Consider the following 57,671-nt stretch of genomic DNA (forward strand, 5'->3'; position numbering starts at 1 on the left):
TGAGCTTTAAAATCAGGATGATTTTAATAAGGACAGTGGACGCTCAGGATGAGCTTTAAAATCAGGATGATTTTAATAAGGACAGTGGACGCTCAGGATGAGCTGAGGTAATACGCTGCGATGGCAGTGTTTTACGTAGCATGGATGTTAAAACCTTCACAGCGCGTTTGAACTCCGCAAGGAGTCAGGGATGAAAAAGCCCGAGAGGGCTGCAATACGGATATTGAAAAAAGTCTTATGGTGGCCGCACTTTATAGTGCGGCCTTCCTTTTTACGCCTCTTTATTTCTCACTCTGATGATGCTTTTTACTGTGCTGTTACTGCAGAAATTTAGTTGGCAAACCACTCAGCAAACTTTGTCGTGCTTCATCTGGCAGATAGATGATGGCCGATGCATGAAATATTTTCAGCTGTTGTTTTTCGGCTATTCGACTAAGAAATGAACTGCTACATTAACTCAGCACACAAAAATCAGGCGAAAAACAGCCAGTGCATGAAAAAACCCCGTAAGTAAAAAAACCTACGGGGTTGTCTGATAAAGACAAAGGACAAGGATAGACGACTTAGTGGGTCGGGTTCGTTTGCGAAGTGTGCTGCAATATCAGGCTACACACTTTGCAAACCGCTTCCGGCAGGCCCCCACCGAACCTGCCAGACTGCTTACTTGGATGATGAAACAAATTCAGGATAAGCTTCAATGCCACACTCTGAACGGTCGACACCATCATATTCTTCTTGCTCACTGACACGGATCCCCATGGTCAGCTTCAGTACATACCAAACCACCAGACTGGTGACAAAAACCCAGACAAAGATGGTGGCGGCACCCAGCAACTGGCCACTGAAAGAAGCTGAATCTTTGGTCAGAGGCACAATCAACAAACCAAATAGACCGACAACACCATGCACAGAAATAGCACCTACAGGGTCGTCAATTTTCAGTTTATCCAGCGCAACAATAGCTGCCACGACAATTACCCCAGCCACAGCACCAAAAATGGTGGCCTGTAGTGGTGTTGGTGTTGAAGGTTCTGCTGTAATCGCCACCAGACCAGCCAAAGCACCGTTCAGCACCATGGTTAAATCTGCTTTACGGAACAACAACATCGCAACAACTAAAGATGCCAGCGCACCACCAACGGCGGCAGCGTTGGTGTTTACAAACACCATAGCAACGCCATGCGCATTGCCAATATCTGCCAGCTTTAACATAGAGCCGCCATTAAAACCGAACCAGCCCATCCACAGAATTAAGGTACCTAAAGTAGCCATTGGCATATTACATCCGGGGAATGCGTGCGCTTTGCCGTCTTTGCCGTATTTGCCTTTACGAGCGCCAAGCAGTAACACCCCGGCGAGCGCAGCTGCGGCACCGGCTAAATGCACAATACCTGAGCCAGCAAAATCGGAAAAACCATGGTCAGCAAGAGTGTACAAACCAAATACCGACTGACCGCCCCAGGTCCAGGAGCCTTCTATTGGGTAGATAAAACCACACATCACCACTGCAAAAGCAAAAAATGCCCAGAGTTTCATCCGTTCGGCCACAGCGCCAGACACAATAGACATGGCTGTTGCGACAAAGACCACCTGAAAGAAAAAGTCGGATGCTTTGGAGTAAATAGCTTTACCGGTAAAGCCATTTTCACGTTCGGCAAAACCTGCCAGAGTCGCATCGACATCCATAGCTTCAATGCCGGTTAAGAAAAAACCACCGCCGTACATAAACTGATAACCACATACCAGATACATCAGGCAGGCAATGGCATAAAGTGCAAAATTTTTGGTCAGAATTTCAGTGGTGTTCTTCGCCCGCACCAAACCGGATTCCAGCATGGCAAAACCAGCCGCCATCCACATCACCAAAGCGCCACAAACTAAAAAGTAAAAAGTGTCGATCGCAAACTGTAAATGATAAATTTGTTCTTGCATGAGCTACTCCTAGATGGCTTCTGAGTCCATTTCACCAGTGCGGATCCGGATCACCTGCTCCAGATCGTAAACAAAAATTTTGCCGTCGCCGATGCGGCCAGTGTGTGCCGCGGTTTGAATGGCTTGTAATAAGCGGTCAACATTCTCATCCAGGGTGGCAATTTCGAGCTTCACTTTAGGCAGGAAATCCACCTGATATTCAGCTCCACGATATAATTCGGTGTGGCCTTTTTGCCGGCCAAAGCCTTTGACTTCAGTGACCGTCAGACCTTCAATTCCAATGTCCGCGATGGCTTCACGGACATCGTCAAGCTTAAATGGCTTGATAATGGCACATACCAGTTTCATAACAGTTATCCTTGTTGGTTGGGCCGGGCGCAAACCAGACCAGCTCTTGTTGCAGTTGCAATAAGGATAAGAAAACCTTGTGCCATGTTTTTTATTTGTTTTAATTCATATAGTTAAACTAAATAGCAAATGCATGCACAAAAAAACGCACCAAGTCGGTGCGTCATTTCCCTGCCAAAGTGCAGTCGATAAAATGGTTGGCGTTTATTTTTTGGGTAAAAACTTTTGCCATTCACTGAGTAAATGAATGAAATCTTCCAGGCCACATTCAGCCATTAAGCTGGCATCGTCTGTGGTGAGCTCGGCTTCCAGTTCAGCATCAGGCTCGTCAAACTGCCCCACACTATGGTGATACACCAACACTTCCTGCCGCTCTATTCTTAAAATGTATTCGCGCCCTTCAAACTGATATTCAGTGTAGGGACCAACGTTTTTTAATTGTTCCAACAATGGCTGATAAGCCTGCGCAGTCCGCTCAAATTCATCCAGCAAAAACCGCTGCAGCGCATGCTGCTCCATCGGCAGCTTCAGCAAATAACGCCTGCTGTCGGGCAGATAAATAAAGTCAAATTCCACAGTTACACCTCTGTTTTGAGCACGACCGCCAACGCCAAAAACAAAGAGGCCCGCAAAGCGGGCCTCTGTTGTACAACTCAACCGCTGTTATACAGCTTGCTGCACAATCACATTTGAAGCCACTTTGGTATATTGTGGCATCTGATGGAAGTTCAGATAACGGTATGTGTCAGCCGCAGTGGTTTCAATCTGTTTTGCATATTCCAGATATTCAGGCACTGTTGGCAGACGGCCAATAATAGACGCAACAGCAGCTAATTCAGCAGACGCCAGATACACGTTCGCGCCCTGACCTAAACGGTTCGGGAAGTTACGGGTAGAGGTAGAAACCACTGTGGTGTTGTCGCCTACACGAGCCTGGTTACCCATACAGAGTGAACAACCCGGGATCTCAATACGGGCGCCCACACGACCATAAATACCGTAATAACCTTCTTCGGTCAGCTGATCTTTATCCATCTTGGTCGGTGGTGCAATCCACAGACGGGTTGGGATCTGGCCTTTGAACTTGTCGAGCAGCTTACCGGCAGCGCGGAAGTGGCCGATGTTGGTCATACAGGAGCCGATAAAGACTTCGTCGATCTTGTCGCCTGCAACTTGTGATAATAAACGTGCGTCGTCCGGATCATTTGGCGCACACAGAATTGGCTCTTTAATATCGGCCAGATCAATTTCAATCACAGCTGCATATTCAGCATCGGCATCAGCACGTTCCAGTTTTGGATTGGCAAGCCAGGCTTCCATGGCATTGATACGGCGCTCGATGGTGCGTACATCACCGTAACCTTCAGCGATCATCCACTTGAGCATCACAATGTTCGACTCCAGGTACTCGCGCACTGAAGCTTCAGATAAAGTGATGGTACAACCTGCTGCTGAACGCTCAGCAGAAGCATCTGACAATTCAAAGGCTTGCTCAGCAGTTAACTGCTCCAGACCTTCGATTTCCAGCACGCGGCCAGAGAAGATATTAACCTTGCCTTTTTTCTCCACCGTCAGCAAACCTTGCTTGATGGCGTAATAAGGAATGGCATGCACTAAGTCACGCAGTGTGATACCAGGCTGCATTTCACCTTTAAAACGCACCAGCACGGACTCTGGCATATCCAGTGGCATTACACCTGTTGCGGCAGCAAAAGCCACTAAACCAGAACCTGCCGGGAAAGAAATACCCAGTGGGAAACGCGTATGTGAGTCACCACCAGTGCCTACAGTGTCTGGTAACAACATACGGTTTAACCAGCTGTGGATTACACCATCACCCGGACGCAGCGAAATACCACCGCGGTTCATAATAAAGTCTGGCAGTGTGTGGTGGGTGTTTACGTCAACCGGTTTTGGATAAGCGGCTGTGTGACAGAAAGACTGCATCACTAAATCCGCAGAAAAACCTAAACAAGCCAGGTCTTTTAATTCATCACGGGTCATAGGACCTGTGGTGTCTTGTGAGCCTACTGTGGTCATTTTTGGTTCACAGTATTGGCCTGGACGAATACCTTTCACGCCACAAGCTTTACCCACCAACTTCTGAGCTAAAGTGAAGCCTTTGTTGCTGACTTCAGTCACAGCAGGACGCTGGAATACGGTTGAATGCGAAAGACCCATAGCTTCACGGGCTTTGTCCGTTAAACCACGACCGATGATCAGGGGAATACGACCGCCGGCACGCACTTCATCCAGCAATACGTTAGAGCGCAGTTCAAAAGTAGAAATCACTTCCTCAGTGCCATGGCGTTTTACCACACCCTGATGTGGGAAAATGTCGATCACATCACCCATGTTCATCTTAGACACATCTAATTCGATAGGTAATGAACCTGAGTCTTCCATGGTGTTGAAGAAAATTGGCGCGATTTTGCCACCTAAACAAACACCACCGGTGCGTTTGTTTGGTACAAATGGCATATCTTCACCCATAAACCACAACACTGAGTTGGTGGCAGATTTACGGCTTGAACCAGTACCAACCACATCACCCACATAAGCCAGTGGGAAACCTTTGGCGATCAGCGCTTCAATTTGTTTCACCGGGCCTTTAGAACCAGGAACATCCGGCTCAATACCATCACGCACGTTTTTCAGCATGGCTAAAGCGTGCAGAGGAATATCAGGGCGTGACCATGCATCAGGTGCCGGTGATAAATCGTCAGTGTTGGTTTCGCCTGTAACTTTAAATACAGTCACTGTGATTTTTTCAGGGATAGCAGGCTTGCTGGTGAACCATTCAGCGTCAGCCCAGCTTTGCATTACAGCTTTGGCGTGAGCATTACCAGCGTCGGCTTTTTCTTTGACGTCATGGAAAGAATCAAACATCAACAGCGTGTGAGACAAACCTTTGGCTGCTAATGCGCCTAATTGTGGATTATCCAGCAGGTCAATCATCGGCTGGATGTTGTAACCACCAAACATGGTGCCTAACAGTTCAGTCGCACGCTCAGGCGTCACCAGTGGGCTCACCGCCTCGCCTTTAGCAATGGCAGTTAAAAAGCCTGCTTTCACATAAGCAGCTTCGTCAACCCCTGGTGGGATACGGTTTTCTAACAAATCAACCAGAAAAGCTTCTTCGCCTTTTGGTGGATTTTTTAATAATTCGGTTAATGATGCCACTTGCTCTGCATTTAATGGCAGTGGAGGAATGCCCTGAGCGGCGCGTTCGGCCACATGTTCACGGTATTGTTGAAGCACAGTAATGTCCTCTGGTTGGTCCACTGCAACCTGTATTACAGCGGTTTTCAGTCGAATCTAAACAGGCTGGATTATAAGAAAAAAATGCCTGAATTGACATGCAAGTATAAGCAGCTGGGCTTATAGTGGGTATAAGTCTGGTGAATGATGATAGCGTTTTAAACAGCGCTTGAGAATATAAATTCGTCCGCTGTTTTGCACCAGGAACAAATAGCAAAAAGGCCGCAAAGCGGCCTTTTATCAGATGGTTGCTACTGCAGACCCCTGCAGCAACACCGGATTACCAGATTTTCACGCGTTTTTCCGGTGCAATATACATTTTGTCGCCTTCTTTCACGTCAAAAGCGGTATAAAACTCAGGAATGTTGGACACAATACCAATGACACGGTATTCGCTTGGCGAATGTGGATCGGTCAACAGCATGTTGCGCAGGTATTCTTCCCGGCCTTTACGACGCCATACCTGAGACCAGCTTAAGAAGAAACGTTGTTCGCCGGTAAAACCGTCGATCACAGGCGCTTCTTTGCCTTCCAGCGACAGTTTATAAGCTTTTAACGCGACAGTTAAACCGCCTAAGTCACCAATGTTTTCACCTAAGGTCAGCTCGCCGTTCACGTGCATGCCTTCCAGTGGTGAATATTGGTTGTACTGCTCAACCAACTGTTTGCCGCGTTTTTCAAACTCAGTTTTGTCAGCGTCTGTCCACCAGTTACGCAGGTTACCGTCACCGTCAAACTTCGCACCCTGATCATCAAAACCATGGCCCAATTCGTGACCAATCACAGCACCGATACCACCGTAGTTCACCGCATCGTCGGCTTCCAGATTAAAAAACGGAGGTTGCAAAATAGCTGCAGGGAACACAATTTCATTGTTTACCGGGTTGTAATACGCATTTACCGTTTGTGGTGTCATAAACCATTCTGAACGGTCAATGGGCTTGCCCAGTTTGTTCAGCATTTCCTGATAAGCAAACTGGGCAGCCGCTTTGTAGTTGCCCACCAGATCGTCAGCTTTGATGCTCAGGTTGGAATAGTCTTTCCACTTGTCCGGGTAACCGATTTTTGGTGTAAATTTATTCAGCTTTTCATGCGCCGCTTTTTTCGTTTCCGGCGTCATCCATTCCAGTGTATCAATGCTCTGGTGGTAAGCTTTAATCAGGTTCTGTACCAGCACTTCCATCCGCGCTTTGGCTTCTGGTTTAAAGTGTTCTGCTACATAGAGTTTACCCACTACTTCACCTAATACTTCATCAGAAGCGTTCACGGCTTTTTTCCAGCGAGGTTGTTGTTCTGTGGTGCCAGATAAAGTTTTGCCGTAAAAATCGAACTGACGATCGACAAAGTTTTTGCTTAATTTGCCTGAATATTCAGATACTAAGCGGATAGATAAATAATCTTTCCAACTTTGCAGATCAGTTTCTTTATAAATTTTGCCAAAGGCCTCAAAGTAGCTTGGCTGCGACACAATCAGTTCGCTGGCACCATCCAGTTTCACCGCTTTAGCGTAAGCATCCCATGGGAAATCACCTAAAGTTTTGACTAAATCTGCTTTGGCAAACTTGTTATAAGTTTTGTCAGCATCGCGGTTTTCAACACGGCTCCAGTGTTTTTCCGCAATCTTGGTTTCCAGCGCCATCACGCGTTCAGCTGCTTTTTCTGCATCTGCCACGCCAGCCAGCGTCAGCATATCTTTGATATAGCTCACATAAGCAGCACGAATGGTTTTGAATTTTTCTTCGTCTTTGAAGTAGTAGTCACGATCCGGTAAACCCAGACCTGACTGACCTAAATACACTGCATACTGAGTTGAGTTTTTAGCGTCGTTGTTGACATACCAGCCAAATGGCAACGAAGTACCAATCAACTGCAGCTCACCCATTAAGGTTGCAAGTTCAGTTAAATCTTTTACCGCAGCAATTTTAGCTAAATCGGCTTCAATAGGCTTGGCACCCAGAGCTTCAATGGCAGCTTCGTTCATGTAGCTGTTGTAAAAGTCACCCAGTTTTTGCTCGTCAGAACCGGCTACTTTGTCAGTTTTGGCAGCTGCGGCTTCAATGATAGTGCGCATCGCCAGTTGAGAGTCGTCGTATAACTTGGTGAAAGCACCATAGTTAGACTTATCAGCAGGAATTTCAGTTTTGGCAAGCCAGGTGCCATTCACACTGTAAAAGAAGTTTTCGGTGTGTTTTACGGCTGGGTCGAAGTTTTCAGTTTCAACGCCAGAGACTAGAGTTTTTGCGGGCTCTGCAGCTGTTACTTCTGGTGCGGCAGTTGTGGCCGGTGCTTGTGGGGCTTTGTCACAAGCCACTAAACCAAGTGCCAGCGCTACACTGGCCGCCAGCAGGGTAATTTTTTTCATTGGTGTTTTTCCTGATTGGAGGGACGGGAATACAATCTCGGGAAATATACTAAAGCTTCATTAGCAACTACACAATGAAGTCTTTACACAAGTTGTAACAGAATGCGACAACTTTGCTGCATCTGCTCAAAACGCCAAAATTAGTCCGGCAGCCAAAAACAACAAAGGCCGCAATGCGGCCTTTGTTTTTCCAAGCTAAATCAGAAAATTATTTCTTTTTTGCTTTTGGGTTTGGCAGGTCAGTGATTGAACCTTCGTAAATCTCAGCAGCTAAACCAATAGATTCGTTCAGTGTTGGGTGAGCATGAATAGTCAGCGCGATGTCTTCAGCATCTGCACCCATTTCAACCGCTAAACAAATTTCACCCAGCATTTCACCGGCGTTGATACCCACAATAGCGCCACCCAGAATACGGTGCGTTTCTTTGTCGAAAATTAACTTAGTGAAACCTTCAGTGCGGGCTGAAGCGATGGCACGGCCAGAAGCTGCCCATGGGAAAGTGGCAGTATCAACAGCAATACCTTTTTCTTTGGCTTCTTTTTCAGTGATGCCTACCCAGGCCATTTCTGGATCTGTGTAAGCCACTGAAGGAATGCAACGTGGGTCGAAGAAATGCTTCAGGCCAGAAATCACTTCAGCCGCCACATGGCCTTCGTGGACTGCTTTGTGCGCCAGCATTGGCTGACCAATCACGTCACCGATGGCATAAATGTGGCCAACGTTGGTACGCAGTTGTTTATCAACATTAATAAAACCACGCTCGTCTACGTTGACACCAGCTTTAGCAGCATCTAACAGGGCGCCGTTTGGACGACGACCTACAGCCACTAAAATTTTGTCGTAACGAACCGGAGAAGCCGGTGCGTTTTTGCCTTCAAAAGTCACATATAAACCGTCAGCTTTGGCTTCAACAGCAGTCACTTTGGTTGACAGCATGATGTTGAAGTTGTCTTTGTTGTATTTAGTGTAAACCTTCACTAAATCCGCATCAGCAGCCGGAACCAGCTGATCAGCAAACTCAACCACAGATACTTTTGAGCCCAGCGCACGGTACACAGTACCCATTTCCAGACCGATGATACCACCACCTAATACCAGCATTTCACCAGGAATGTCTTTCAGCTCTAAAGCGCCGGTAGAATCGATGACACGTGGGTCATCTTTTGGAATAAATGGCAGTGCAACCGGCTCAGAACCTGCGGCGATAATAGCGTGTTCAAAAGTGATAGTAGTATCGCCGGCGACCAGGGTATTTGGGCCAGTGAATTTACCGTAACCAGTCACTACTTTGACTTTGCGCATTTTTGACATGCCGGCCAGACCGTTGGTCAGCTGACCAACCACTTTGTCTTTCCAGGCGCGGATTTTGTCTAAATCAATTTGTGGTGCACCAAAAGTGACACCGTGTGAAGCCATTTCACGGGCATCGTCAATGACTTTGGCCACATGTAATAAAGCTTTTGAAGGGATACAACCGACGTTTAAACAAACACCACCAAGTGTGCTGCGTGCTTCAACTAAAGTCACTTCCAGACCTAAGTCAGCGGCGCGGAAGGCTGCAGAATAACCACCAGGGCCAGCGCCCAGTACCACTACTTGTGTTTTGATTTCGTTGCTCATCGTATTACCTTTGATTATCGGGGCGATTTTCCAACAGCCAAATGTAGGGTGCGGCTGTCAGGCGAAAAAAGTGGCGGAATTTTAACATCAGTGCCGCCGCTCTGTAACCAAGATTTGCAGGTTAGCGCCCTTTTATCTGCGCTAACCTGCGTCATTTACATAATGATCTGGCGGATATCGGCCAGATAAGAAGCCAGTGTTGCGGTAAAACGCGCCGCCAGTGCACCGTCAATCACCCGGTGATCGTAAGACACTGACAACGGCACCATCAGCCTTGGTTCAAACTCTTTGCCGTTCCATTTTGGTTTGATGTCAGATTTAGACACGCCCAAAATGGCCACTTCCGGCGCGTTGACGATAGGCGTGAACGCCGTACCGCCAATGCCACCTAAGCTGGAGATGGTAAAACAGCCACCCTGCATATCAGCAGCGGTCAGTTTGCCTTCGCGGGCTTTGGCAGAAATGTCCTGCAATTCACGCGACAGTTCAATAATGCCTTTTTTGTTTACGTCGCGCACAACAGGCACTACTAAGCCGTTTGGTGTGTCGACTGCGATGCCTAAGTGCACGTATTTCTTCAGAATGAGGCTGGCGCCATCTTCAGAAAGTGAGCTGTTAAAGGTTGGGAACTCTTCCAGCGCTTTGGCTGCCGCTTTCATAATAAACACCAGCGGTGTGTATTTGACGCCAAGTTTTTTCTTCTCCGCAAGCGCGTTCTGCTCTTTGCGGAATTCTTCCAAACCTGTGATATCGGCTTCATCAAACTGGGTGACATGCGGAATACGGACCCAGTTACGGTGCAGGTTGCTGCCCGATAACTTCTGAATACGCGACAGTGGTTTTTCTTCCACAGCGCCAAATTTACTGAAATCTACTTTTGGCCATGGGATCAAATCAAAACCAACACTGTTGCCACTGCCGGTCACCTGACCTTTGCCTGAAGTGACCTGCGCAATAATGTTTTTCACATAATTTTGCACGTCTTCACGCTGCACCCGGCCTTTACGCGCCGTGCCAGTCACTTTGGATAAATCAACGCCGAACTCACGCGCTAAGCGGCGTACCACTGGCGATGCGTGGGCATAAGCCTGATTTTCGACAAAACCTGTGCTGGCTGCAGAAGCCAAAGAAGGGGCTGGTGAAACTACAGCTGGTGCCGGAGCAGGCGCTGCGGCGACAGAAGCGGGAGCAGGAGCAGCTTGCGCTGGTGCTGGTGTAGCTACCGGCGCAGCAGCGCCAGTAGAGAACACAAACACTAAAGAGCCAGTGGACACTTTGTCGCCCACTTTGACTTTAATTTCGGCCACAGTACCGGCAAATGGTGCTGGTACCTCCATGGCGGCTTTGTCACCTTCTACGTTGAGCAGTGACTGTTCGGCTTTCACCACATCACCCACTTTCACCATAATTTCAGTAACTTCCACAGCGTCGCCACCGATATCCGGCACTTTCACTTCCTGTAAAGTGGCAGCAGCAGGTGCCGCAGTGGCAACTGGCGCTGCTGGTGCAGCTGCTGCAACCGGCGTTGCTACAGGCGCAGGAGCTGCAGCACCTTCAAATACCATAATCAGCGAACCGGTTTTTACTTTATCTCCGGCTTTGACCCGCACTTCTTTTACCACTCCGGCCTGAGGTGCTGGAACCTCCATCGCCGCTTTGTCGCCTTCAACACTTAATAATGATTGGTCAACAGCCACATTGTCGCCGGCTTTCACCAGCACTTCTGTCACTTCAACTTCATCGGCACCAATATCTGGTACAAAAATTTCAATGCTCATTACAAATCCTCTTAGGCGAACAGTGGGTTCGGCTTGTTGGTGTCGATGCCAAAACGCACTATGGCGTCGCTCACCAGCTGCTTGTCAATTTCACCTTGTTTCGCCAGTTCACGCAGTGATGCCAGAACTATGTAACCGGCATTTACTTCGAAGTGACGACGCAGGTTTTCGCGGCTGTCAGAACGACCAAAACCATCGGTACCCAGCACTTTGTAAGAAACTGCCGGCACAAAAGCGCGCACCTGTTCGGCGTAGTTTTTGATGTAGTCTGTTGCGGCAATCACCGGCGCTTTACCCAGTACCTGCGCAATAAACGGCACTTTTTCTGCTTCATTCGGGTGCAGCATATTGTGACGTTCACAGGTTTGGCCATCACGCGCCAACTCGTTAAAGGAAGTCACAGAGAACACATCAGAAGCAATGCCATATTCTTCACTGAGGATTTCCGCAGCTCGGCGCACTTCATTCAGAATAGTGCCTGAGCCTAACAGCTGTACCTTGGCCTTGTTACCAGACAAGCTTTCCAATTTATAAATACCACGGCGAATGCCTTCTTCCGCCCCCACTGGCATGGCCGGGTGATGGTAGTTTTCGTTCATCACTGTGATGTAGTAGTAGATATTTTCCTGGGCCGGACCATACATACGACGGATACCGTCCTGCATAATCACAGCTAATTCATAGGCATAGGTTGGGTCGTATGAAATACAGTTTGGCACTGTGCCGGCCAGAATATGGCTGTGGCCATCTTCGTGTTGTAAACCTTCGCCGTTTAAGGTGGTACGACCGGCAGTGGCGCCTAACAGGAAACCACGGGCTTGCTGGTCACCCGCCAACCAGGCCATATCACCCACCCGTTGGAAACCAAACATCGAATAATAAATGTAGAACGGGATCATCGGCAGATCGTTGGTGCTGTACGAGGTAGCAGCAGCAACCCAGGACGCCATAGCACCCAGTTCGTTAATACCTTCCTGCAATACCTGACCTGAAGTTTCTTCTTTGTAATAAGAAACAATAGCGCGGTCTTCCGGCGTGTAGGTCTGGCCATGCGGGTTATAAATACCAATCTGACGGAACAAACCTTCCATACCAAAGGTACGGGCTTCGTCGGCAATAATTGGCACAATTTGCTGACCGATATGAGCGTCTTTCAGCAGAATATTTAAGCCACGCACAAAAGCCATAGTGGTAGAAATTTCACGTTTTTGCTCTTCCAGCAAGCCTTCAAAAGCCGGTAACTCTGGTAAGGTCAGTGGCTTGGTGAAGTTTGGTAAACGCACAGGCGTGTAACCGTTTAATGCTGCACGACGGTCATGCAGGTACTTGTGCTCAGGTGAACCTTCCGGCAGCTGGATATAAGGCAGAGACTGCACATCTTCTTCACTGATGTAGTCTTCCAGACTCAGGCGCTTGCGGATTTGCAGCACATGGGTCATGTCCATTTTTTTCACCTGGTGGGCAATGTTCTTGCCTTCAGCGGCTTCACCCATACCATAACCTTTGATGGTTTTGGCCAGGATCACTGTTGGGCGGCCTTTACACTCTTGTGCAGCTTTAAAAGCAGCATAAAGTTTTGAAGGTTCATGGCCACCACGTTTGAGTGCAAAAATTTCTTCGTCGGTCATATCAGCAACCAGTGCTGCGGTTTCCGGGTAACGGCCGAAGAAGTGCTGACGCACATAAGCGCCATCTTTGGCTTTGTACGTCTGGTAGTCACCGTCCACAGTTTCGTTCATCAACTGTAACAGCTTGCCTGTAGTGTCTTTGGCCAGCAGTTTGTCCCAACCACTGCCCCACACCACTTTAATCACGTTCCAGCCGGCACCACGGAACAAACCTTCCAGTTCCTGAATAATTTTGCCGTTCCCCATCACTGGGCCATCAAGACGCTGCAGGTTACAGTTCACCAGGAAACACAGGTTGTCCAGTTTTTCCCGTGCGGCAAACGACAAGGAACCACGGCTTTCCGGCTCGTCCATCTCACCGTCACCTAAAAAGGCATACACCCGTTGTTGCGAAGTGTCTTTTAAGCCACGGCCATTTAAATATTTTAAAAACCGTGCCTGATAAATAGAGGTGATTGGGCCTAACCCCATAGAAACAGTCGGGAACTGCCAGAATTCAGGCATCAGTTTTGGATGCGGGTAAGAGGATAAACCTTCACCACCCACTTCCTGACGGAAGTTGTCCAGCTGATCTGCAGTTAAACGGCCTTCAACAAAAGCACGGGCGTAAATACCAGGGGAAATATGGCCCTGGTAATAGACTAAATCGCCACCGTCTTTTTCATTTGGCGCGCGGAAAAAGTGGTTAAAACAGGTTTCATAAAAAGCAGCAGACGACTGGTAAGACGCCATATGGCCACCCAGCTCCAGCTCTTTTTTCGAGGCGCGCAGCACTATCATAATAGCGTTCCAGCGGATCACTGAGCGGATGCGTTTTTCCAGATTCACATCACCCGGATAAGCCGGTTCCTGCTGCGGCGGAATGGTATTGATATAGTTGGTGGTTATGCCTGTTGGCATGTCCACACCTTCCAGGCGCGCTTGCTCCAGCACCTGTTCTAACAGAAACTGTGCACGCTCCACACCTTCAGTGCGAACGACAGATTCAAGCGCTTCCAGCCATTCCTGGGTTTCCAGCGCGTCGATGTCCACCTTACTGACTTCAGACATATCAATGTTTCCTATATTCCGGAGTTGCCTTGGCCACCCCTGTTTTATTAAAAGTTAAACCGTTGCGTTTTAGTTCGTTTGTGAACGGCGCAACGAGCGTGCAAGGCGTGAGCGTTCCCGGTCGGCTTCCAGCAAAGCCTCTTCAATAAAGGCCAGATGGCTGTTGCTGGCTTGCCGGGCTTGCTCCGGCTCACCATTGATCACCGCTTCCATTAACCGTTGCCGATGTGAATTCAGCTGGCTCACTATGCCGTCTTTTTGCCGCAGAATCTCAAGGTTCAGCTTGATATTCTGCTCCACCAGCGGCGTTAAGCCGCGTACCAGATGCAGCAACACCACATTATGGGATGCTGCTGCGACTGCTAAATACAAACTGCCGACAGCCCTGGCTTCAGCGTCTAAATCCTGCTGTTGCTGCGCGGCACAAATTTCATCATATCTTTGTTTAATTTGGGCAAAATCGGCACTGGTGCCCCGCAATGCGGCGTAATAAGCACAAATACCTTCTAAAGCGTGACGAAATTCCAGTAAATCAAACTGTGACTCTGGATGGCGTCCAATCAGCTCAAATAACGGGTCAGTCAGGCCACCCACCAGATTGTCACAGACATAAGTACCACCACCCTGCTTACGGCTGACCAGACCTTTGGCTTCCATTTTTTGCAAAGCTTCACGCAGACTGGGGCGGGATACATCAAACTGCTCGGCCAGTTCACGCTCAGTGGGTAACTTTTGCCCGGGCGTAAAAGTACCTTCAAGCAGCATATGCTCCAGCTGCTCAACGATCCGATCTGACAATTTGGCCGGTTTGATTTTCAGTGTGTTCATCCATTTCCCTGACAATAAGCGGCTTCACAGCAAAAACGGGCTATCAACAGCGTTTTTTGTGAATTGCCTGTGCTTATCGTGGTCTTTTTTTGTGTTTATTGTAAATTGGTAAGACCAATTTACATATGCAGGCCATAAGGTAACAGAAAGCGTAGTTGAAGTAAATTCAACCTACTAGTTATGCTGGCCTTTGCGGTCAAATAACTAGAGTTGAAACTCTAAAAAAGCCGGGAATTAGCCAGAAAACAGAATTGGTCAGACCATTTCAGAGCGGCGTTAATCGCTGTGTGCAGGCCGCACTGTCGCCAAGTGTGAAGAGATCAGCCTGCAGCAAAGGCTGCAGGCTGATTAAATTAAGACAAGGCACCACTCAGGGTAAGAATGGCCACTAAAGCAAGGAAAAACAAAATATTACGTTTAGCAAGCTGCACTAAGGAGCAACTCTCAGTGCTGCAGTTTATCAGCTCCTCCGGCAAAGGTTCGGCCGCTTTGGCAATATCGGTCAACACTTGCCCTGCCGGGGTGCTGCTGTCACCGAGGTAACTGAGTAATATGGCGGAAGCACGGGAAAAGTGTCCAACCAGCGCAAAACCAAGACCAAACAACCGGGCCGGTAACCAGTCCGCCCAGTGGCTGAGGTCGCTTGCTACTGCAGTTAACCTTTGTTGCAGGGCTATGCTTTGACTGAGCTGCTCAGCACGGTCTTTTAGCTGCTGCAGATCCTGCTGTGCGCCGGTTTGTGCTTCAGCTGCGGTATTGGCTGCTGAATCAACAGCTTCATACTGCTCTACCGCTTTATCTTCAGTGCTGTTGGTATTAGGGGCAAAATCAGCATCGGCAACCTGTTCTGCCGCTTGTTGCTGCGGCTTTGTTATTTCCTCAGCCGTGCTGTTGCTTTCTGCTGCCTTGATATAAGTGGCAGGTTCGCTTAACAAACGCAAAATGGCATAAGTAAGAGCACCAAAAGCCCCAAGAATGGCAAACCAGAACAACACAGCGGCATAATATTTAAAGTTCAGCCACACCAGGCGCTGGCCATAACTCAACTGCAACTGACTGATCCCTGCGTCTGTTTCCAGCTGCTGCATGGTTAAAAAAGCCGCCTGCTGATCGTCTCTTGCCGAAGCATTCAGATATTGTTTGTACAACTGACGGTAATGCCAGCAACCCATACAAAGCAGCAGCACCAGGGTATTGACCAGCAAACTGAATAACCAAAAATCCACCAGTTGCACCAGCAGCGTTACAGCCAGCGCAGGCAACAAACACCAAAGCCATAAACCAATCTGTGGCTGGGTGAAGGCAGAAAAAGGTGTTTTATTGGCATAAGTTAAATAAGGCCGTACATAACTAACCAGTTGCCACTGCGGACTGCGCACGGCCAGGCGCTCCACAATTAAAGCTATTAACATACTAAGCAAAGTCACTTCGGGTTCTCCTTTTTGCAGCTTTGTTGCTGCATCGCATCCAATTTCTGAAAAAAACCTTGCCAGTCAAAGGCCTGGCCTGGATCGGTTTTGCGTCCCGGCGCAATATCGCTGTGACCCACAATACGGGTTGGACGCAGCTTGGGGTATTGTTGTAATAAATACCAGCAAAGTTCGGTCAGCGCCTGATACTGCGCTGCGGTGTAGGCTTCATCGTCACAGCCTTCCAGTTCAATACCAATCGAAAAATCATTACATTTTTCCCGCCCAAGAAACTGACTGACACCGGCATGCCAGGCTCTTTTGGCAAAAGGCACATATTGCCAGATACGCCCATCCCGATAAATGACACAATGCGCTGACACCCGCACACCTTGCAATTGGGCAAAATAAGGATGTGCCGAACAATCCAGCCGGCCACCAAAAAAGTCGTCAATATAAGGGGTATTAAACTGGCGGGGTGGCAGGCTGATATTGTGGATCACCAATAAACTGATGTCATTTTCATCAGGCCTGTCATCAAAATGACTGCAGGGGCGCTGCACCAGCGCTGGCAGTTCAGAGTTTGTTATTGTATGCACCGGCGCGGCGGTATGCGCTGATAAAGGCTTTTGCAATTGTTGATCACGCTGTTTATGCTGTTGAACTATTGTCAGCGCGAAAAGAATACAATGCAAGCATCTGATCCCACAGCCAAACTCGGCAAAGGTTTTGCCCTGATTGCCTGGTTGTTAGTACTGGCCGTCATTTACCTGTTATTTGATGAGGCTATTGCCCACAAGCTAAACCCCAATCAGCAAGTGCAATCTGTGGTCAACGCACAAGGCCAGGCCGAAGTCACTCTGACCCGTAACCAAAGCGGCCATTATGTCGGCACCTTACAGCTCAATGGGGTGGATGTGGTGTTTTTGCTCGACACTGGCGCCACTGTGGTCGCAGTGTCCCCTGAAGTGGCAAAACGCACGGGCATGCCACAGGGCCAGCCTTATCAGGTGAACACAGCCAATGGCGTTACCACCGCTTACCAAAGTCACATCAACAGCCTGAAACTTGGCGATATTCTGCTGCGCGATTTGCCGGCCAGCATAGTGCCTAACCTCACCACCACCCGGGGTGGCACAGAGATTTTGCTAGGAATGAGTGCGTTAAAACATTTAGAATTCGCGCAACAGGCCAATCAACTGCAACTGAAACAAAGAAACTGACTTATGCAATCAACTCAAGCAACAGCAGACATCAGCCATCACGAACGGCTGGTGCAGGAAATTCGCCGTGGTGTCAGTCATGCGCTGGCCGAAGATTTAGGTTATTTACCGCTGGCACAAGGTGATATTACCGCATCGCTGATCCCGACAGAACAACAAGCCACCGCCACTATTATTACCCGCGAAGACTGTGTGATTTGTGGTGTGGACTGGGTAGAAGAAGTATTTCAGCAATTGTCGGACCAAGTGGTGATCCAGTGGTTTGTTAAAGACGGTGACACAGTAGCAGCCAATACGCTGCTTTGTGAAATCAGTGGCCCGGCACGGGTGTTATTAACAGGCGAACGCACTGCACTTAATTTTCTGCAAACCTTAAGCGGCACCGCCACCACCACCGCCAAATATGTGGCTTTATTAGGTAACAGCAAAACCCGGTTACTCGACACCCGTAAAACCCTGCCGGGCCTGCGGCTGGCACAAAAATACGCAGTCACCTGTGGCGGCGGCAAAAACCACCGTATTGGCTTATATGATGCGTTTTTGATTAAAGAAAACCATATCGCTGCCGCAGGCTCTATCGCCAATGCAGTACAAACCGCCAGGCAGAACTTCCCTGGCAAGGCGGTAGAAGTAGAAGTAGAGGATTTAACTGAGCTGGAACAGGCGTTAGCGGCCGGTGCCGACATTATTATGCTCGACAACTTTCATATTGCCGATATTCAGCAAGCCGTGGCCATCAATCAGGGCAAAGCCAAACTGGAAGTCTCCGGCAATATTACCAGCGAAGCCTTAAAAGCACTGGGCGCAACAGGGGTTGATTATATTTCCAGCGGTGCCCTGACCAAAAACGTACAATCTATTGATTTATCAATGAGATTGCGCAGCCTGTAATTGTTACCTCAGATGCCGGCTTCCGTTTGGCCGGCTAGCAGCTTGCACCCGGACACAAATTTTCAGTCCCTCGCCATACAAGGGCTGAAATCAGCGGCCCAAACACAAAAAAGCTGTTTAAATTCAGCATTCAACTCCTGTTAACAACTTATTTGCTTTATTTGTAACCAAATGCAGATGAGGTCTCGCCGTCACACAAAGTAATTAAATTAGGAACACCCCGCAAATGGCATTAGAAAACATAACGTTATCTAACAGAGGCACAAATATTGCTTTATAGGCAAAGATCAAACCAATTTGCTTAGCACCTAGGTGCCCACTCCAAAAAACATTAAAAAATAACTTTATAATTCATTAGGTTGAATGCACAAAAAATAAATATTTACAAATATGCATTTTTTTCTTGCGTAACGCCTAAAAATGTCCAGAATAGAAATCAACCCCCTGGGTTAAATTAATTACTAATGGAGAAGTACTATGAAACGTAACCAAGGTTTTACTTTAATTGAATTAATGATCGTTGTAGCGATCATCGGTATCCTCGCTGCAGTAGCACTGCCTGCTTATTCAACATATCAAGCAAGCTCTAAGGTTGCTGCTGGCCTGTCCGAAATTGCAGCAGGCAAAACTGCATTTGATTTAAAAATGAATAACGGTGAAAACGTTGCCACTGCTGATGTATTCCAAAACGCAACCACTGGCAACTGCACCTTGGCTGCAGCTGGTGTTGGTGCTGACGGTACAGGTACATTAACATGTACAATCCTTAACGCTCCAGCAGCGGTGAATGGTTCTATTATTACATTAACACGTGCCGCTGACGGCGCATGGACTTGTTCTTCAGACATTGCAGATAAACCAAAATACGCTCCAAAAACCTGTCAAGGTTAATAGAACTACGTAAAAAAGGGCCGCAAGGCCCTTTTTTATTGGCGCAAACAGAAGACAAAACTTCTCAAAATTCATTCATTAACGCCCGATAACGCCGCATTTAACAGTTGAATTCCTATTCCCCGCTGTCATAATCAAAATGCTAATTTTCTCATTATTATCTGACAGATGGATGTATTGTCGTTATGGCTTTTAACCTGCAATCAATTCTTCTTCGCCGTTTGGGCCAATCCGGCCTGATTGATGCGGGCCATTGCACCAAGCTTGCTGCCGAAAAAAACCATCAGTATCAAACCGCCGCCGACTTTCTGATTGGTGAAAAACTGATTAGCCCGGCAGCGCTGGCCACAGCAGCCGGTGGTTTTACCATGCACAGTGTGCTGGATTTGGATTATTACGATCTGGACTATGTGCCAGAGCAGGAACGTAATGAAAAACTGATCCGTAAGCACCATGTGCTGCCCATTTTTAAACGGGGCCGCAGTTTATTTTTGGCTGTAGTAGACCCAACCGATATGCAACCGGTAGAGGATTTTGAATTCAGTACCGGCCTTAGGGTTGAAGTGGTGGTGGTTGAGTTTGACAAACTGCACAAACTGATTGACCGGGTATTTGACCAAAAAGCCAGCGACAGTTTTTCCAATACAGATTGGGATTTAAGTGAACTTGGTCTGGCCGATGCGGATGAAGACGACAGCACCAATGAAGCTGAAGACGGTCCCATTATTACCTTTATTAACAAGATGCTGCATGATGCCATTCGAAAAGGGGCGTCAGATTTGCACTTTGAACCTTACGAAAAAAGTTATCGTATCCGTTTTCGCATTGACGGTATTTTGCATGAAGTGGCCTCACCGCCGGTGGCACTGTCCAGCCGTTTATCTGCGCGCTTAAAAGTCATGTCGCGCCTGGATATTGCGGAAAAACGGGTACCGCAGGACGGCCGGATTAAACTGAAACTATCGCAGAAAAAGTCGATCGATTTCCGGGTCAGCAGCCTGCCCACGCTGTGGGGCGAAAAAATCGTAATGCGGATCCTGGATTCGGACAGCGCCATGCTGGGTATTGATATTCTGGGTTACGAAGAAAACCAGAAAAAACTCTATCTGAACGCACTTGAACAACCGCAAGGCATGATTCTGGTGACAGGCCCTACCGGTAGCGGTAAAACGGTATCACTTTATACCGGCCTGAATATTTTAAATACCGAAGAAACCAATATTTCCACTGCGGAAGATCCGGTAGAAATTAACTTACCCGGCATTAATCAGGTGCAGGTAAACCCCAAAGCAGGGTTAACCTTCCCGATGGCGCTGAAATCTTTTTTACGGCAAGACCCTGATGTGATCATGGTGGGTGAAATACGGGATCTGGAAACCGCCGAAATTGCTATTAAAGCGGCCCAAACCGGCCACTTGGTAATGAGTACTTTGCACACCAACTCAGCCCCTGAAACCTTAACCCGTTTATTGAATATGGGTGTTCCGGCTTATAACGTGGCCAGTTCCGTCAGCCTGATTATTGCGCAGCGTCTGGCGCGGCGGTTATGTAGCCACTGTAAAGCCCCGGAAGTCTTGCCAGAAGAAGAGTTATTACGTCAGGGTTTTACCAAAGAGCAATTACCCGGTATTAAATTATGCAAACCTGTCGGCTGTGAATATTGCACCGGCGGTTATAAAGGCCGGGTCGGTATTTATGAAGTGATGCCGATTTCGCCTGCTATTGCTGAAAAAATTATGCACGGTGGTAATTCACTGGAAATTGCCAAACAAGCCCAGCTCGAAGGCATTAATAATTTACGCCAATCCGGTTTACTCAAAGCAGCGGCCGGCTTAACCAGTCTGACCGAAATTAACCGGGTGACAAACGCTTAATACAGGTGCATAAAATGGCACTTCAACAAAGCAGTTAAAGCGCAGACTTGAATTTAATAATGGCCAGCAGGTTATTGCCGGCACAAGGATAAAAAATGGCTCCACAACCAAAAATAAAAGAGCAGGACAACTTTTCCTGGAAAGGGGTAAACCGCCGGGGGAAAAAAGCTGAAGGTGAAATTCGCGCTAACTCTATTAACGAAGCAAAAGCCTTATTGCGCCAACAGGGGGTAACCCCCTCTATTGTTAAGAAAAAAAACAAAAGCTTGTTTGGTGGCGACGCAAAAATCACTCCAGCAGATGTCGCAGTATTAACCCGCCAGATTGCCACTATGCTCACCGCCGGTGTGCCGCTCGTACAATCGATAGACCTGATTAGCAGCGGTGCCGAGAAAAAGTCTTTACGTGATTTAATGCAAAAAATCTCACTAAAAGTACAAAGTGGTATTCCGCTATCTGAAGTACTGCGCGAACATCCTAAGTATTTTGATGCGCTTTATTGCGACTTAGTGAAATCCGGTGAACAGTCCGGTGCTTTAGACCGTATTTTTGATCGGGTTGCCACCTATAAAGAAAAAGCTGAAGCCCTTAAATCCAAAATTAAAAAAGCGATGTTTTATCCTATCGCCGTTGTGGTAGTGGCATTGATTGTAACCTCAATTTTGCTGATTTTTGTGGTGCCGTCCTTTGCCGAAATTTTTGCCGGTTTTGGTGCTGAATTGCCTGGCTTTACCCTTTTTGTAATGGGTATTTCTGAGTGGATGCAAAGTTATTGGTGGGTGGTATTAGCGGCCATTATTATTTCGTTGTTTTTATTTAAGAAGGCGTATCACAATAATCTGCAGTTTAAGACTGCTACTGATGCCATGGCACTGAAATTGCCGGTATTTGGCATGATTATCAACAAAGCCGCTGTGGCCCGTTATGCCCGGACTTTATCCACCACTTTTGCGGCCGGTGTGCCGCTGATTGAAGCGCTGGAATCTGCTGCTGGCGCTGCCGGCAACGAAATTTATAAAAATGCCATTATGGAAGTCAGAGCCGATGTTTCCGCCGGTGGCCAGATGTTCAGCTCAATGAAAACCACCAACAGATTCCCGGAAATGGTGATTCAGATGGTGTCTATTGGTGAAGAATCAGGCTCTTTAGACGATATGCTGGCCCGGGTAGCTAATATTTATGAGCAGGAAGTGGACGACGCGGTAGACGGCCTTACGGCACTGCTGGAGCCAATGATTATGGCGGTACTGGGTGTGATTATCGGTGGTTTGATTGTCGCTATGTATTTACCAATTTTCCAACTGGGTTCGGTGATCAAATGATGTTGTCTGGTGCAGAAGTATTGTTGTATTTGCAGCAGTCGCCTTATGTTTTTACCGCTGTGGTGTTTTTGTTCAGCCTTTGTGTTGGCAGTTTTTTAAATGTGGTGGTCTACCGCTTGCCGCTGATGATGGAACGCAGCTGGCAAGAGGAATACCAGGAGTATTTTTCGCCGGAGCTGTCATCAAACGAATCACAATCGAAAACACCGGTATTTAATCTGGCAGTGCCACGCTCTGCTTGTCCGCATTGTCAGCATCAGCTGTCGGCGCTCGATAATATTCCACTGCTCAGTTATCTGCTGCTCAAAGGCAAATGCCGTTATTGCAGAGCGCCTGTCAGCTTGCGATATCCGCTACTGGAGCTTGGCACTGCGATAGTCTCCGCTGTAGTCGCCTGGCAAATGGGTGCAACCGCCACTGGCCTTTTGTATTTAGGGGTGACCTGGGCGCTGTTGGCACTTACTTTTATTGATATCGATAAAATGTTATTGCCTGATCAAATCACCCTGCCCCTGTTATGGCTGGTGCTAGTAGCCGCAGTGGCAGGCTTTAGTAAAACCGACGCTGCCGGGGCTATCACCGGCGCAGCCTTGGGTTATCTGGCGCTCTGGTCGGTGTATTGGCTGTTTAAATTGCTGACCGGCAAAGAAGGCATGGGTTATGGTGATTTTAAATTGCTGGCCGTATTTGGTGCTTTGCTCGGTTGGCAACAACTGCCACTGATCATCTTGTTGTCATCGCTGGTGGGCGCTGTGGTGGGTTCTGTCTATCTGGCTGTTCAGGGCAAAGATAAAAATAATGCTATTCCATTTGGCCCTTACATAGCTGCCGCCGGTTGGATTGCCATGCTCTGGGGTGAACAAATCACCGAAGCTTATTTGTCGTTGATCCAGCCCTAAAATGCTATGAGCAAATTTATTGTTGGACTCACAGGCGGTATTGGTAGTGGCAAAACCACTGTCGCTAATGAGTTTGCCAAACTCGGCATCCAGTTGGTGGATGCCGATCTAGTCGCCAGAGAAGTGGTTGCATCGGGCAGCCCGGCTTTAACGCAAATAGCCGCCCATTTTGGTGAAGGTATTTTACTCAGTGATGGCAGTCTGAACCGGGCTTTATTGCGGGAGCGTATTTTCAGCAATGAAGCGGAAAAACACTGGTTAAATCAGCTGTTACATCCACTGATCCGGCAGCAGCTTCTGCAACAACTGGCGCAGGCCAGCTCGCTTTATGTCATTCTGGTGGCACCGCTGTTGATTGAAAACAAGCTGCAACCTTTGGTGGACCAGTTGCTGGTGGTGGATCTCAGTGCCGAGCATCAGCTAAGCCGCACTGCAGCGCGGGATCAGGTTGACACAGCTCAGGTGGCAGCCATTATGGCGTCACAATGTACGCGTGAGCAGCGCCTTGCTGCGGCAACTCAGCTGCTGGATAACAACCTGCCACCAGAAACTCTGCCCCAAAGAGTTATGGCACTGCACCAAATATATTCAGCCATGGCAGCAGAAAAACTAGCCAAATCGCGAACTTAAGGTTATGTTAACTGACGGGTGCAACAGCAACCCGCTGGCTTTTTTTGGGGCGCACCTCGGGCATGGCAGAACTTATCTACGAACATCCACTCAACGAAAAAGTCCGAACCTATCTGCGGGTCGAATATTTATTCAGTCAGGTCAATCATCAGCTCGCACTTGCCAACGAATCCCAGCAACTGGGCTTTTTTACCTCGTTGTTTGCGCTGATTGAGGTGCTGGATCGCAACGATATCCGCCCGGATCTAATCAAAGACGTCGAACGTTGTGAAAGTGCGCTGGTGAGCTGGTCGCGTCATCCTTCAGTGTCTGACGACAGCCTCGAGCTGATGTTGCAACAGGCAGTACGGCTGCAAAGTGAGCTGATCCGTGGCGCCAAATTTGCCAATGTACTCAAAGAAGATAAATTTTTAGGTCCGCTACGCCAGCGTTTTTTTATTCCGGGTGGCACCTGTTATTTTGATTTACCTCAACTGCAGTTCTGGTACACCCAGCCACTGGATGTCCGGCAAAAATCGGCACAGGAATGGATAGCACAATTGCAGCTGGTAGAAAGAGCCATCAGCTTTGTACTGACATTTATCCGCGAACGCGGTAAATTTCAGCCTGTGGTGGCGGAAAATGGTTATTACCAGAGCAATACTGAACAATACGAGCTGCTCAGATTAAAATACCCGCTGGAATATTGTTGTTACCCAACCATCAGCGGCAATAAATATCGTTATGCCATTCGTTTTATGCAGCTTTGCGACACTCAGGGCCGCGCCACTTCAGATAAAAATATCCCGTTTGAACTTGCCTGCTGTTAGCGTTGTTTTTGGCGCTCTCCTCAGGCTGCTATTTTCGCTTCATATTCTGGTTGCGTGTATAATGCGGCTTTTGTAAATAGCGCGCAGGAATTGTGATGTCAGAGCTCAAAGTAAAATGCCCAACTTGCCAGACCCAGGTCAGCTGGGGTCCACAATCACCATTCAGACCTTTTTGCAGTGAGCGCTGCCGTTTAAGTGATTTAGGCGAATGGGCCAGCGAAAGCCGTCGTATTGCCGATAAACAGCCGATAGAAGCAGGCATAGGCGATGCTGATCTGATGGCGCTGGAAGATGAGCTGATGCAGCAGGACAATAAGTTTTTTCAATAAACATAAGCCGGCTCTGCTTTAATGCCAGAGCCGGTGTTTGCTTAAGCCCCCTAAGGCTGGAACAGTTGCTGTACCGCTGCCAGAATGGGCTGATTGGCATCAGGGAACTGATAATGACCAAGTTCGAGCTGATGCACCCAGGCCGTTTGCTGGCCTTCCAGCCCTTCGCCTTCACCGCTGAAATCTTCCACCAGCCAGACATCCAGCAACACGGTTTTTTCCGGATAAGCATATTGCAGCTGTAACATGGCACTGGCGTTATGCACTGTCAGGTTTACTTCTTCCAACAGCTCGCGTTGCAGTGCCTGCAACACAGTTTCACCCGCCTCTACTTTGCCACCCGGAAACTCCCAGCGCCCGCCCTGATGCAATTGATCCGGCCTTTTGCTGATAAAAATAAAGTCGCCGCGCTTTATCACGCCAACGGCCACATGCACTACTTTGGTTGTCGACACTTGCCGTCCTCCTTGTTATCCGGTTTGCCTGCCCGAGTTGTTTGCCTGAGCAGCTTTTTCATGCATAAAAAAAGCAGAGCGAGCTCTGCTTTTTTAAGGACTGCGCCGGCTTAGCTTAACTTGCCATGGCACTGTTTATATTTTTTGCCTGAACCACAAGGGCACACATCGTTACGGCCTATTTTTTCACCGTCGCGAAACACAGGAGCGCCCGGATTAGCCGGCACTTCCCCGCCTACATGTTCGGCTTCTTCATGTTCAAACTTCATGGCTACGGCATCGGCTTTACGGCGCTGCTCTTCTACCGCTTCCACATCTTCAGGGGCGCGGATCTGCACACGGCTTAATACACCGACCACATCCAGTTTCAGCTGATCCAGCATGTTGGAGAACAGTTCAAAAGCTTCGCGCTTATATTCCTGTTTTGGGTTCTTCTGCGCATAACCACGCAGGTTAATACCCTGACGCAGGTGGTCCATCGCCGCTAAATGTTCTTTCCAGTGCGTATCCAGACTTTGCAGCATCACGGCTTTTTCAAACTGACGTAACACTGGTGCACCCACCATTTGCTCTTTCAGCTCGTAGGCTTTTTCTACCACGTCGTGGATACGCTCTTTCAGTTTTTCTTCAAACAGTTTGTTGTCTTCGGCCAGCCATTTTGCCACTGGTACATCAATAGCAAAGTCTGAACGTAACCGTGCTTCCAGGCCCGGGATATCCCACATTTCGTCCAGCGATTGTGGCGGAATGTACTGGTCCATCACCGACTGCACGACGTCTGTGCGGATAGCGGCAATAGTTTCAGTAATATCATCTGTGGCCAGCAATTCGTTGCGCTGCTCATAAACCACTTTACGCTGGTCGTTGGCCACGTCGTCAAATTCCAGCAACTGCTTACGGATATCAAAGTTGCGCGCTTCCACTTTACGCTGCGCGTTTTCAATAGCGCGGCTGACCAGCGGGTGTTCAATAGCTTCACCTGCTTCCATTCCCAATTTGCGCATCATACCGGCCATACGGTCTGAGGCAAAAATACGCATTAACGCATCATCCAGTGCCAGATAAAAACGGCTGGAACCGGCATCACCCTGACGACCGGCGCGACCACGCAACTGGTTGTCGATACGGCGTGATTCGTGACGTTCAGTACCAATAATATGTAAACCACCGGCTGCGATCACAGCGTCATGACGCTGTTGCCACTGTGCTTTAATTTCATCAATTTGCGCCTGAGTCGGGTTTTCCAGCTTGGCCACTTCAGAATGCCAGTTACCACCGAGCACAATGTCAGTACCCCGGCCTGCCATGTTAGTGGCAATGGTGACAGTGCCAGGACGACCGGCTTCGGCAATAATCTGCGCTTCATTGGCGTGGAACTTGGCGTTTAACACCTGATGCGGGATTTTTGCTTTGTGTAATAACGACGACAAATATTCTGAGCTTTCAATCGAAGCGGTACCGACCAGCACAGGGCGTTGTGCCTGACGGGTGGCTTCAATATCTTTAATAATGGCCTGATACTTTTCTTCAGCAGTCAGATACACCAGATCCGGCATATCTTTGCGCACCATCGGCTTGTTGGTTGGCACCACGATAGTTTCCAGACCATAAATTTGCTGGAATTCAAAAGCTTCAGTGTCGGCAGTACCTGTCATACCAGCCAGTTTTTCGTACAGACGGAAGTAGTTCTGGAAAGTGATAGATGCCAGCGTCTGGTTTTCGTTCTGAATACGCACACCTTCTTTGGCTTCAATAGCCTGGTGCAAGCCTTCAGACCAGCGACGGCCTTCCATAGTGCGGCCAGTATGTTCATCAACAATCACAATCTGACCGTCTTTAATCACATAATCCACATCCTTTTTAAACAGGTTGTGGGCGCGCAGAGCAGCATACACATGGTGCAACAAAGTGATGTTGCTGGCAGAGAATAAGGACTCACCCTGCTGCATTAACCCCCGATCCAACAGAATTTCTTCCACACGGATCTGGCCACGCTCAGTTAAATAAATCTGTTTGGCTTTTTCATCGATGGTGAAGTGACCATCACCCATCTGACCTTCTTCATCTTCTTTTTCCTGTTTTTCCAGCATTGGAACTACAGTATTGATCTGGCGGTACAGCTCTGAGCTGTCTTCGGCCTGACCAGAGATAATCAGCGGGGTACGGGCTTCATCGATCAAAATCGAGTCCACTTCGTCGATAATGGCGTAAGCTAAATCGCGCTGCACCCGGTCGGCCATGCTAAAGGCCATATTGTCGCGCAGATAATCAAAACCAAATTCGTTGTTAGTACCGTAAGTAATGTTTGCCGCATAAGCCTGCTGTTTTTCCGCATGTTGCATGCCAGGCACGTTGACACCCACAGTCAAGCCTAAAAAGCGGAACAGCGGCTCGTTGGTCGCGGCGTCACGTTTGGCCAGGTAGTCGTTGACGGTAATGACATGCACAGCACCGCCGCTTAAGGCGTTCAGGTAAGCCGGCAAAGTTGCGGTCAGGGTTTTACCTTCACCTGTGCGCATTTCAGAAATTTTGCCCTGATGCAGCACCATACCGCCAATCAGCTGCACGTCAAAATGACGCATGCCAAATACCCTTTTACTGGCTTCACGCACAGTGGCAAAGGCTTCAGGCAACAAATCGTCCAGGCTGGCACCATCAGCATAACGTTGTTTAAATTCTGCAGTTTTTGCCTGCAACTGCTCATCAGACAAGGCTGCAAACTGGCTTTCCATGCCGTTGATTTCGTCGACCGTTTTAGCGAGTTTTTTCAGGTAACGATCGTTGCGACTACCAAATAATCTGGTAAAGAGTTTTCCAAACATTGTCCAAATACCACTTTTATTGTTGAGACTGGTGTGCAGTCCTGGCAGAGCCATTGAAAATTTTTGTCCGACGGTTCACAAACAACATCGGGTCTATTTGCTGACCATCTTTTAATATTTCGTAATGTACGTGCGGGCCTGTTGAACGGCCTGTGTTGCCGATAGTGGCAATTTGCTGACCTTTACTGACCAGCTGGCCAATCTCGGCCTGAATTGCTTTGGCATGACCATACCTGCTGCGATAACCATCGGCATGTTCGATTTCCACCATCAGCCCATAACCAAAACGTTCGCCGGCCCAGGTGACAATACCCCCTGCGGTAGCCACCACCGGATCACCTTCGGTGCCGGCAAAATCAACGCCACGGTGCAGAGCGGGCTCACCACTAAAAGGGTCACTGCGCACGCCATAAGCGGAAGAGAGATAACCTTTTTGTACCGGCCGGCCAGATAACTGACTGTTCATACCGATATTGTGATTCAGATCCAGAGATTCAAGTAAGGCAAAACGGGTTCGTTCAGTTTGCAGATTTTGCTCAAGTGAGGTCAGCTGCAACAGCACCTGATTTAAGTCATCCAGACTCAGCTGAACACCGGCCTGTGAAGGTCCGCCCATAGGCGGTGCCTGATGCAGGTTAAATTCATCCATCGACAGATTGGCAGCATCAATTAAACGCTCACCCACCATATTCAGCCGGTTCACCTGTGCCTGCAATGACGCTACTTTTGCGGTGAGAGCCGCAATTTGATGTTCAGCTCGCTGACGGATCTGCGCAACTTCAGCGGCATCTACCTTAGGTTCAGCGTCAGCAACCGGCAGCTGTGCAGCGGCATCCGCCCATAAGCGGCCTGCCGCAGCGCCTACACCTGCGGCAATAAAAAACAATAATACCGCGGTCACGGCCCACTGCTTTGGTGTGGCACCAAAGTTTAGGGCGCGATACTGCTCGCGGTAAAAAACTGGTAGACTCATGGGACCTCAGTTTCTGGTTCTTGTTTGTTATGGCCCGCTATTCACGCAAACCTGTCGACGTCGCGACGCTGCTGCAACAGAACAGGCTGCTGCAAACGTCTTCGCAGACGGAATTAGTGCGTCAACTTAATACCGAATTAATCCAAATCCTGCAACTGGAAAAACCGTTTTTCTGCAAGGTTAGCCGCATTGAGCAAGGCAGAGTGCAGATTTTGTGCACATCAGCGGCCTGGGCAACGCGGATCAAGATGCAAAGAGGCGCTATTCTAGACAATTTCAGGCAAAAAATCTTGCCTGATTTAGCAGGTCTGGATATCGAAATCAGCCCAAACAGCGATATTCGTTATCAAACAGGCCAAAACAACACAGAAGCCCCGGCCAACCGGCAAATCTCAGAACAAGCCGGTGCTTATTTGTTGGCCGCTGCAGAAAATGCCGACCCTGAACTGGCCAAAAGATTACGCCGCCTGGCAGAACTTGCTGGCAAAAAATAAGCCTTGCGTTTTTCCGGTGCAGTAAATCACAAGCAAAAAAAACCTCACAGGGCAACCCGTGAGGTTTTTTTTGAGCCAGCAGCGGCTTAAGCCAGCTGCGGCGCCAGATAAGAAATAGGCAACTGTGCCGGTTTGTCGAAGGTGACAAATTCCCAGTTTTCCTGGTCGGCCAGTACGGCACAAAGCAGCTGGTTATTCAGCGCATGGCCGGTTTTATAAGATTTAAACTCACCCAGAATGCTGTAACCGGCCATATATAAATCGCCGATGGCGTCCAGGATTTTGTGTTTAATAAATTCGTCGTCATAACGCAGACCATCCTGGTTTAACACCCGGAATTCGTCCAGCACGACGGCGTTGTCAAAACTGCCGCCTAACGCCAGGTTATTGGCGCGCAGATATTCAATATCCTGCAGGAAACCAAAGGTACGGGCGCGGCTGATATCTTTAATAAAACCAGCAGCAGAGAAATCCAGTTTCATCCGTTGTTTGGTTTCAGAAATCACCGGGTGATCAAAGTCGATGGCAAAATCAATACGGAAACCATGGTGTGGCTTAAACTCAGCCCATTTATCACCATCTTCCACCCGCACTGCTTTTTTAATGCGGATAAATTTTTTCGCCAGTTTTTGCTCGGCAACACCTGCTTCTAACAGCAGATACACAAAAGGATTGGCACTGCCGTCCATAATTGGAATTTCGGCAGCATCCACTTCAACGATCAGGTTATCAATGCCTAAACCGGCAATGGCAGCCATTAAATGTTCAGTGGTGGATAACCGCACACCGTTTGGGTTAATCAAGCAGGTACACATCACAGTATCACCAACCAGTTCAGGTGCTACTTTGAAGTCAACTATAGGGTCGAGGTCGACACGACGAAACACAATACCTGTGTTGTCAGGCGCAGGCCGGAGAGTAAGCGTAACCTTCTCGCCCTTGTGCAGACCAACTCCGATAGAGCTGACAGTTTTATTGATAGTACGTTGTTTAATCATCACTTTTCGTCCTGTTCAAAATTTGAACAAACCCAAACGGCGGCGAAGCATAGCATATGTTAACAACATTGCCAATGCTGTGCGTTTATCCGCCCTGTGCTGCAGACTGACTTTAGTCAGCCTGTTTACGCAGGAAAGCCGGGATATCAAAAATGTCGATATTGGCTTTGTTATCGGCCTGCGGCTTGTGTTGCGCACTTTCTACTGCAGCTGCAACTGGCATAGCTTCGCGCATTTCACGGGCCGCATTACCTGCGCTGCCATACACAGTGCCGGCGTTACCATAAACGCTGCCTGAATGGTTGTTGTACTGCGCACGTACCGGCTCGGCTGCACGGTGATGGCCATGGACCAGGCTGATATCTGGTTTACGCTCAGCACCAATACCTGTGGCAACTACAGTCACCCGCAGTTCGTCAGACATATCAGGGTCAATGACCGCACCTACCACCACAGTGGCGTTTTCTGAGGCAAAGGCTTTCACCGCATTACCAACAATTTCAAACTCTTCAATGGTTAAATCCAGGCCTGCTGTGATATTCACCAGAATACCCTTAGCACCTGACAGGTCGATATCTTCCAGCAGCGGGCTGGAAATAGCCTGTTCAGCAGCTTCTTCAGCACGATCCGGGCCAGAAGCGCGGCCTGTGCCCATCATGGCAGTGCCCATTTCTGACATCACAGTACGGACGTCTGCGAAGTCAACGTTGATCAAACCCGGGCGGGTAATGAGTTCAGCAATACCCTGAACAGCACCCAACAATACATTGTTGGCCGCTTTAAAAGCGTCCAGCAGGCTGGTGCCTTTGCCCAGTACTTTTAATAATTTGTCGTTTGGAATTGTGATCAGCGAGTCAACATGTTTTGACAGCTCGTTAATACCTTCATCAGCGTAGTTTGAGCGTTTTTTGCCTTCAAAGGGGAAAGGTTTAGTCACTACGGCAACAGTCAGAATACCCAGTTCTTTGGCAACCTGCGCCACGATAGGCGCCGCGCCTGTACCAGTACCACCACCCATACCGGCAGCGATAAACACCATATCAGCACCCATAATGGTTTTTTTGATGGTGTCACGGTCTTCTTCGGCAGAACGACGGCCGACGTCAGGGTTAGCGCCCGCGCCTAAACCTTTGGTGACATTGGCACCTAACTGCAATGTGATGTTGGCAGAAGAGTTCCGCAGGGCCTGGGCATCCGTATTGGCCGCGATAAATTCAACACCTTCAATATTGTTGGCAACCATATATTCAACAGCGTTACCGCCGCCGCCGCCAACACCAACCACTTTAATGACAGCTTCTTCGCTGTGGTTTTCCATTAACTCAAACATAGCTCTCTCTCCGTTTTTATACGCTTATCCCGCCATTCTTGTGTTACTGACGCTGTGAACTGCAGACGTTCGTCCCACAACAATATTGGGTTCTCTCTTAAAATTCGCCTTTAAACCAGCTGGTGATCTTGCGCACTAAACCACCGACTGACTCCCTTGCTGCGCCTGCTTTTTTCTGCTGCTGGCGCACATCTTTACCGTACAACAACAATCCGACCACACTGGCGTATGCCGGATCCTGTACGTACTCTGCCAAACCTTTAATTTTGGTTGGATAACCCAACCGAACCGGCATCTGGAAAATGTCTTCGGCAAACTCAATGGCACCTTCCATTTTGGCGGTACCACCTGTTAACACCACACCAGCAGCGATTTGCTCTTCCAGACCACTGGCGCGCACTTCTTCCAGCACCAGTTCAAATAATTCCTGATAACGTGGCTCCACCACTTCGGCCAGGGTATGACGCGACATACTGCGCGCCGGGCGACCACCAACACTGGGCACTTCAATACTTTCTTCTTTACCCACCATACTGCGCAGGGCACAGGCGTACTGAATTTTGATGTCTTCAGCATGGCCAATAGGGGTACGGAAAATTTTGGCAATATCACTGGTGACCTGATTACCAGCCACCGGGATCACAGCTGTGTGGCGTAAGGCGCCGTTGGTGTAAATAGAAATATCGATGGTGCCGCCACCCATATCCACCACACAAACACCCAGCTCTTTTTCATCTTCCGTCAGCACGGCGTAGCTTGACGCTAAGGAACTGAATATCAGCTGATCAACCTGTAAACCACAGCGCTCAACACATTTTTCAATGTTTTTTGCCATATCATTGGCGCAGGTGATGATATGGGCCTTGGCTTCCATCCGCACACCCGACATGCCAATCGGGCTTTTAATGCCTTCCTGCATATCCACCGAAAATTCCTGTGGCAGCACGTGTAATAACCGGCGTTCGGCCGAAATAGGCACTGATTTGGCAGCGTGAATCACATTCGCCACATCTTCTGCTGTCACTTCAGTGTCGTTAATCGGCACCATACCGCTTTCGTTCTGGCAGCGGATATGTTTGCCGGTAATGCCTAAATACACTGAAGACACCCGGCAATCAGCCATCAGCTCAGCTTCATCAATAGCACGCTGTACTGCCTGCACCACCAGGTTTAAGTCGTTGACACCACCTTTATCCATACCCCGGGCAATATGAGTCCCCACACCCACAATACTCAGCTGATCGTCCGCAGTGATCTCACCCACCAGGGCTTTGATCTGCGAAGTGCCTATATCTAAACCAACGATCAGTTCCCGATCCAACGACTTGGTCATGCTTTTCTCTTTTCTGGTTGTACTGCCGGCGGTGCAAAACGTACCGCCAATCCTGTGTCATACCGTAAGTCAACCTGTTCAATTGCTTCGGTTTTATGTTTACTGATTGCAGGGTACAAATCGATAAAACGTTGTACCCGTTTTAATGTATCTTCCCGCCCCAGTTTTAACGCGATGCCATTACTCAGTTGTAATTCCCAGGCAAAACGCTCGGAAACAGCTAACTTACTGGCTTCAAACTGATGCAGTTTTAATAAACTCTGCACATTACCGAACATGGTCAGGGCATCCTGCTCGCTGCCCTTAGGGCCGGCCAGATGCGGCAGTTTGGCGTTCAGCTGCTCAATAGGCGCTTTAAAAACCTCGCCTTTTTTATTCAGCAGATAGTCGTTATTCCACACTGCCACCGGGCTGTGCTCCGTCACTACAACCACCAAAGTGCCAGGCCATTGTTTGCGCACGGCCACCTGATACACCCAGGGTTGTTGCTGCAGGAACTGCTGCACCTGATCAACGTTCACTTTAAAAAAATTCCCGACAAACTGCTGCTGTAACTTGCCATGCAATTGTTTTGGTTGGATATGGCCAAAGTCACCATACAACTTCACTTGCCGGATTGGTGCATTTTGCTGGTCCTGCACCCAGACCACAACACGAGTGGCAAACCAGCATACCAATGCCAGCGACAGCAAAAAAAACAACACACCACCGACAAAAGCCGGGGTGTAAGGTGTTTTTTGTTTGCTGCGAATAACTGTCATCAGAGTCCGCCTGCCTTAATGTTTTTGGTTAATGTTCATGCAAAGTCCCAGCCTTCAGCTGGCTGATTTGCAGCTGCTGCGCTGCCAGTTGTTTTGCCAAAGCACCTATGTTGCCGGCGCCCTGGGTTAACAACACATCACCGTCCTGCAGCACATCGGCCAGAGCTCCGGCTAAGTCGCCAGGCTGCGCCACATAAATCGGATCCAGCTGACCACGGGCTCTGATGCTGCGGCATAAACTGCGGCTATCGGCGCCTGTAATAGGGGCTTCACCTGCGCTGTACACTTCCAGCAGCAGCAGGGTGTCGACTGTGGACAACACCCGGGCAAAATCTTCGTATAAGTCGCGGGTGCGGGTATAACGGTGCGGCTGATATGCCATCACCAGACGGCGGCTTGGCCAGGCACTGCGAACGGCCGCCACTGTGGCCGCCACTTCGGTTGGGTGATGACCATAATCATCCACCAGCAATACCTTGCCGCGGCCGGTGTCAAATTCACCATATTGCTGAAAACGCCGGCCTATACCTTCAAATTTGGCAAAAGCGGCCAATACCGCAGCTTCGTCCACCCCTTCGTCTGTTGCTATGGCAAAAGCAGCAGTGGCGTTGAGCGCATTATGCCGTCCGGCCAGGTTCAGTGTTACAGCTCTGCTGTTGCCGGCAGGGTCGGTAATGTTAAAACGGCTTTGGGTACCGGATTGGCTGAAATCGCTGACACGGTAGTCAGCGTCATCACTAAAACCATAGGTCAGCACAGTGCGGCCAATAGCAGGAATAAGTTCACGCACCACAGGGTCGTCAATACAAACCACGGCAACACCATAAAACGGCAGGTTGTGACAGAATTCGAGGTAAGTGGCTTTCATCTTTTCAAAATCGCCCTGATAAGTTTCCATATGATCAGGTTCGATATTGGTGATAATGGCGGCCATCGGCTGTAAATGCAGGAAAGAAGCGTCACTTTCGTCGGCTTCAGCAATTAAATAACGGCCTGAACCCAAGCGGGCATTGGTGCCGGCAGAATTGAGTAGACCGCCAATGACAAAAGTTGGATCTGCTTTGGCTTCGGCAAAAATAGAAGCCACCAGGCTGGTGGTGGTGGTTTTGCCGTGCGTGCCGGCAATGGCAATACCATGGCGAAACCGCATCAACTCAGCCAACATCTGGGCACGGCGCACCACCGGAATACGTTGTTCAAGCGCTGCAGCCACTTCGGGGTTTTCGGCTTTGATGGCACTGGACACCACCACCACTGAAGCACCTTTGATGTTTTCAGCGGCATGGCCAAAACAAATTTCGGCCCCCAAAGAGGTTAAACGGTCAACCACCGCATTTGGGCCTAAATCTGAGCCAGAGACTTTGTAACCTTCGTTTAGCAGCACTTCGGCGATGCCGCCCATGCCAGCCCCACCTATGCCAACAAAGTGGATGCGCTCAACACGGCGCATGGCAATTTTTTCCTGGGGCCTGGTTATTGTATTCATGTTATTTCATACCTATCACGAGTCGACAAACTGCAACGACTTGTTCAGCCGCATCGTCGATGGCACAAGTTCGTGCCTGATGTGCCATGTGCGCAAGCGGCGTTTTATCTTTTTGCCAGCTTTGCAGCAGCGACACTAAATTTTTATTGTTTAAATCACGTTGCGGCCATAACAATGCCGCCCCTTGCTCCACCAGCCAATTGGCATTTGCCGTCTGATGGTCATCAATAGCTGAAGGCAGCGGTACAAATACAGCTGCCACACCGGCACAAGCAACTTCACTGACAGTTAAAGCGCCGGCCCGGCAAATCACTAAGTCGGCCCAACGATAGGCATCAGCCATATTGTCAATAAAAGCAGTTACTTGTGCGCTTAAATTTTCAGGTGCGTCAGCGTAGGCTTGTTGCACCTCTGTTAACATTGCCTGGCCTGTCTGATGCCGAACCTGAACAGGCCCAGAAGCCGCGACCTGCTTCAGCTGCGCCGGTAAAATATCATTCAGCGCTTTAGCGCCTAAACTACCACCGACGATCAAAATATTTAAGCCTTTACTGAAATTATTCTCAGTTTTTACTGCAATCAGCTCTTTCCGTACCGGATTTCCCAACACATAGCGATTTTTCTGACCACGAAATGCACTGGGAAAGGCCACCAGCACTGCGTTAGCGAATTTGGCCAGCAACTTGTTAGTGGTACCGGCGACAGCATTTTGTTCGTGGATCAACAGTGGAATGCCCTGCAGTTTTGCCGCCAGACCGCCAGGGCCACTGGCATAACCGCCAAAACCGAGCACCAGCTGAGGTTTGACTTGTTTAATCACTTGGTTGGCCTGACGGATGGAACGCCATAACATCAGCGGCGCTTTGAACAAAGTGCGCCAGTTTTTGCCACGAAGGCCGGCTACTTCAATGGCATGGAACGGATAACCAAAAGAAGGCACCAGCCTGGCTTCCATCCGATCAGCAGTACCTAACCAGTGAATGCTCCAGCCTTGCGCCTGTAGCTGTTTTGCCACTGCCTGGGCCGGGAAGATATGGCCACCTGTGCCACCGGCCATAATCAATGCTGTCGGCATCGTATTAATCATGCGGACCTCCGGCAATGGCGTGTTTGCCTTTGAGACGCACTTCAAAATCAATGCGCAAAATAATGGCGGCTGCTATCAACATCATAATGAGGCTACTACCGCCTGAGCTGACAAAAGGCAAAGTTAAACCTTTGGTCGGCAACATGCCGGTGGCGACACCAACATTGACAAAAGTCTGACAGCCAATCCACACCGCCAGCGCATAAGCCAGGAAACCATGAAAACTTAAGCCTTTTTGTAAAGCTCTTTTGCCTATCCATAGGGCGCGCACTAACAGTAAAAACAGTAGGCTCATCACCGCCAGTACACCCAATAAACCTGCTTCTTCAGCAATGACCGCCAGAATAAAGTCGGTATGGGCTTCGGGCAGATATTCCAGTTTTTGCACAGAGTTACCCAGACCCTGGCCTGTCCAGCCGCCACGGCCAAACGCCATTAAAGATTGGGTTAACTGATAGCCACTGCCAAAAGGATCGGCCCAGGGGTCGAGGAAAGAAGTCACCCGACGCCAACGATATTCGCTGTACACAATCAGCACAGCAATGGACATTAAACCGGTTAAAATCAGGCCAAAAAATTGCCATAACTTGGCACCGGCCAGAAACAGCAGCACCACAGCGGTGCCAAACATCACGATCACTGTGCCTAAGTCAGGCTGCATCAGCAAGAGCACCGCAAACACAAACAGAATGATCAGGGGTTTTAAAAAGCCTTTTAAGTTTTCCCGCACTTCATCGTGACGGCGCACCAGATAGCTGGATAAATAGACAAAAAAGAATAACTTGGCAGGCTCAGCCGTCTGAATACCTATAGGCCCAAGATACAACCAGCGGGTACTGCCGTTGACATTACGACCTACTGCCAATACCGCCAATAAACCGAGCAAACCAAACACCAGCAGCAATAAGTTGGTGTTATGCCACCAGGCAATAGGCACATTCAGCACCACATACGCCAGACATAAACCTATCATCACGTAGATTAAATGCCGGATGCTGTAATGCATCGGGTTATCAAACAAACGTTCCGCCACAGGGACTGAAGCGCTGGTGACCATGACAAAACCAACACACAACAACAGAATCATCAGCGTAAAGAAAAATCTGTCGTAGCTGGCACCATCTTCGGCCTGCCACCAGCTCACCAGATCATCTGTGGCTTTATTCATCCAGTTCAGTGCCAGCTGTTTCATACCAGCACCTTCTGCACGGCTTCGCTAAACAAGCGGCCGCGCTCTTCATAATTTTTGAACATATCCAGACTGGCACAGGCTGGCGATAACAACACCAGATCGCCAGCTGTCGCCTTAGATGCGGCATATTTGACTGCGGCGGTTAAATCCGCCACCTGCACAGCGCCAGGCACCAAAGCAGCAATGGCGGGGCCATCTTTACCCAGGGTGATGACCAGATCAACCTGTTGCTGCAGCACCGCAGCTAACTCAGTAAAATCCGCGCCTTTGCCATCCCCACCGGCAATTAAAATCAGTTGACCGCTGACCTCAGCACGTAAGCCGGCAATAGCAGCCAGGGTTGCGCCGACATTGGTGGCTTTGGAGTCATTGATAAAGCGCACCCCCTTATGGTTAGCCACCAAGGCACAGCGGTGTGGCAACGCCTGATAGGTTTTCAGTGCCTGCACCAAACCTTCACGACTGGCACCTGCAGCCAGCGCGACTGCAGCGGCAGCCAATGCATTAAACTGGTTATGCCGGCCAACCAAAGACATCTCGGTTAGTTTTAATAAAGGCGCACCAGCCACCTGCAACCAGGCTTCGCCCTGATGTTGCACCACCCCATAATCCATACCATCAAGGCTGATGGCGATTGCTGCCGGCACCTGCTGCGCAGGTTTGGTCAGGCTATCATCGGCGTTGTATACCGCCAGCTCTGCATGCTGAAAAATGCGTTGTTTGGCTGCGGCATAAGCGGCCATAGTGCCGTGGCGGTCTAAATGATCTTCAGTGACATTTAAATTGCAGGCGGCTTTAAGCTTCAGGCTATAGGTAGTGTCCAGCTGAAAACTCGACAGTTCCAGCACATACACCTGCACCTCATTTTCCTGCAACGCATCCAGCACAGCGAGCCCAATATTGCCGGCCGCTATGGCTTTGAGGCCGCTGCAGCTGAGCATATGGGCCACTAAGGTGGTGACAGTCGATTTACCGTTGGAACCGGTAATGGCGACCACTGCAGGTGGCTTCGGCTGTGCATTCAGATACAGTGCAAACAGCTCCACGTCGCCTATCAGCTGTGTCCCTTGCTTTTGGGCAAAACGAATGGCTGGTTGGTTGGTGTCAAGGCCAGGGCTAACCAGAATCACATCCATTTGGGCCAACCGGTTGGCGTCTAATTCGCCGAGATAAATACCGTCCACTTTTTCCGGCGTTATGGTCTCTAAACCACCCACTTTAAGTCTGGTATCCATCAGCGTGGGTTTTACCCCTTGTTTCAGCAAAAAGCGCACAGTGGCCAGGCCAGAAACGCCCAGTCCCAGTACTGCCACTTTTTTGCCCTGAAACAATTTATTCATTCACATCACCCGCTCAACGCAGTTTTAAGGTCGCAAGACCAATCAACACAAAAATAATCGACAGGATCCAGAACCGGACTATCACCCGCGGCTCAGGCCAGCCTTTGAGTTCATAATGGTGGTGAATAGGCGCCATGCGGAAAATACGCTGGCCACGCAGTTTGTAAGAGCCCACCTGCAAAATCACCGACATGGTTTCAATAACAAAAATACCGCCCATGATGATCAGTACTATTTCCTGGCGCACCAGCACGGCAATCACACCCAAAATGGCCCCCAGGGCTAAAGAACCTACATCGCCCATAAACACCTGAGCCGGATAAGTGTTAAACCAGAGGAACCCTAAACCTGCCCCAATAATGCTGGCGCACACCACCACCAGCTCCGAAGTGAGCGGCAAATGTGGAATATGCAGATAGTTGGCAAACACCACGTTGCCACTGACATAAGCAATGATGGCAAAGGCCATGGCCACCATAATGGTGGGCACTATGGCAAGGCCGTCCAGGCCGTCCGTCAGGTTCACCGCATTACTAAAACCCACCATGACAAAATAAGTGGTGATTAAAAAGAACAGGCCCAGCTGTGGCAGTACATCTTTGATAAAAGGCACTACCAGACTGGTTTCTGCGGGTCTTTCCGCAGTTGCATACAGGAAAAAAGCAGTGGCAATGGCAAATACCGATTGCCAGAAATATTTCCAGCGGGCGATCAGGCCTTTGGGGTCTTTACGGATCACTTTGCGGTAATCATCAATAAAACCTATCCAGCCGTAGCTGACCAGCACAAACAGCACCACCCAAACGTATTTATTGGATAAATCCGCCCAGAGCAAAGTGCTGATAGCAATAGAGCCTAAAATCAGCAAACCACCCATAGTTGGCGTGCCTTTTTTAGAAAAATGGCTTTGTGGGCCATCATCACGCACTGTCTGACCAATCTGCAGTTTTTGCAAAGCAGCAATCAGCTTGGGGCCAAAGTACAGGCTCAGCAATAAGGCGGTTAACACGCCCAAAATGGAGCGGAATGTCAGATAACTGAATACGTTAAATGCATTCACATATTGGGTAAGAAATTCGGCTAACCACACTAACATGCGTCTGTCTCCTGCTGACATCTTTCTAGCAAGTCCTGCACAACCAACTCCATCCGGGCACTGCGCGAGCCTTTCACCAGAATGGACACTTCCGCTGCGCCAGTTAAAAACGGCGCCAGTTTAGCCACCAGCTGTGAACGCGAGCTGAAATGTGCACCCTGGGCATGGAATAATTCACTGGCGTTTTGTGACAGCACACCCAGCGTAAATAAGTGATTAATGCCGGCCTGTTTGGCATAAGCGCCTACTTCTTCATGGTACAAACGGGCATCAGGGCCAAGCTCTCCCATATCACCCAACACTAAAATGCGGGTACCGGCATAAGAAGCCAATAAATCTGTGGCGGCTTTCACCGACTCTGAATTGGCGTTGTAGGTGTCGTCGATAATACGCAGACCTGGGCGCGGCTGATTTACATTAATCCGGCCTTTTACCGGCTTCATCGCAGCCAAACCCAGCTGTACGTCGGTCAGACTGGCACCTAACCCCAGGGTGGCTGCAGCAGCAGCCAGTGCATTGGCCACATTGTGACGGCCAGGCAACACCAGCTGAATAAAACACTGGCCATTGGGGGTATGCATGGTAAAACCGGCACAACCATTGCTGTCGAGCACTATGTTTTCAGCATAAAAATCAGCAACTTGCTCTGCACTAAAGGTCTGTACCCGCAGATGAGTTAAGCGCTGTAACCAATAACTGTGGAATTCACTGTCCAGCGGCACTATGGCCAGGCCCTGTTCGCTTAAACCTGTGTAAATTTCACCTTTGGCGCGGGCCACCCCAAATAAATCACCAAAACCTTCCAGATGAGCGGCACCCACATTGGTGATCATCGCCACATCGGGTTTGACCAAAGAGGTGGTGTAGGCAATTTCACCCAGATGATTGGCACCCAGTTCCATCACGGCATAGTTATGCTGGGGTTCTAACCGCAGCAGCGTTAAAGGCACACCAATTTCATTATTAAAATTGCCGGCTGTAGCCAGTACATTGCCAATACGCGACAAAATAGCCGCCATCATTTCTTTGACTGTGGTTTTACCAACACTGCCGGTAACAGCCACTGATTTTAAAGACAATTTTGCTTTTACCAGAGCACCAAGCGCACCCAGTGCCAGTTTGGTATCTGCCACCACCAGTTGTGGCACGGTGCAACCGGTCTGGGCTTGTTCCACCACCACGGCCACTGCGCCTTGTTGCACTACGTCGCTGATAAACTGATGGCCATCAAAATTCGGGCCTTTGAGTGCAATAAATAAATCACCCGCACTGATATTGCGGCTGTCGGTACTGACCTGTTTGATGCTGATATCAGCACCGACCAGACGCCCCTGCGTGGCGCTGGCAATTTCAGACATTGTTAAGCTGATCATCGGCACATCTCCGCCAATAAACTACTGATAAATTTACGTTCGTCGTAATCCCGCACCACAGTGCCAATGATCTGGTAAGCCTCATGGCCTTTGCCAGCCACCAGGATCATATCGCCTTGATGAGCTTCAATCAGTGCCAGTTTAATGGCAGATTCTCGGTCAGTTTCAATTTGGCAGTTGGCACCGGTCACCATACCGGCGGCAATATCATTGCAGATATCTAACACAGCTTCAGTGCGGGGATTGTCGGCGGTAATGATAACATGATCTGCGTATTGTTCGGCGATTTGTCCCATTAAAGGTCGTTTGCCTTTATCTCTGTCACCACCACAACCAAACACACACCATAAATGGCCACGGCATTGCTGGCGCAGCGCCACTAAACTCTGTTGCAGCGCATCCGGGGTGTGAGCGTAATCCACCACCAACGTCACCTCTTGCGGGAACTGCCACTGCTCCATCCGGCCTGGCACCGGCAATAATCTGGCTACAGCATCGATGATATCCGGCAAGGAATGACCCAAAAGCACCAGCGCGCCCATAGCGGCCAGCACATTTTGTACGTTAAATTCCGCCAAGAGCGGAATATGCAGCTGATATTGCCCCAGATGACTGTGCAAAGTGCAGCGAAAACCATGACCATCGGCCTGCAGAGCATCATAAGCCAGATAACGGGTAAAACCTGCGCAGTCAGCCAGCCTGCCGTACACCAGAGCGGGCAAAGCTGTTTGTGCTACCAGTTGTTTGCCATAGTCGTCACTGACATTAATCACGGCTGCTTTGGCAAGCTCTGGCGTAAACAGCAGCGCTTTGGCAGCAAAATAGTCCTGCATAGTGCCGTGATAATCCAGATGATCCCGGCTTAAGTTGGTGTACACAGCCACCGCAAATTTGAGCCCGGCCACCCGCTGCTGCACTAAGGCATGAGACGATACTTCCATCGCCGCCACTTTGCAGCCAGACTCAACAAAACCGTTAAAAATACGATGTAAATCAACCAGATGTGGTGTGGTGTTCTGAAGTGGCGTAAAGGCCGGAAATTCACCATAACCTAAGGTGCCAATCACTGCGGCTTTTTCACCCAACAGTCGGCTTAACTGATTGACAAAAATAGCGGTGCTGGATTTACCATTGGTGCCTGTGATACCCACCAGCTCAAGTTTTTCCGCGCTGTGCTGATAAAAAGCGCTGACCACTGCCGGCAACTGCGCCAACAAATCCGGCCATAACAACACCCGCACATCCTGCTGTAACTGTGCCTGCTCCGGCAGCAACACATCGGTCAGTACCAGCGCTGCGCCTTGTAACAACGCAGTTTCGATAAACCTGTTGCCATGACCGGACACACCTGCAATAGCCAGAAACACATCACCGGCTTTTACCTGCTGGCTGCTGACACAGAGGCTGGCAGACGCCGCAATTTCTGGCCTGTTTTCTAACGCACAAAGCGACTGTCCTTCGACAGTCGCTTTAAAGGGAGATAACCATTGTTCGAGCCGGTTAACCTGCATCTGGACCTCCGGCCACTTTAGTGATGCGACTGTCATTGCCATCTGGCGGCAAGTTCAGCAGCTGCATCGCTGCTCCCATCACGGCACTAAAGACAGGTGCCGCCACCTCACCACCGCCATAATAATCCCCGCTGGGTTCGTTAATAATCACCACACAAGCCAGTCTGGGTTGGGAAATCGGGCCTATACCGGCAAATGAACCGATATAGTCATCACCATAACCGCCGGCAATGGCCTTCTTCGCCGTACCTGTTTTACCACCTACCCGGTAACCAGGCACCTTGGCGCGGGTTGCTGTGCCGCGTTTTTCGGTCACTGCTTCTAACATCTCCACCATAGCGTCGGCGTTGTGTTCAGCAATCACCCGCTCACCCGGTGGTGGATTGTCGGTTTTTAAAATGGTTAAAGGCCGCACTACACCACCGTTACCGATGGCGGCATAAATCCGTGCCAGCTGCACTGCGGTGACAGACAAACCATAACCAAAAGATAAAGTCGCTCTTTCATGCTCAGACCAACGGGCGCGTTCGCGCAGCTGACCGGCACTTTCACCCAGCAAACCTAAACCTGTGTCCTCACCTAAGCCCATGTTGTAATACATTTTTAATAAGTCTTCGTGTGGCATATTCAGCGCCAGACGGGTCACACCAATGTTACTGGAACGGCGGATAATGCCTTTTAAATCCAGGTCGCCATTGCCTGTCACGTCCTGCACCCGGCCACCGCCGACCATAATGGGGCCATAACCTGTTGGGATCACAGTGTTCAGATCCGCAGTACCGTTTTCCAGTGCTGCCAGCACAGGTAAAGGTTTCACCGTAGAGCCTGGTTCAAAAGTGTCGGTAATAGCACGGTTACGAAACTTGTGAATGGCCGTGCCTTTTTTGTTATTCGGGTTGTAAGATGGGCTATTCACCATGGCCAGCACTTCGCCTGTGTGGACATCCACCACCACCACTGAGCCTGAAGTGGCGCCAAAAGTCAGCACCGCTTTTTTCAGCTCACGGTAAGCGACCGCCTGAATACGCTGGTCGATACTGAGCTGCAAATTGCGTGACGCAGTGGCGTCTGTTTGCTCCAGCACTTCAATTTCTCGGCCTTTGGCGTCTTTACGAATCACTTTACGGCCAGCAGTGCCTTTGAGCAGTTGGTCAAACTGGCGCTCTACACCTTCCACACCGTGGTCGTCCACGTTGGTAAAACCAAGGATATGGGCTGCCACTTCACCGGACGGGTAATAACGCCGTGATTCCTGTTTAAAATAAATACCCGGGATTTTTAACTTGCGAATGTAATCGACAGTGGCTGGACTGGCGTGACGCTGCAGATAGACATAACGTTTTTTCGGATCTGTGGCGATCTTCTGTGTCAGCTCTTCCGGTTTTAACTGCAGCATTTCCGCTAAAGCGTGCCAGCGGCGGCTGTCATTTTTCGCATTGGCCTGAATAATTACTTTTGAGTCGGCATACACAGATTCAACAGGCACACTGACCGCCAGTTCTTCACCGTTGCGATCTAAAATCATGCCACGCAGCACTTCGTCCGACTTCACCCTTAACGAGCGGCGATCCCCCTGCTCTACCAGCATGTCGGGATCAATCACCTGCAAATAAGCAGCACGGGCCACCAGACCAAAAAATACCGCTGACAATGACAACACCACAAAAGCAAAACGCCAGCTGATCACTGTCGGGTGTTTGCGGTTTTTGGCTTGTTTTACTGTTCTGCTCATGGTTCGTTTACCACTATATCCTGCTGACCCAATGGTCGAACCATCTGGAGCTGCTGTTGTGCCAGCTCTTCAACCCGGCTGTGTTCAGACAAAGCCCGCTGTTCTACCAATAAATTGCGCCATTCCATTTCCAGCGCATCACGTTGTTGAAATAACTTGTCCTGATTAATGGTGAGCTGCCGGTTTAAGTGGGTAAATTCCACTACAGCCAGCGCCGACCCAATACAAAGCACCAGCATCACCAGCACCAGTTTGTGGTTGGCAATATCCTGCACTATCAGTTTGTTCAGTTTGATGCTGCTCATTTGGCCTGTTTCTCCGCAACACGCAGTACAGCACTGCGCGCTCTTGGATTAGCGGCCAACTCAGCATCTGAAGGCATAATGGCTTTGCCGATCAGTTTCAGCGGTAAATGCTGACGCAGCTGATCTTCCGTCAGCGGTAAACCTTTAGGCACAGGGGCCGGCTTGCTGTGCTGACGCATAAATTGTTTCACTAAGCGATCTTCCAGCGAATGGAAGCTGATCACCGCCAGCCGTCCACCCGGTTTTAATACCGCCAGCGCAGCATCCAGTGCAGTTTTTACCTGCTCCAGCTCGCTGTTGATATAAATGCGAATCGCCTGAAAACTGCGCGTCGCCGGGTGTTTTTTCTCTTTAAAACTTTTTGGCGCTGTGGCGGCAATTAACGCAGCCAGCTCACTGGTGCGCTTTAACGGCTGAGTGTCACGGCTGTTTACAATAGCGTTGGCGATTTTCCAGGCGAACTTTTCTTCGCCGTACTCACGCAGCACAAAAGTAATGTCTTCCACATCGGCTTTGGCCAGCCAGTCAGCGGCGGAAATACCGCTGGTTGGATCCATCCGCATATCAAGCGGACCGTCACGCATAAAACTAAAACCACGATCAGCATCATCGAGCTGCGGTGAAGACACGCCTAAATCCAGCAAAATACCGTCGACCTGACCGCTGATGCCCTGTTGCTCTGCTACAGTGGCCAGTTCAGAAAAAGCGGTATGACTGATATGAAAACGGCCGTCATCAGCAAATTTTTGAGCTGCAGCAATAGCTTGTGGGTCGCGGTCTATCGCATACAACCGACCTTTATCTGATAGTTTGCTCAGGATGACACTGCTGTGCCCTCCCCTGCCAAAAGTGCCATCCAGATAGATGCCATCGGCTTGAATATTCAGACCGTCAATTGCTTCGTGCAGCAAGACGGAAATATGGGCTTGCTGATTGCTCACAATGACAAATCCTGTAATCGTTCTGACAGCTCAGCATCACCGGCAATTGCCATTTCCTGCTCAACTGCCATGTCTTCGGCCACCCGGCGGTGCCAGGTTTCTTCATCCCAAATTTCAAATTTATTCAGCTGGCCCACTAAACGCAGGCTTTTGGTTAAATGGGCGTGCTCACGCAAGGTGGCGGGTAATAAAATACGGCCGTTTTTGTCCATGTCACAGTCAGTGGCATGACCCAATAACAACCTTTTCAGACGTTGTTCCTGTGGATTAAAGCTCGACAGCTTTTTCAGCTTTTCTTCAATTTCTTCCCACTCCGACAGCGGGTACAGCAGCAGGCAGGGATCTTTGTGATCGATAGTGCAGATCAGCGCACCGCCATTTTCAGACAAAAGGCTATCGCGGTAACGCGTTGGCAGCGTCAACCGGCCTTTGTCATCCAGGCTCAGAGCAAATGATCCACGAAACATGTTGATCCCACTTTGTTGTAATTAGATCCTGAAAAGATCCACAATTACCCACTAATCTCCACAATGATACAGTTTATGGCGCAGAATTCAGCATTGTCAAGGTAAAACCCCACTTCAGTGATCGATAAAGATCCAATAACGACGCGGCTTGGCGCTGAACTGACAAAAAAAGTGGGAAAAAGTGGTGCAGATTGGCGATCAGCCTGAAAAAAGTCTCGCGTAACCAACTTAATCACAGTGGCAATTCGCTGCAAAAAAACAGCTGTTGGATCCAGCCAATAGCAGCAGCAAAACAGCCAATCCCCTGTGAAAGCACCAGGGCAAAATTGCGGTGTTGCAGTTATCAGCAGACAAGCTGAGCGGGTGCGGCCAAGCTGAATGTCAGGTTATGCAGAGCGCTGTTTATGCCGCTCGACGATCAAGTCCGGATCAATAAATTCAGATAAATCAATAAGGTTGCATTGCAGTTGCCAGGTGAGGCATCAGGCTGGCTTGTGCTTGCGCCAAGCTATAGATCCGAATTTTGCCAGCTGAAAAGATCCACAAGCTCTGAGCTGCAGCACCGGGCTTGGCAAAATCAACACAGTGTTGCTGCCAATCATCAGGAACAGCTGAGACCTGTGACTACAGCACTGATCTGCCACTACAGCATTATGCGATATTCCCAAAGCCATCCGGCAATAATCAATAAAATTGGCATATACAGCGTGAGTAAGTACTCACACCAAAAGATGATAACAATTCTCAATTGCAATATTGCCGCTATCCGATAAAATAACCCGGTGTTTTTTGGGGATCCTTATGCCTGCGCAACTGCCGTTATATCTGTGTATTGCCTTATTAAGCTGTTATTTAAGTTACAGCCTGCTGCGCTCTTTGCTCAGTCGGCAAAAGCAGAAACGAGCGCAATATCGCCAGCAGCTGCAGGTCTACCGACTCAGACGTCAGGGCAATATTGTCAAAATCTGGTTGCGTCACCCAGAAGGCAAGCTGCTGCCAACTGCCAAAGCCGGTCAGCATTTGTTGCTGCAAGCTTTGGATTTACCAGACAACAAACTAAGCCGGGCTTATTCCATCACAAGCGACTGCAGCCAGCGGCGTTATTATCAGTTGGCGGTGAAAGCAGAACCCCTGGGCCGGTTAAGTCAGGCCTTGTGGTCAGATCTTCATGTTGGTGACAGGCTGCTATGCAGTTACCCCAAAGGCCACTTTATCCTACGCCAAACCTTGTTCAGCAGCTTCAAAGCCTGGCTTTGGCCTGGCTCACAGCGCCCTGTGGTGTTGGTGGCCGGTGGTATTGGTATAACACCGCTACTCGCGATGTTATGGCAGCTACTGCGCCAGCGCCGGCCTGTGCAGTTGTGGCTGCAGGCCAGAACTGAAGCTGACTTAGCCTTATGGCCTGTGCTACGTCGTTTGCCGGCACTGAAGTTTGTGCCGGTGTTAAGTCAGGCCAGCGCACAATGGCAGGGCAGGCGCGGCCGTATTGATGCCGCTTTGTTGCTGGCGCATACAACAACAAACTCGGAATTTTATCTCTGTGCCAAGGCGCAGATGGTGACAGAACTTTTGCAACAGCTACAGGCAGCCGGAGTAAAGCATTGTTATTACGAGTTTTTTAAAGCAGCACAAAGTACGGACAATCATCAGATTGACCTGGCCGGTTTTAGTGTACAAAGCCTTGGTTATCCTTCTGTGCTGGATGCACTGCTTGGCGCTGGTGTGCCAGTGCCTTATGACTGCCGTGGCGGCTCCTGTGGCCAGTGCCGGCTCACTTTAAAGTCGGGTCAGTGTAAAACCGTACTGGCACCCGAATTTGCTGTGGCCAGCCATGAAATTTTGAGTTGTTGTGTGCAGGCAGAATCGGCCTTGCAACTGGCCTTTAGCCCGTCACAAACAACTGCCGGCTCCATCACGGATCTGACCCCACTCACACAACCACAACTTTAACCGGCATTGACTGTGACTTTGTTATAAAGCCACAGTGTCAGCAGTTGATTTACTTTTTGCCAGTGCAAATTCGGCTTCGCTTAACACCCGGACTTTATCACCGTCTTTGAGTGTGTCGGCGCCGCGGATCACCAGTTGATCACCGGGTTTGACTTCGGCTTTCACCTGCAACCATTCACCCTGGCCCTGCCCCAGCTCCACCGCCAGACGTTTGACCTGTTGGCCGCCTTCTTTGTGTTGTTGCACCAAAAATACCGCATGTTGTTGTTTACCTAGTACTAAAGCGTCACGATGCACCACAGTGCTTAAGCTGGCACTGGCCGTTGGTAAGGCTACACTCACCAGCTGGCCCACCGAAAATCTGTTGGCGTCGGTCGCTGTCACCGTCAGCCTGGCTTCAAAAGTTTGGGAACGTACATCAGACACCGGGATCACTGAGCTTAACTGCAGCTGTGTCTGGCCTTGCTGCTGATACACCTGCAACTGCTGGCCCGGCTGAATAAAGGCGGCATAAGCTAATGGCGCAAATAACCGCACTTCCAGATCGGTCAGGCTCACCAGCTGCAATAAAGTTTCGCTGCGGCTGACTTCTTCGCCTTTTTGATGATGACGCTGACTGACGACGCCGGCAAAAGGTGCAGTGACCACAGCCCGGCTGAGCTGATCCTGCACCTGCGCCAGTGAAGCGCGGTTCAGCTCCACATCGGCCAGCGCTAAATCACGGTCTGCCTGTACCTGATCCAGCTGGGTTTGTGAAATCAGCTGTTTGGCCACCAGAGTTTTTAACCGCGCCAGCTCTTTATCCAGTCTGGCCGCATTAATTTGTGATCTTTTTAACTGCGCCTGCAGCTCGTTTTTGCGCAGCGTTAAGGGGGTTGGATCCAGTTTGGCCAGCACATCACCTTGTGCCACCTGTTGCCCTGCTTCAGCAATCCATTCCAGCCGGCCGTCAACGCCGGCACTTAAATTGGACTGATAACGGCTATAAACCTGACCCGACACCATCATTTGTGGGCTGATCATCTGGCTTTGCACCGGCACCACACTAACCACTTTCACCGCAGTTTCATTTGCCTGCAGCGCACCGGCAAACCCAGCTGCCAGCCATACCAGGCCAAAAAGTGCAACATGCCAGTTGCTTTGAAAGTGTTGTGGCCGCGTTTTGCTGTTGGACAAGGTCCGGTTATTCACAAACATGTTGCATCGCTCCTGTTTCAGCAATTGGGGTTGTATTGCGCTGCCAGCTGCTTAAATACAGCAGCGCAGGCATCAGAATTAAGGTAAAGATGGCACTGAAGGTCATACCGCCGACTATCACAGTGGCAAGGCCGCGATAAATTTCACTGCCGACACCAGGCACCAGCATCAGCGGCAACATGCCAAAAATACTGGTCAGGGTACTCATATAAATAGGTCTGGCCCGTACCTGCACCGCTTCACGAATGGCTTGTGCCGAACTTAGGCCTGCAACAAGGCTGTCTCGGTATTGTTCCACCAGCAAAATAGCGTTGTTCACCACTAACCCCAGCAGAATGATAAAACCTATCATGGTCAGTAAGTCTAGCGCCTGAAAGGTAAATACATTCAACAGCTTCAGTGCAACCACCCCGCCTAATAACGACATAGGCATGGTCAGTACCACCAGCAAACTGGCTTTGACTGATTTAAACAAAGCGGCCATCAGCAAAAACAGGATAAACACAGCGATGGCAAAATTCAGCGCCATAGTGCTGATAGCAGCCTGCAGCCGGTCGGCACTGCCACGAAAGCCGATGGTTAAATCATCACCCAGTTGCTGGCGCAGTGGCAGCACTATGTCCCGCTGCAAAATTGCCATCACATCAGACAGCGCCATGTCCGCCGGCGGGCTGATTTGTAAACTGACAGTACGAAGCCCGTTCACCCGGAGCAAATTGGTTGGTCCCACTGTACGTTGCAAGCTGGTGAGCTGACCTATGGTTTGCACCCCTGCCTGGCTGGTGTACAGCGGCATCGCCTGCAATTGCTCAGGGGTAGTCCAGGGAATAGCACGCAGAATAATGTCCATGCGTTCGTTGCCGTCAAATTGCTCGCCGACATAAATACCGTCTGTCATGGCGCGCACTGCATTAGCCACGGTAAAACGGTCAACGCCAGCTTTGGCAATATTCATTTCGTCGGGCAAAATTTTCAGTTCCGGCTGATTTTGTGCCAGCCCAGGTTGCGCCTGTACATTGGCGCCCGGAATTTTGTCCTGCACCAGCGCCATAGCGGCAGCAGCCTGTTGCATCAGCAGCTCACTGTCAGGGCCCTGGAAATCCAGGTACAACTCACGGCCTGAGTTAAAACCAAAGTTCAGCAAGGACGCCCGGAAGCTAAACGACGTGGTATCGGGCAAGTCTTTTAAAATTTCGGTGCGCAATAAGGTCAGCATATCGTCAACAGCACGGGGGTCTTCCGGGTAGATAAACAACACGTTAAAAGCCGGAAACATCGACATGTTGTAGCCTTTAATGGCCGGATACTTTTTATCCTGGTAATAAGGTTTTAACCTTTGCACTAACAGCTGGCCAATTTCCTGCTCCAGCACTTTGATATTTCCCCCAGGCGGCAGAGTAAAACCGGTAAAAATGCCGTCTGAATTGGCCTGAGGTAAAAAGTCGGCTTTGGGAAGCAACAGGTAAATCAGCAATAAGCTGCCCGGCACCAGCAGCAGTGTCCAGCCCAGTGCTTTTTTTATTGAACCGGTGCAAGCACTGACCTTATCGCTGAGCCAGTGCCATACTGGCAATAAAGGGTCAGCTTTGGCATCCAGCTGTTTAAACCACAACATAGAGGCCACCGGGATCACTGTCAGCGCCACCAACATCGAAGCACAAACCGCAACCGCCAGCGTTAAAGCTAAATCATAAAACAGCTGGCCTTCCACCCCTTGCATAAAGAGCACCGGCAGGAAAATCGCCACTGTGGTCACAGTGGAGGCAAATAAAGCACCTTTAACCTGAGCAGTGCCTTTTTTAATCGCCTGCAGCAGCCCCATGCCTTGCTGCTGCAACCGCACTATGTTTTCCTGCACTATGATGGCTGCATCCAACACCATGCCCACAGCAAAAGCCAGGCCTGCCAGCGACACCACATTTAAACTGCGGCCAAAGGCCTGCAGCATAATAAAAGCCACCAGCAAACACACCGGAATGCTGAGGCCTATTAACAAGGTGGCTTTGACCCCGCGTAAAAACGCAAACAGGATCAGTAAACTGAGCGCCACCCCCAACCATAAATTCGAGTTCACCAGCGCAATAGCGCGGCGGATATGCACCGAAGCGTCAAAACTGAGCTCCATTTCCAGCCCTTTGGCTGCCAATACGTCGCGGTTCAGCTCGATAATGGCCCGATTCACTTCATCCAGAATTGCCACAGTATTGGAGTTGTCACCACGTTCCAGCGTCAGGTAATAAGCAGGTAAACCGTTTCTTTTGGTAAAACCCGGCACTTCAGGGTAGCCCACTTCCACCTGGGCAATTTCTGCCAGATACACAGGCCGGCCCTGGTTGTAAGAGATAATCATCCGGCCGTAACTTTGTGCATCAAACTGACCTTCAAAACGCACTGTGTACTGGCGACGCCCTACTTCAGCAAAACCACCTGACACATTGCTGCTACGGTTAATACTTTGCTGAATTTGTTCAATGCTGATACCAAGGGCGGCCATTTTGTAAGGGTCAAAAGTGATATGCAGCTCTTTGGGCAAGTCAGACGCCAGTTGCACATTGGACACACCGGAAATAGCCCGCAATCTGGGCCCGACGTTATCGCGGATCAATTTTAAATATGGGCTGAAATCATCAGGTGCATCGGGCGCCATTTGTTTGATCAGAATAGAAGCCACATTACCACGGCCACTGCCGACGTTAATTACCGGCTCTGCCGCTTCTCTGGGCCTTGGCGGCGCCTGATTCAGCGCGTTGATCACATCCAGCATAGCGCGCTGCATGTCCTGCCCCACTTCAAAAGTCAGGGCGATAGAGCCAAAACCAGGGCCAACATTACTCTGAATTTCTACCACACCAGGCACGTTGCGTAAGGTGTTTTCCTGCGGCTCAATAATGGTGGCTTCCATTTCCTGCGGCGCAGCCGCCCGCCAGCCATTGTTGATAAAAATTTGTGGCCGGTCTAAATCAGGCAGCAACTGTACCGGCAGTTTTGCCATAGCCAACAAACCAAATAACAGGATCAAAATAACCACCACCACAGTGGCAGCCGGATTTTTACAACTGGCGCGGGTCAGGTTCATTACTAAGGTATTCCAGAAAGCGAATGGCCGGAGTATATGCAGTTGTCGTTGAATTCCCAGAAAAGGTTGGGACAAGCGGAAGATAAATTGCAACCAATTGTGACGAGCGGGGATTGGTCTTATTCAACAGGCTTTTTATCGTAAACAGACCATTTTTCAGAGGACACCCAAGCTAAACACAAAGGTGACTAGCAGGAGCTTTAATCTCTGTGTTCAAAAACAAAAACCACCTGGTGTACAGGTGGTTTTTTATGACACTACAGCAGCAGATGTTCAGCTGCTGCTGGCGAAATGAGGTGTGAGCCAGCCGTTAAGCCGGGTTCTGTTCTCTGTTGCCAGAGTGACAATCATTCCTCTAGGACGTACGTCACCGCACGCCTCAAGCAACCTACCCGCCCCCAACGCGGGCCGCGCCAAAGGGGGCCTATTTGGTCTTGCTCCGGGTGGAGTTTACCGTGCCACGAACTGTTACCAGTCGCGCGGTGCGCTCTTACCGCACCCTTTCACCCTTACCTGATCCCTGCTTTTCGAAAAAAGCAGGGCCATCGGCGGTTTGCTCTCTGTTGCACTGGTCGTAGGCTCGCGCCCCCCAGGCGTTACCTGGCACCCTGCCCTGTGGAGCCCGGACTTTCCTCCCCCTGCTTACGCAGGCAGCGATTGTCTTGGCCAACTCACGGCGCGCATTATACGCCAATTCGCTGCTCAGGCCAGTAAAAGCTTTCCTGCCTGCAACTGCCGGGCTTTTTGTTCAGCTATTCAGCCATTTACGAAGTAACGCTGTGCGGGTTTTGCTGCTTAATAAAGGCTCGGTCTGGCCGCGCAGATACACCGCCAGATTTTCTTTGCCATAAGGTTCCAGCCGTTCAATAAAGTTAATCTGGATAATGTCGCTGCGATTGAGCTGAAAAAACCGGCTTGGATCTAAGCTTTCGGCCAGCTGCTGCACGTTGTTTTCACTGAGCATCAGGCTTTGACCCTTTTCATCCTGCGCCAGCAAAATGCCTTTTACAGCGCGGATACAACTGATATTGGCCGCTTCCAGTAACTGCAAGCCCTGGCCCTGCTTTAATAAAAACCGCTGACGATAACCGGGCTGGGGTGTTGTTGGTACAGACTGTGCTGCAGCCAGTGTTGTTGCCGCAGACGCTGGTGCTATGTCCGCCTGCGCCAGCAACTTATTTTTTAGCTGCGTCAGTTTTTCCATCGTGTCGCTAAACACTTTATAAGTAAAAGGTTTCAGTAAATAACCCACGGCCTGATGAGAAAATGCCTGCACGCCATAACTATCATAGGAAGTGGTAAAAATAACAGGGCAAGGCAAATCGAGCTGCGCCAAAGCTTTAAACACAGCGCCGTCCCGAAGTTCAATATCCGCAAAAATCAGCTGCAGCGACGGCAACTCGTCCTGTTCAAAAAAAGCCAGTACTTCCGCTACTGAGGTTAATACCGCAACCACCTCGGCATCTTTTTGGTATCTTTGAATAAAACCCGTGAGCTTTTCCGCCGCCAGCGGCTCGTCTTCTATCACTAAAATCTGTGGCAAACTTTATCCTTATACCACCTGAGTGGCAAAGCGCCCTGATGGCTACTTGTTTGATATCTGTTGGTTTGACGGCTGCTGTGCATCCGCAAGCGGCAATGACAAACAAAACATACCTTGCGTATTGCTGACGCTGATATCCCGTTTTAACAGCACCTGCGCCCTCTGTGCCAGGTTTTTCAGGCCAACACCAGTGGATTGTGCTGCGTATAGTTTTGGCCGGATGGGGTTACTGATCACAAGCTGCAGCGCATCACGGTGAATTTGTACCCGCATTGGTGCTGCCGGGCTTGCTTCGTTATGTTTCACCACGTTTTCCAGCGCCAGCTGCAAGGCGCCGGGCAACAACAAAAATTGTTCAGGGCAAAGCCCTTCCTGCTTAATGTCCAGCTGATAACTGTTGGCAAAACGCTGATTTAACAGCGCCAGATAATCTTGCGCAAAAGCCAGCTCCTGTGCCAGCGTCACCAGCGGCGTGGCCTGCAGCTGCAACTGGTAACGGTAAATGGCGGTAAATTTTGCTAAAAAGTCTTCAGCGTCATCGGGGTTTTTATGAATAAGCGCCGACAACACATTGAGGTTATTAAACAAAAAATGCGGGTCTAATTGTTGTTGCAACAACTGCAGTTGTTGCTCTGCCGCCGTTTTTTGCGCCATTAACAAAACTTCGGCCTGACGGCGCTGCTCCGCCAGCGCCTCCAATAACAACACAAAACCGGCCACCAGCAACTGCAACAGCGCGTACATCAGCATGTTTTTCAGGAGCAACATGGCGGAAAACGGATAACCCTGCAGCTGCTCTAAACCTTGTTGCAGCAGCGTCATCAGGCCAACAAACAGCAGCATGCCCAGCAATAAAGTTTGCAGATACTGCGCACTGCGGCTTTGGCGTTTGGGTAACCGCCGGTGCAACAACCGGGTTAACACCAGTGCCAGCAGCCCCTGCATCGTGAGCCAGACTGGCGCGTCAAAATAATAATGCAGAGGCTCGCCGGGCGCTGTTTGTAACAGCGCCACATATAACCAGAATAAATGTGCAAACAACAACATCCCCAGCAAAGGTTTGCCAAGCCTGAGCCAGGCAGGCGAGTTGTGCTGTTGTGCTGCTGATGCTGCGGCTGTCATGGTTTCAGTTCCTTCTGCTCAGGTAAACGTAACATCTCTTTGCCTTTGGCATCATAAAACACCAGCTGCGGTTCGCCTTTGGCATTGACTGCCATTTCAATCCGTTTTTTACCTGACGGATCATTGAGTTGCAACATGGCTTTATTGTTCAGGGTGCCATAAAAAGCCCGGCGCGCGCCATGTACAGAACCATCTTTGTTCACATCCAGCGCTTCGAGTTTGGCAATAGCAGCCTGGTCGCCCTTTTCTGCCGCCAGTGCCAGCTCCATATAAACATCAAAATCCAGTTGTGGCCGATCAACAATATTCAGGCCCGCGATCAACATCCCCTCTTGCTCAATATGCTGCAGCGCCACCACCTGATCCTGATTGTAACGGTCAAACGACAGATGCAGGCCATGTTCAATTTTATCGCCGACTTTTTTACCGCGGAAAATGAGACCGCCGTTTTCGGTGCCTTCGTCGTTATAAAAAATCATGCCGGGGCGCTGACCCGGGTCAAACACCACTTTGCCTTGTTTAATGGCTTTAGGGGCATGGGCCGTATTGGCCAGCACCAAGCGTGGGTGCCCTGTGGGTTCCATTACATTCAGCCGCTCAACATTGAGCTCACGCACACTGATTTGGTCTTTTTGCAGAATTTGGGTTTGCACCCCAAGCGCCACCACAGCACAGCCGAGCACCAGATTAATGGTGGTTTGCAGATAAGTTGATTTCATTCAAAGCTCCGTTTGTTGTTGGGTTTATCTGCAGCAGAGCCTACAAAAAGGCACAGTGAAAGCGCAGCCAAAAGCAAACAGCAGCGGAAAAACGCCAATAACAGGAGGAAAAATAACAATAAAACCTTGCCGTATGACTGGCCAATCGCCAGCAGAGCTGTCACAACAGCAGGTCGAACAACAGCAGCAAACAGCTTGTTATTCGAGCAGTTTCAGGCGCTTTGTTGATCTGCATCAAGACCCCACTTTGGTTGTACCCAGCAGAATAACGCGCTATTGCCATAGCAGTTACGGCGATAACACATCTCGTTTGGTTGTTGTCAGCACTGCACTTACATCTGCCGTTAAAAATAGAAACAACCAGAGAGCGCTTATGAAAAGTTATGCAGATGGCAACACCTTAAGGATGCCTGACTCCTGCCAGTTTCAGGCAGCTGAGCGTGAAGCTGTGCTGCTGCTTTGTGATGATCAGATCACGGCATTTAACGACGCCGCCAGACAATTGTTTCAGGCCAGTGGCCAACAACTGACAACCCTCCAACATCCGGCCCAGTTGTCGCCTGCAACCCAGCCTTGTGGCAAGGCCTCATTTGAGAAAGCCGAATTGATGCTGGCAAAAGCCAGAGCGCAGGGCCGGCATCAGTTTTATTGGTTACATCAGCGCTTTAACGGTGACTTGTTTTATGCCCTTGTCACACTGACGGCTGAGGATACAACAGAAAGCGCCAGGGTACAGGCTGTTGTCCAGGATCTCACAGCACAAACACGTCACATGCTGGATGCCGCCATGGGCCGGCTGATGTTCAGCAAAAGCCATGACGCACTTATGATTACCGACAGCAATAATCTGATCCTCGATGTGAGTCCGGCTTTTTGCCAGATCACAGGTTACGCGCGCACTGAAACCCTGGGTAAACCTGCCGGTTTTATGCGCTCCGGTGTACACGACCAACAGTTTTATGCCTGCCTGTGGCAACAATTACTGCAAACAGGTTGCTGGGAAGGCGAAATCTGGGATAAACACCGGCAAGGGCATTTGTTTCCCAAAGATCTGAAAATTTGTGCTGTGGCAGGTCCGGACGGCCATGTGATGAATTATCTGGCTTTGTTTTCTGATGTGACGGAAAAAATTCAGCATAAACAAGAGCTGGAAAAACTGGCTTATTACGACACGCTCACTGGTTTACCCAACAGGGCTTTGTTGCTGGAAACACTGGAACGCAAAGTTTCAACCCTGAACCAGCAAGCTGGCGGGCAACATCTGGCATTGGCTTTTATTGATA

The 57,671-nt window shown here is 49.6% G+C and carries 46 protein-coding genes and 1 other RNA gene (1 of these 47 cut by a window edge); 12 read left to right on the top strand and 35 right to left on the bottom strand.

Annotation, left to right across the window (positions count from 1 at the left end):
• Window positions 1–660 precede the first annotated feature (660 nt).
• The 11 genes from V7P87_RS01005 to ampD all read right to left on the bottom strand — a co-directional run bounded on the left by V7P87_RS01005 (window position 661) and on the right by ampD (window position 16,816).
• A complete protein-coding gene (locus V7P87_RS01005; protein WP_333795760.1) occupies window positions 661–1,932 on the bottom strand; it encodes an ammonium transporter in 1,272 nt (423 codons plus the stop codon).
• Between the two features lie 9 nt (window positions 1,933–1,941).
• On the bottom strand, window positions 1,942–2,280 hold the full coding sequence (locus V7P87_RS01010) for a P-II family nitrogen regulator (RefSeq protein WP_260655559.1): 339 nt from the start codon (window positions 2,278–2,280) through the stop codon (window positions 1,942–1,944).
• A 204-nt stretch (window positions 2,281–2,484) separates the two neighbouring features.
• Window positions 2,485–2,856: a YacL family protein gene (locus V7P87_RS01015; protein ID WP_333795761.1), complete on the bottom strand. Its 372-nt coding sequence runs from the start codon at window positions 2,854–2,856 to the stop codon at window positions 2,485–2,487.
• An 87-nt stretch (window positions 2,857–2,943) separates the two neighbouring features.
• Window positions 2,944–5,541 carry a bifunctional aconitate hydratase 2/2-methylisocitrate dehydratase gene (acnB, locus tag V7P87_RS01020; RefSeq protein ID WP_333795762.1) on the bottom strand — a complete coding sequence of 866 codons (2,598 nt, stop codon included), beginning with the start codon at window positions 5,539–5,541 and terminating at the stop codon, window positions 2,944–2,946.
• Window positions 5,542–5,821: 280 nt separating this feature from the next.
• A complete protein-coding gene (locus tag V7P87_RS01025) occupies window positions 5,822–7,903 on the bottom strand; it encodes a M13 family metallopeptidase (protein WP_333795763.1) in 2,082 nt (693 codons plus the stop codon).
• Between the two features lie 208 nt (window positions 7,904–8,111).
• Window positions 8,112–9,524: a dihydrolipoyl dehydrogenase gene (gene lpdA / locus V7P87_RS01030; RefSeq protein WP_260655556.1), complete on the bottom strand. Its 1,413-nt coding sequence runs from the start codon at window positions 9,522–9,524 to the stop codon at window positions 8,112–8,114.
• Between the two features lie 155 nt (window positions 9,525–9,679).
• Window positions 9,680–11,302, bottom strand: a complete 1,623-nt coding sequence (gene aceF, locus V7P87_RS01035) for a pyruvate dehydrogenase complex dihydrolipoyllysine-residue acetyltransferase (RefSeq protein ID WP_333795764.1) — start codon at window positions 11,300–11,302, stop codon at window positions 9,680–9,682.
• Between the two features lie 11 nt (window positions 11,303–11,313).
• Window positions 11,314–13,980: a pyruvate dehydrogenase (acetyl-transferring), homodimeric type gene (aceE, locus tag V7P87_RS01040; RefSeq protein ID WP_333795765.1), complete on the bottom strand. Its 2,667-nt coding sequence runs from the start codon at window positions 13,978–13,980 to the stop codon at window positions 11,314–11,316.
• Window positions 13,981–14,049: 69 nt separating this feature from the next.
• Window positions 14,050–14,808: a pyruvate dehydrogenase complex transcriptional repressor PdhR gene (gene pdhR / locus V7P87_RS01045; protein ID WP_260655553.1), complete on the bottom strand. Its 759-nt coding sequence runs from the start codon at window positions 14,806–14,808 to the stop codon at window positions 14,050–14,052.
• A 353-nt stretch (window positions 14,809–15,161) separates the two neighbouring features.
• Window positions 15,162–16,235: a regulatory signaling modulator protein AmpE gene (ampE, locus tag V7P87_RS01050; protein WP_333795766.1), complete on the bottom strand. Its 1,074-nt coding sequence runs from the start codon at window positions 16,233–16,235 to the stop codon at window positions 15,162–15,164.
• On the bottom strand, window positions 16,232–16,816 hold the full coding sequence (gene ampD, locus V7P87_RS01055) for a 1,6-anhydro-N-acetylmuramyl-L-alanine amidase AmpD (protein ID WP_333795767.1): 585 nt from the start codon (window positions 16,814–16,816) through the stop codon (window positions 16,232–16,234). The genes ampE and ampD overlap by 4 nt, the downstream gene beginning before the upstream one ends.
• 90 nt (window positions 16,817–16,906) lie before the next feature.
• On the opposite strand from ampD, the gene V7P87_RS01060 reads away from it, so the two are divergent.
• The 9 genes from V7P87_RS01060 to yacG all read left to right on the top strand — a co-directional run bounded on the left by V7P87_RS01060 (window position 16,907) and on the right by yacG (window position 25,085).
• Complete coding sequence (locus V7P87_RS01060) at window positions 16,907–17,440, top strand: retropepsin-like aspartic protease family protein (RefSeq protein ID WP_333795768.1); 534 nt, start codon at window positions 16,907–16,909, stop codon at window positions 17,438–17,440.
• Between the two features lie 3 nt (window positions 17,441–17,443).
• Window positions 17,444–18,331 carry a carboxylating nicotinate-nucleotide diphosphorylase gene (gene nadC, locus V7P87_RS01065; RefSeq protein WP_333795769.1) on the top strand — a complete coding sequence of 296 codons (888 nt, stop codon included), beginning with the start codon at window positions 17,444–17,446 and terminating at the stop codon, window positions 18,329–18,331.
• 477 nt (window positions 18,332–18,808) lie between these two features.
• Window positions 18,809–19,222, top strand: coding sequence for a pilin (locus tag V7P87_RS01070; protein ID WP_333795770.1), 414 nt, complete (start codon window positions 18,809–18,811; stop codon window positions 19,220–19,222).
• A gap of 185 nt (window positions 19,223–19,407) precedes the next feature.
• Entirely contained in the window at window positions 19,408–21,096 is a 1,689-nt protein-coding gene (gene pilB, locus V7P87_RS01075; RefSeq protein WP_260655544.1) for a type IV-A pilus assembly ATPase PilB, read from the top strand.
• Between the two features lie 95 nt (window positions 21,097–21,191).
• Window positions 21,192–22,418 carry a type II secretion system F family protein gene (locus V7P87_RS01080; RefSeq protein WP_333795771.1) on the top strand — a complete coding sequence of 409 codons (1,227 nt, stop codon included), beginning with the start codon at window positions 21,192–21,194 and terminating at the stop codon, window positions 22,416–22,418.
• Window positions 22,415–23,317 (top strand): prepilin peptidase, encoded by a 903-nt coding sequence (locus tag V7P87_RS01085; protein WP_333795772.1) that lies wholly within the window; start codon window positions 22,415–22,417, stop codon window positions 23,315–23,317. Before V7P87_RS01080 ends, V7P87_RS01085 begins: the two co-directional genes overlap by 4 nt.
• 6 nt (window positions 23,318–23,323) lie before the next feature.
• Window positions 23,324–23,947, top strand: coding sequence for a dephospho-CoA kinase (coaE, locus tag V7P87_RS01090; RefSeq protein ID WP_333795773.1), 624 nt, complete (start codon window positions 23,324–23,326; stop codon window positions 23,945–23,947).
• Between the two features lie 62 nt (window positions 23,948–24,009).
• Window positions 24,010–24,756: a cell division protein ZapD gene (zapD, locus tag V7P87_RS01095; protein ID WP_296300142.1), complete on the top strand. Its 747-nt coding sequence runs from the start codon at window positions 24,010–24,012 to the stop codon at window positions 24,754–24,756.
• Between the two features lie 95 nt (window positions 24,757–24,851).
• Window positions 24,852–25,085: a DNA gyrase inhibitor YacG gene (gene yacG / locus V7P87_RS01100; RefSeq protein ID WP_333795774.1), complete on the top strand. Its 234-nt coding sequence runs from the start codon at window positions 24,852–24,854 to the stop codon at window positions 25,083–25,085.
• Between the two features lie 50 nt (window positions 25,086–25,135).
• Here yacG and mutT read toward each other — a convergent pair whose 3' ends face one another.
• The 3 genes from mutT to V7P87_RS01115 all read right to left on the bottom strand — a co-directional run bounded on the left by mutT (window position 25,136) and on the right by V7P87_RS01115 (window position 29,335).
• Window positions 25,136–25,540, bottom strand: coding sequence for an 8-oxo-dGTP diphosphatase MutT (gene mutT, locus V7P87_RS01105; RefSeq protein WP_333795775.1), 405 nt, complete (start codon window positions 25,538–25,540; stop codon window positions 25,136–25,138).
• A gap of 110 nt (window positions 25,541–25,650) precedes the next feature.
• Window positions 25,651–28,362 (bottom strand): preprotein translocase subunit SecA, encoded by a 2,712-nt coding sequence (gene secA, locus V7P87_RS01110; RefSeq protein ID WP_333795776.1) that lies wholly within the window; start codon window positions 28,360–28,362, stop codon window positions 25,651–25,653.
• Window positions 28,363–28,378: 16 nt separating this feature from the next.
• Window positions 28,379–29,335, bottom strand: a complete 957-nt coding sequence (locus tag V7P87_RS01115; protein WP_333795777.1) for a M23 family metallopeptidase — start codon at window positions 29,333–29,335, stop codon at window positions 28,379–28,381.
• A 29-nt stretch (window positions 29,336–29,364) separates the two neighbouring features.
• On the opposite strand from V7P87_RS01115, the gene V7P87_RS01120 reads away from it, so the two are divergent.
• Window positions 29,365–29,829 (top strand): DUF721 domain-containing protein, encoded by a 465-nt coding sequence (locus V7P87_RS01120; protein WP_333795778.1) that lies wholly within the window; start codon window positions 29,365–29,367, stop codon window positions 29,827–29,829.
• A gap of 86 nt (window positions 29,830–29,915) precedes the next feature.
• On the opposite strand, the gene lpxC is transcribed toward V7P87_RS01120, so the two are convergent.
• The 15 genes from lpxC to mraZ all read right to left on the bottom strand — a co-directional run bounded on the left by lpxC (window position 29,916) and on the right by mraZ (window position 46,781).
• Entirely contained in the window at window positions 29,916–30,827 is a 912-nt protein-coding gene (gene lpxC / locus V7P87_RS01125) for a UDP-3-O-acyl-N-acetylglucosamine deacetylase (RefSeq protein ID WP_296300137.1), read from the bottom strand.
• A 112-nt stretch (window positions 30,828–30,939) separates the two neighbouring features.
• Window positions 30,940–32,157 carry a cell division protein FtsZ gene (gene ftsZ / locus V7P87_RS01130; protein ID WP_333795779.1) on the bottom strand — a complete coding sequence of 406 codons (1,218 nt, stop codon included), beginning with the start codon at window positions 32,155–32,157 and terminating at the stop codon, window positions 30,940–30,942.
• Window positions 32,158–32,254: 97 nt separating this feature from the next.
• Complete coding sequence (ftsA, locus tag V7P87_RS01135) at window positions 32,255–33,490, bottom strand: cell division protein FtsA (protein ID WP_260655533.1); 1,236 nt, start codon at window positions 33,488–33,490, stop codon at window positions 32,255–32,257.
• Window positions 33,487–34,251: a cell division protein FtsQ/DivIB gene (locus V7P87_RS01140; RefSeq protein WP_333795780.1), complete on the bottom strand. Its 765-nt coding sequence runs from the start codon at window positions 34,249–34,251 to the stop codon at window positions 33,487–33,489. Before V7P87_RS01140 ends, ftsA begins: the two co-directional genes overlap by 4 nt.
• A gap of 28 nt (window positions 34,252–34,279) precedes the next feature.
• Window positions 34,280–35,737, bottom strand: coding sequence for a UDP-N-acetylmuramate--L-alanine ligase (gene murC / locus V7P87_RS01145; protein ID WP_333795781.1), 1,458 nt, complete (start codon window positions 35,735–35,737; stop codon window positions 34,280–34,282).
• Window position 35,738: 1 nt separating this feature from the next.
• Window positions 35,739–36,824 carry an undecaprenyldiphospho-muramoylpentapeptide beta-N-acetylglucosaminyltransferase gene (gene murG, locus V7P87_RS01150; protein ID WP_333795782.1) on the bottom strand — a complete coding sequence of 362 codons (1,086 nt, stop codon included), beginning with the start codon at window positions 36,822–36,824 and terminating at the stop codon, window positions 35,739–35,741.
• On the bottom strand, window positions 36,817–38,016 hold the full coding sequence (gene ftsW / locus V7P87_RS01155; RefSeq protein ID WP_333795783.1) for a putative lipid II flippase FtsW: 1,200 nt from the start codon (window positions 38,014–38,016) through the stop codon (window positions 36,817–36,819). Before ftsW ends, murG begins: the two co-directional genes overlap by 8 nt.
• Entirely contained in the window at window positions 38,013–39,356 is a 1,344-nt protein-coding gene (murD, locus tag V7P87_RS01160) for a UDP-N-acetylmuramoyl-L-alanine--D-glutamate ligase (RefSeq protein ID WP_333795784.1), read from the bottom strand. Before murD ends, ftsW begins: the two co-directional genes overlap by 4 nt.
• Window positions 39,357–39,369: 13 nt before the next feature.
• Complete coding sequence (mraY, locus tag V7P87_RS01165) at window positions 39,370–40,452, bottom strand: phospho-N-acetylmuramoyl-pentapeptide-transferase (RefSeq protein WP_296300130.1); 1,083 nt, start codon at window positions 40,450–40,452, stop codon at window positions 39,370–39,372.
• Window positions 40,446–41,825, bottom strand: a complete 1,380-nt coding sequence (locus V7P87_RS01170; RefSeq protein WP_333795785.1) for a UDP-N-acetylmuramoyl-tripeptide--D-alanyl-D-alanine ligase — start codon at window positions 41,823–41,825, stop codon at window positions 40,446–40,448. The genes mraY and V7P87_RS01170 overlap by 7 nt, the downstream gene beginning before the upstream one ends.
• Entirely contained in the window at window positions 41,822–43,336 is a 1,515-nt protein-coding gene (locus V7P87_RS01175) for a UDP-N-acetylmuramoyl-L-alanyl-D-glutamate--2,6-diaminopimelate ligase (RefSeq protein WP_333795786.1), read from the bottom strand. The genes V7P87_RS01170 and V7P87_RS01175 overlap by 4 nt, the downstream gene beginning before the upstream one ends.
• A complete protein-coding gene (locus V7P87_RS01180) occupies window positions 43,326–45,068 on the bottom strand; it encodes a penicillin-binding transpeptidase domain-containing protein (protein WP_333795787.1) in 1,743 nt (580 codons plus the stop codon). The genes V7P87_RS01175 and V7P87_RS01180 overlap by 11 nt, the downstream gene beginning before the upstream one ends.
• A complete protein-coding gene (gene ftsL / locus V7P87_RS01185; RefSeq protein WP_260655523.1) occupies window positions 45,065–45,373 on the bottom strand; it encodes a cell division protein FtsL in 309 nt (102 codons plus the stop codon). The genes V7P87_RS01180 and ftsL overlap by 4 nt, the downstream gene beginning before the upstream one ends.
• On the bottom strand, window positions 45,370–46,314 hold the full coding sequence (gene rsmH / locus V7P87_RS01190) for a 16S rRNA (cytosine(1402)-N(4))-methyltransferase RsmH (protein ID WP_333795788.1): 945 nt from the start codon (window positions 46,312–46,314) through the stop codon (window positions 45,370–45,372). Before rsmH ends, ftsL begins: the two co-directional genes overlap by 4 nt.
• Window positions 46,311–46,781, bottom strand: a complete 471-nt coding sequence (mraZ, locus tag V7P87_RS01195; RefSeq protein ID WP_260655521.1) for a division/cell wall cluster transcriptional repressor MraZ — start codon at window positions 46,779–46,781, stop codon at window positions 46,311–46,313. The genes rsmH and mraZ overlap by 4 nt, the downstream gene beginning before the upstream one ends.
• 801 nt (window positions 46,782–47,582) lie before the next feature.
• Here mraZ and V7P87_RS01200 point away from each other — a divergent pair.
• Window positions 47,583–48,731 carry a flavin reductase family protein gene (locus V7P87_RS01200; protein WP_333795789.1) on the top strand — a complete coding sequence of 383 codons (1,149 nt, stop codon included), beginning with the start codon at window positions 47,583–47,585 and terminating at the stop codon, window positions 48,729–48,731.
• Between the two features lie 21 nt (window positions 48,732–48,752).
• On the opposite strand, the gene V7P87_RS01205 is transcribed toward V7P87_RS01200, so the two are convergent.
• The 6 genes from V7P87_RS01205 to V7P87_RS01230 all read right to left on the bottom strand — a co-directional run bounded on the left by V7P87_RS01205 (window position 48,753) and on the right by V7P87_RS01230 (window position 56,388).
• Window positions 48,753–49,928, bottom strand: a complete 1,176-nt coding sequence (locus V7P87_RS01205; RefSeq protein ID WP_333795790.1) for an efflux RND transporter periplasmic adaptor subunit — start codon at window positions 49,926–49,928, stop codon at window positions 48,753–48,755.
• The gene (locus tag V7P87_RS01210; protein WP_333795791.1) at window positions 49,915–53,004 is read right to left on the bottom strand and encodes an efflux RND transporter permease subunit; all 3,090 of its coding nucleotides are present in this window, start codon (window positions 53,002–53,004) and stop codon (window positions 49,915–49,917) included. Before V7P87_RS01210 ends, V7P87_RS01205 begins: the two co-directional genes overlap by 14 nt.
• Window positions 53,005–53,299: 295 nt before the next feature.
• Window positions 53,300–53,678: RNase P RNA component class A (gene rnpB, locus V7P87_RS01215), an RNA gene on the bottom strand.
• Window positions 53,679–53,752: 74 nt separating this feature from the next.
• Window positions 53,753–54,547 carry a LytR/AlgR family response regulator transcription factor gene (locus tag V7P87_RS01220; RefSeq protein ID WP_333795792.1) on the bottom strand — a complete coding sequence of 265 codons (795 nt, stop codon included), beginning with the start codon at window positions 54,545–54,547 and terminating at the stop codon, window positions 53,753–53,755.
• Between the two features lie 42 nt (window positions 54,548–54,589).
• The gene (locus V7P87_RS01225; protein ID WP_333795793.1) at window positions 54,590–55,669 is read right to left on the bottom strand and encodes a sensor histidine kinase; all 1,080 of its coding nucleotides are present in this window, start codon (window positions 55,667–55,669) and stop codon (window positions 54,590–54,592) included.
• Entirely contained in the window at window positions 55,666–56,388 is a 723-nt protein-coding gene (locus V7P87_RS01230; RefSeq protein ID WP_333795794.1) for a hypothetical protein, read from the bottom strand. Before V7P87_RS01230 ends, V7P87_RS01225 begins: the two co-directional genes overlap by 4 nt.
• Before the next feature lie 373 nt (window positions 56,389–56,761).
• Here V7P87_RS01230 and V7P87_RS01235 point away from each other — a divergent pair, with 373 nt between their 5' ends.
• Window positions 56,762–57,671: the start of a putative bifunctional diguanylate cyclase/phosphodiesterase gene (locus V7P87_RS01235; RefSeq protein WP_333795795.1), read on the top strand. Its footprint extends 1,235 nt past the window's final position; 910 of the gene's 2,145 nt are visible here — the first part of the coding sequence; the start codon lies at window positions 56,762–56,764; its stop codon lies beyond the right edge, outside the window.

The organism is Rheinheimera sp. (assembly GCF_036782235.1).
Lineage (GTDB): Bacteria > Pseudomonadota > Gammaproteobacteria > Enterobacterales > Alteromonadaceae > Pararheinheimera.

Bases quoted from the DNA above. Each gene is read 5' to 3' on its own strand.
- V7P87_RS01005 (WP_333795760.1), bottom strand. From the start codon at position 1,932: ATGCAAGAACAAATTTATCATTTACAGTTTGCGATCGACACTTTTTAC.
- V7P87_RS01010 (WP_260655559.1), bottom strand. From the start codon at position 2,280: ATGAAACTGGTATGTGCCATTATCAAGCCATTTAAGCTTGACGATGTC.
- V7P87_RS01025 (WP_333795763.1), bottom strand. From the start codon at position 7,903: ATGAAAAAAATTACCCTGCTGGCGGCCAGTGTAGCGCTGGCACTTGGT.
- lpdA (WP_260655556.1), bottom strand. From the start codon at position 9,524: ATGAGCAACGAAATCAAAACACAAGTAGTGGTACTGGGCGCTGGCCCT.
- aceF (WP_333795764.1), bottom strand. From the start codon at position 11,302: ATGAGCATTGAAATTTTTGTACCAGATATTGGTGCCGATGAAGTTGAA.
- aceE (WP_333795765.1), bottom strand. From the start codon at position 13,980: ATGTCTGAAGTCAGTAAGGTGGACATCGACGCGCTGGAAACCCAGGAA.
- pdhR (WP_260655553.1), bottom strand. From the start codon at position 14,808: ATGAACACACTGAAAATCAAACCGGCCAAATTGTCAGATCGGATCGTT.
- V7P87_RS01060 (WP_333795768.1), top strand. From the start codon at position 16,907: ATGCAAGCATCTGATCCCACAGCCAAACTCGGCAAAGGTTTTGCCCTG.
- nadC (WP_333795769.1), top strand. From the start codon at position 17,444: ATGCAATCAACTCAAGCAACAGCAGACATCAGCCATCACGAACGGCTG.
- V7P87_RS01070 (WP_333795770.1), top strand. From the start codon at position 18,809: ATGAAACGTAACCAAGGTTTTACTTTAATTGAATTAATGATCGTTGTA.
- pilB (WP_260655544.1), top strand. From the start codon at position 19,408: ATGGCTTTTAACCTGCAATCAATTCTTCTTCGCCGTTTGGGCCAATCC.
- V7P87_RS01080 (WP_333795771.1), top strand. From the start codon at position 21,192: ATGGCTCCACAACCAAAAATAAAAGAGCAGGACAACTTTTCCTGGAAA.
- V7P87_RS01085 (WP_333795772.1), top strand. From the start codon at position 22,415: ATGATGTTGTCTGGTGCAGAAGTATTGTTGTATTTGCAGCAGTCGCCT.
- coaE (WP_333795773.1), top strand. From the start codon at position 23,324: ATGAGCAAATTTATTGTTGGACTCACAGGCGGTATTGGTAGTGGCAAA.
- zapD (WP_296300142.1), top strand. From the start codon at position 24,010: ATGGCAGAACTTATCTACGAACATCCACTCAACGAAAAAGTCCGAACC.
- yacG (WP_333795774.1), top strand. From the start codon at position 24,852: ATGTCAGAGCTCAAAGTAAAATGCCCAACTTGCCAGACCCAGGTCAGC.
- secA (WP_333795776.1), bottom strand. From the start codon at position 28,362: ATGTTTGGAAAACTCTTTACCAGATTATTTGGTAGTCGCAACGATCGT.
- V7P87_RS01115 (WP_333795777.1), bottom strand. From the start codon at position 29,335: ATGAGTCTACCAGTTTTTTACCGCGAGCAGTATCGCGCCCTAAACTTT.
- V7P87_RS01120 (WP_333795778.1), top strand. From the start codon at position 29,365: ATGGCCCGCTATTCACGCAAACCTGTCGACGTCGCGACGCTGCTGCAA.
- lpxC (WP_296300137.1), bottom strand. From the start codon at position 30,827: ATGATTAAACAACGTACTATCAATAAAACTGTCAGCTCTATCGGAGTT.
- ftsZ (WP_333795779.1), bottom strand. From the start codon at position 32,157: ATGTTTGAGTTAATGGAAAACCACAGCGAAGAAGCTGTCATTAAAGTG.
- ftsA (WP_260655533.1), bottom strand. From the start codon at position 33,490: ATGACCAAGTCGTTGGATCGGGAACTGATCGTTGGTTTAGATATAGGC.
- V7P87_RS01140 (WP_333795780.1), bottom strand. From the start codon at position 34,251: ATGACAGTTATTCGCAGCAAACAAAAAACACCTTACACCCCGGCTTTT.
- murC (WP_333795781.1), bottom strand. From the start codon at position 35,737: ATGAATACAATAACCAGGCCCCAGGAAAAAATTGCCATGCGCCGTGTT.
- murG (WP_333795782.1), bottom strand. From the start codon at position 36,824: ATGATTAATACGATGCCGACAGCATTGATTATGGCCGGTGGCACAGGT.
- ftsW (WP_333795783.1), bottom strand. From the start codon at position 38,016: ATGAAACAGCTGGCACTGAACTGGATGAATAAAGCCACAGATGATCTG.
- murD (WP_333795784.1), bottom strand. From the start codon at position 39,356: ATGAATAAATTGTTTCAGGGCAAAAAAGTGGCAGTACTGGGACTGGGC.
- mraY (WP_296300130.1), bottom strand. From the start codon at position 40,452: ATGTTAGTGTGGTTAGCCGAATTTCTTACCCAATATGTGAATGCATTT.
- V7P87_RS01170 (WP_333795785.1), bottom strand. From the start codon at position 41,825: ATGATCAGCTTAACAATGTCTGAAATTGCCAGCGCCACGCAGGGGCGT.
- V7P87_RS01175 (WP_333795786.1), bottom strand. From the start codon at position 43,336: ATGCAGGTTAACCGGCTCGAACAATGGTTATCTCCCTTTAAAGCGACT.
- V7P87_RS01180 (WP_333795787.1), bottom strand. From the start codon at position 45,068: ATGAGCAGAACAGTAAAACAAGCCAAAAACCGCAAACACCCGACAGTG.
- ftsL (WP_260655523.1), bottom strand. From the start codon at position 45,373: ATGAGCAGCATCAAACTGAACAAACTGATAGTGCAGGATATTGCCAAC.
- mraZ (WP_260655521.1), bottom strand. From the start codon at position 46,781: ATGTTTCGTGGATCATTTGCTCTGAGCCTGGATGACAAAGGCCGGTTG.
- V7P87_RS01200 (WP_333795789.1), top strand. From the start codon at position 47,583: ATGCCTGCGCAACTGCCGTTATATCTGTGTATTGCCTTATTAAGCTGT.
- V7P87_RS01205 (WP_333795790.1), bottom strand. From the start codon at position 49,928: ATGTTTGTGAATAACCGGACCTTGTCCAACAGCAAAACGCGGCCACAA.
- V7P87_RS01210 (WP_333795791.1), bottom strand. From the start codon at position 53,004: ATGAACCTGACCCGCGCCAGTTGTAAAAATCCGGCTGCCACTGTGGTG.
- V7P87_RS01225 (WP_333795793.1), bottom strand. From the start codon at position 55,669: ATGACAGCCGCAGCATCAGCAGCACAACAGCACAACTCGCCTGCCTGG.
- V7P87_RS01230 (WP_333795794.1), bottom strand. From the start codon at position 56,388: ATGAAATCAACTTATCTGCAAACCACCATTAATCTGGTGCTCGGCTGT.